Origin of the sequence: Pectobacterium odoriferum (assembly GCF_009931295.1) — a bacterium.
Classification (GTDB): domain Bacteria; phylum Pseudomonadota; class Gammaproteobacteria; order Enterobacterales; family Enterobacteriaceae; genus Pectobacterium; species Pectobacterium odoriferum.
This window is the reverse complement of sequence record NZ_CP034938.1, coordinates 1,557,130-1,614,800: the sequence shown is the minus strand read 5'-3', so window position 1 is coordinate 1,614,800 and position 57,671 is coordinate 1,557,130. Positions and strand designations below refer to the sequence as shown.

Genomic DNA, 57,671 nt, shown 5'->3' with positions numbered 1-57,671 from the left:
GCGAGCCGATCTGGTGATTGGCAGCAATGAAGAACCCAGCATCGCCGATGTCATCCGTACCCGCATTCTGGCATAACCAACAGTAACGCAATCAGGCAAGCGAGAGCTGTCACTTTTCCTGATTGCGTTCGACTCGCATACAGACTTACAGCGCGCTGCCCAGTACCTGCCGCAGGTAAGCCCCCGCGCCCATTAACCCTGGCTGTTCATGGGTAATCAGGTACACAGGGATATCCTGCATATAGCCTTTGAACCGTCCTTTGTCTTCAAAAGCCGCCCGAAAACCAGAGGCTTTAAAAAACTCCAGAAAGCGCGGAACAATGCCGCCAGCAATATACACGCCGCCAAATGTACCTAAACTTAACGCCAGATTGCCACCAAAGCGTCCCATGATGACGCAGAAGAGCGACAGGGCGCGGCGACAATCCACATCCGTATTGTTGACGGCACGTTCGGTGATATCTTTCGGTTCCAGCGTCTCTGGCGTGCGGTCATCAGACAGCACCACAGCACGGTAAATATTCACCAGCCCCTGCCCAGAGAGTAAGCGCTCTGCGGAAACATGCCCGAGCGAGTGGCGCAATACCGCCAGAATGCTGTCCTCTTCATCGCTATTCGGCGCGAAATCCACATGCCCGCCCTCACCCGGCAGGCTAATCCATTGATTGGCTGCATGAACCAGATGGGCGACGCCTAATCCCGTGCCTGCACCATACACGGCAATCGGTTTACCTGGCACGGGCTCCCCGCCGCCAAATTGGAGTAAATCCGTGTTAGTCATCACCGGCACCGCCATGGAAACGGCGGTAAAATCGTTGATAACCTCAAAATGGCGCAGACCCAGACTCGCTTTCATTTCTGAAATCGAAAACGCCCAGGTGTGGTTCGTCATTGCCACCCAGTCACCGGTAATCGGGCAGGCAATCGCGATACAGGCATCCTGTACCGTGACCTGTCGCGAATCGAGATAATCTCGGATGGCCCCTTCCAAAGAAGGGAAATCCAGCCCGGAATAGGTTTCGGTTTGCGACAATTCGCCCGTTGTGGCATCACACAAGGCCAAACGTGTATTGGTGCCACCGACATCGCCCACTAAAACAAAGTGCGTCATTCTTCTTTTCCCCTCAAACAAAGCAGATACCCGATCATTGCGCGAAAACAGCCCGCTACGCTATGGCTATATAACTTTCTAGTGATAAGGATCTCATTTATGGCTAAAAGCTGCGGTTAAGCCAAAAGTAATCGATTACATTCAGAAAACACAAATTGTAATCGATTACTTTTAAGAGGGATGCCACATGGTTTCTTCATCTGAAAACACAGCAACCAAATCGTTACAACCGGCCTTCGTGGTTCCCAGACTGTCACTCATGATGTTCTTAGAGTTCTTCATCTGGGGTTCATGGTCAGTCACCCTGGGCCTGGTTATGACACAGTATAATTTGGCCGCCATGATTGGCGACGCCTTCTCTGCCGGACCAATCGCCTCAATCCTGTCGCCATTCGTACTGGGCATGGTGGTTGACCGCTTCTTCCCATCACAAAAAGTCATGGCGCTGCTGCACCTGATCGGCGCGGTCATCCTGTGGTTTGTGCCCGCAGCGTTAGTCAACGAAGACGGCTCACAGCTGCTGATCCTGCTGTTCGCCTACACGCTGTGCTTTATGCCAACGCTGGCATTAACCAACAACATCGCGTTCCATAACCTGACTAACAGTGAGAAGAGCTTCCCAGTTGTGCGGGTCTTCGGCACCATTGGTTGGATCGTTGCCGGTGTCTGCATCGGGACGGCGGGCATCTCCGCAAGCGTCAATATTTTCTACGTCGCTGCCGCCTGCTCTGCCATTCTGGCAGCTTACAGCCTGACGCTGCCGCATACTCCAGCCCCAGCAAAAGGCTTGCCGCTGGCAGTCCGCGATCTGTTCTGTGCTGATGCGTTCGCGCTGCTGAAGAAAGGCCACTTTCTGGTCTTTGCCATCTGCGCCATGCTGATCTCTATTCCACTGGGCACCTACTACGCTTACACCGCCTCCTTCCTGAGCAATGCGGGTATCAGCGATGTCAGCACCGCCATGTCGTTTGGTCAGATGTCCGAAATCGTCTTCATGCTGATCATTCCGCTGCTGTTTAGAAAGCTGGGCGTGAAATACATGCTATTCATCGGCATGCTGGCGTGGTTCGTACGCTATGCCCTCTTCGCGATGGGCGTGAATGAAGAAACACGCTGGCTGCTCTACATCGGGATCCTGCTGCACGGTGTCTGCTATGACTTCTTCTTCGTCATCGGCTTCATCTATACCGACCGCATCGCGGGAGAGAAAATCAAAGGTCAGGCACAAAGTCTGGTAGTCCTGTTCACCTACGGTATCGGCATGCTGCTGGGCTCACAGGTTTCCGGTGCCATTTATAACCGTCTCTTCGACAACGGTACGTTAAACGCGCCTGAAATCTGGGCGACCTTCTGGTGGATCCCAGCGGTTGCCGCAGCCATCATCGCCGTCATTTTCCTCTTCTCCTTCAAATATAAAGAAGAGCAGGCTTAATCATTTGAGACGGATTATTTAAGGAGAAAACGGGATGGGTCGCCTATGGCACCTCATCCCACTGCATTCTCCGCTATCGCAATCGTGCAACGGTATTCATGACCACACCCGTTGCCAAAGGAGGTAATAATGAAGACGTTAAAAGGACCGGGTATTTTTCTCGCCCAGTATATTGGCGATCAGGCTCCCTTTAACACGCTGGAAAATCTGGCGCAATGGGCGGCCGGATTAGGCTTTAAAGCGCTACAAATCCCCTGTAATCACCCGCACATTTTCGATCTGGCTACGGCCGCCGACAGCCAAACTTACTGTGATGATGTGAAAGGCCTACTGGCACTGCATGGGCTAACCATCAGCGAACTCTCAACCCATCTGGAAGGCCAGCTTGTTGCCGTCCACCCTGCGTATGACGATGCTTTTGACGATTTCGCACCATCGGCATACCGCCGCAATCCGCAGGCTCGCCAAGAGTGGGCTATCGCGGCAATCAAGCAGGCAGCAAAAGCCTCTTCACGCTTAGGACTAAACGCCCACGCTACGTTTTCTGGTGCGCTGGCCTGGCCCTATTTTTACCCCTGGCCACCGCGTAAAGAAGTCCTGATTCAGGAAGCCTTTAAAGAGCTTGGTCGCCTGTGGACGCCGATCCTCGACTATTTTGACGAGCACGGCGTGAATGTGTGCTACGAGCTGCATCCAGGAGAAGATTTACACGACGGCGTGACCTTTGAACGCTTCTTGGATGTCGTCAATCATCACCCGCGCGCCAACATTCTTTACGATCCTAGCCATATGCATTTGCAGCAGATGGACTACCTCGGCTTTATCGATCGCTACCATGCACGAATCAAAGCGTTCCATGTGAAAGATGCGGAATTTATCACATCGAGCAAAAGCGGCGTCTACGGCGGCTATCAGTCATGGGCTGAACGCGCCGGACGCTTCCGCTCACCGGGAGATGGCCAGATCGATTTTGGCGGCATCTTCAGCAAACTTGCCCAATACGATTACGACGGCTGGGCGGTGCTGGAGTGGGAATGCTGCCTGAAAGATAGCAACTGCGGTGCGAAAGAAGGAGCGGCGTTCATCAACCGCCACATTATTCCAGTCGCAGGACGCGCTTTTGACGATTTCGCCGCAACCAGCGACGATCGTCCGTTAGTCAGAAAAATGTTGGGATTAAACGAGGAGAGCGCAGAATGATTCGCGTTGGCATTATTGGTTCCGGTTTTATTGGCCCAGCACATATTGAAGCGATTCGTCGCCTTGGTTTCGTTGAGGTGGTGGCGCTGGCGGAAAATTCGCTCGATCTGGCGCAGCAAAAAGCGCGTCAGCTCAACATTCCCCATGCCTACGGCAGCGTCGCTGATTTATTGGCTCATCCCGGTATTGATGCGATCCATAACTGCACGCCGAACCATCTCCATGCGGCGATCAATAAGCAGATTATTCAGGCAGGCAAGCACGTCTTTTCAGAAAAGCCACTGTGTATGACCAGCGAAGAAGCGCGTGAACTGGTGGCGCTGGCGGAAGAAAAAGGCGTTGTCCACGGGGTCAGCTTTGTCTATCGCCAATTTGGCATGGTGCAGCAAGCTGCCAGCATGATTAAGCGTCAGGAGATCGGCCGCGTCTTTGCCGTACACGGTGGCTATCTGCAAGACTGGATGCTGCGTGACACCGACTACAACTGGCGTGTTGAACCGGAGTTCGGCGGCGTTTCCCGCGCGGTGGCTGACATCGGTTCGCACTGGTGCGACACGGTGCAGTTTATTTCTGGCCGAAAAATTGTCGAAGTCTTCGCCGATTTAGCCATCGTCCATCCGATCCGAAAATCCAATCGGAATGGCACTACCACGTTTTCGTCCTCTGATGCGCCGCCAGAGTACGATGACAAACCGGTCAAAACTGAAGACTACGCGACCGTTTTACTGCGCTTTGAGGATGGCAGCCGCGGATCCTTTACCGTTTCTCAGGTCAGCGCCGGCCGGAAAAATCGCCTGACGTTTGAAGTAAATGGCAGTGAACAATCGCTGGCATGGGATCAGGAAACCCCGCAACAACTGTGGATCGGCCATCGCGATAAACCGAATCAGGTGTTGTCGGACGATCCTAGACTGCTGAACCCAGAAGCCGCCGCCGCAGTCCACTTCCCCGGTGGGCATATCGAAGGCTGGCCAGATGCGTTCAAGAACATGATGGCGAACTTTTATACCTATCTGCGTGACGGCAAACAGCCGAGCGTCGATCCGTTCACCTTCGCCACCTTCTACGATGGTGCGAACATTATGTTCATTATTGACGCCATCGTACAAAGCCATCAGCAGCAAACGTGGGTAAAGGTCGCCAATTAAGGCATCAAACCGTTCATTCTCTCACGGTATTCATCCCGCAGGTGCGACGTCTGCGGGGTGCAGCCAGAGATATTTATGGTAATCTGCTCAGCCAAGCAATAAGTAGCGTGAGTGCCTTCTGAATTATGTCAATTCAAAAAATAGCACGGATAGCTGGAGTTTCGGTGGCCACCGTTTCACGAGTGCTGAACAACATTGATACCGTGAAGCCGCAAAACCGAGAACGAGTTCTCAATGCGATAAAAAGCAGTAATTATCAGCCAAATTTGCTGGCACGACAGCTACGTACCGCACGCAGCCAGATGTTATTAGTCATGGTTTCCAACATTGCCAACCCCTTCTGTGCCGATGTCGTAAAAGGCATTGAGGCAGAAGCGGAAGAAAACGGCTACCGTATTCTGCTATGCAATTCAGGCGCAGATATTGTTCGCGCCCACTCCAGCCTGCAACTGCTATCCGGTAAAATGGTCGATGGCGTGATCACCATGGATGCCATTTCGACGCTGTCTGCACTTCAGGACATGATTGGCACAGCGCCTTGGGTGCAGTGCGCCGAGCATGACGATACATCTGCCATTTCATCCGTTGGAATTGATAACGCAGAGGCATCCCGCTTTGTGATTAATCACTTTATTGGCAAAGGTCGCCGCCGTATCGCCATGATTAACCATGATATGAATTATCTCTACGCCCAGCAGCGAGAGAAAGGCTATCGCGACGTTATCGCAGAAAATGCGTTTGATTATGGCAAGGTCGAATACGCCAGCACCCTGAGCTACGCAGGCGGAAAAGCGGCAATGACCGCGCTGCTTAACGATCCAGAGCGACCAGATGCCGTCTTTGTGGTCTCCGATACGCTGGCCGCAGGCGCGCTGTCTGCAATCTGTGAGGCGGGGCTAAGTGCGCCGCAGGATATTGCAGTGATCGGTTTCGATGGCTCGGAGCTGGGTTACATCACTTCTCCTCAGCTCAGCACGATTCAACAGCCGTCCGCACATATCGGCAGAGAGGCCGTGAAGTTGTTATTACAACAAATCGACCAGCCGGACAGCGAAACAGAAAAGCGCCTACTGGAATGGACGTTTGTCGAACGGGCATCCAGCTAATCTGAATAGAATAAAACCAATCCTTTTTCATATCTGACAACCTGCGGTCCGCTGACCGCAGGTTGACGTAATACACCGACTTACTTCACCCTACTCAGCCTCTCATACAACGACTGACAGGCTGCGCGCTAAATGTCAGTGGAACAATACCTTTATCATCAGCCTATCTTTACGCCGTAATCGACACGCTCTTAATCTGCGCGTAGATCGTTTGCCCGGGATGAAGCACGAGATCGTCCCTAGCCCACGGTGTGATACGAGACCACAGCGTCTGCTGACCGACCGCAAGCTTCACTTCAACCTGTTCGTTGACATCAATGCACTCTACCACGCTGGCACGCAGCACATTACGGATGCTGCTTTTTTCCGGCGGCTGTAGCACCAGAGAAACATCGGCGGCATTCACGCGAATGCGCAATGCGGCGTCCTGAGGGAGTTCGACTTTTCCAACCCACACCTGCTGGTCGCCTAATGCCAGCGCCGTCATCGCGTAATGCGCATGCTGAGCCAACACACGCGTACTCAAAATAGTGCTCTGTTCGTCTTTCGGTAACCACGGGCGTAGCGCGCTGCTAGCCCACACTTCTTCCAGCAGACCCTGCGCTTTCACTTTGCCCTTATCGAGCACCACAACATGATCGGCTAACCGGACAATCTCTTCCAGACTGTGGCTGACATACAGGATCGGAATATTGACTTCTTTCGCCAGACGTTCCAAATACGGCAACAGCTCACGCTTTCTGGGTAAATCCAGCGACGCCAACGGTTCATCCATGAGCAGCAGTTCCGGTGCGGTCAGCAAGGCCCGACCAATCGCGACACGCTGTTTCTCTCCACCAGACAGCGTCCGTGGATAGCGATTCAGCAGCGGTTCGATACCCAGTAAGCTGACAATATCATCGAACTGCGATTCCATTGTTTCAGCCATACCGTAGCGTAGATTACCGCGCACGCGATAGTGCGGAAACAGCCGAGCATCCTGAAATACATAGCCGATTCGCCGCTTTTCAGGCGGAAGAAAAATACGCTGCTGTGTATCCACCAGCACATGATTATTGAGCACAATCCGCCCGCCATCTGGCCGGGTCAAGCCAACAACAGCGTTGATCAGCGAGGTTTTCCCTGCCCCAGATACGCCGAAAATAGCGGTAATACCGTTCGCAGGCAGTTCAGACTGAACGCGAAGTTCGAGGCTACCCAGTTGTTGATGAAAATCGAGTTGCAGCATTATCCCCCCAGCCGCTTGCGGCTCCAGTTTGTTAGCCATTCCGATGCTAACAGCGCAGCCAGCGACAAGACGATGGCAATGATACACAGCCTTGCTGCATCAGCCTCCGCGCCGGGTGTTTCAATCAAGGTATACATCGCCAGTGGAATGGTTCGGGTTTCGCCTGGAATGTTAGAAACAAACGTAATGGTCGCGCCAAACTCGCCAAGCGAACGGGCAAACGCCAATACGGTTCCAACAACAATCCCAGGAAAAGAGAGAGGTAATGTGATGGTGAAAAACACGCGCCAGGGCGAGGCACCCAATGTCCGAGCGGCCTGTTCCAGATGCTTATCGACAGCATCAAGCGAAAGACGGATCGCCCGAACCATCAGCGGAAACGCGACAATCGCCGACGCTAATGCGGCACCGCGCCAGCTAAAACTAAAGCTGAAGCCGAACCAGTCATAGAGCCAGGAACCGATTACGCCGCGTCTTCCCATCGCCACCAGCAGCAAATAGCCAATGACCACTGGCGGTAACACCAGTGGTAAATGGATAATGCTATCCAGCAGTGATTTACCGGGGAACCGACAGCGCACTAAAATCCACGCCATCAGTATCCCAAACGGCAAGCTGCACGCCACGGCCACAACGGAAACTTTGAGGCTCAGCTCAACCGCCTGCCATTCGTAATCACTCAGCATCATTAACGCGGCGCGAAGCCATAACGTTTAAATACGGCTGCTGCTTCCGGCGTTTTCAGGTAGTCATAAAAACCGGTAACCGCGGCGTTTTTATGCTCTTTTACTATCGCCATCGGGTATTCGACAGGCTTATGGCTCGTCGCTGGGAATGTACCAATGACCTTAACTTTGTCACTGGCAACCGCGTCAGAACCGTAAACGATGCCCAGCGGGGCTTCTTCACGTTCCACCAGCGCCATGGCTGCACGTACGTTGTTGGCGCGTGCCATCAGTGGAGAGAGTTCATCCCAGGCTTTCAGATTCTGTAAGGCTTCTTTGGCATAGATCCCAGCCGGTACGTGATCTGGGTCACCAACGGCCAGACGTCCGTCTTTCAGCAGGCTTTTCCAGTTGGTTTTATCGTCAATCTTAATCTCTTTCTGCGCACTCGCCTTCGGCGCAATCACCACCAGCTCATTGCCCAACAGCGTGTGACGCGTCGCGGTATCCATCAGGTTTTTATCCTGCGCGTAGTCCATCCACTGTTGGTCAGCGGAAATGAACAAATCGGCAGGCGCACCTTGTTCAATCTGGCGGGCCAGCGTTGAGGATGAGGCATAAGACGCGACGACAGCGACGTTTTTCTCTTTCTGATATTGCGTAGCGATTTCCTGCAACGCATTGGTCAGTGATGCCGCAGCGAACACCGTGACTTTATCTTCTGCTACAGCGGGCAACGCCATTCCTGCACTGAGGGTTAGTGCGGCAAACCATTTTAACCATTGCTGCTTCATTCTTGTCTCCTGACAATTATCGTTGTGTAAATGATGATATAACGAATAATGAAGCAGTGTCATGCGCTTTAAAGAGGTATGTATCGGGGGTAGAAAAGAAATGTCCGGCCAGAAGCCGGACATCAAAATAGGAAAGGATCGTGAATCAGTGCTGATTCTTTGCGCGCTGGCCGTCGGAATGACCGATGCGGGACAACACGTTAAACACTTCGCCCAGGCAATAAATTGCACCCATGATAACCACCATCATCACTGGAACCATGGCAACTGCAAACAGCAGGCTCTTCAACAACTCCAACATGCTTACCTCACTTATTGCAACGGTTACCGCTACTTTAGCCCGTCTATACCCGTCATACTTCAAGCTGCTTGTACGTTGGCGCCCTTACTTACCCCAGTCACTTACTTGTGTAAGCTCTTGGGAGTTCGCGCGATTGCCGCCTTCACGCAACCCGAATTATCTAGGGTACAATGCGCTATTTCACTGTAAGCCGAGATCGTCGTAATTGCCACGTAGTCTACCGCAGTAATAGAAAATAGTGCGTCTATTTGTGCGATTTGCCCCTGATGAAGAAAATAGCGACAATACAGAGAAGTAAACTCACCGATGGTGCCCTCACTATGCAGGCTGAAATTCTCCTCACCCTGAAACTCCAACAGCGTTTATTCGCCGACCCGCGGCGTATTGAATTGCTCAAGCAAATTCGGCATACAGGTTCAATCAGTCAGGGGGCCAAACTGGCGGGGATTAGCTATAAAAGCGCCTGGGATGCCATCAATGAGATGAACCAGCTAGCCGAACAGATCATCGTCGAGCGCATGACCGGCGGCAAAGGCGGTGGCGGTGCTCAGCTCACCCGCTATGGCGAACGTCTTCTCCAACTGTACGATTTGCTCGCGCAGATTCAGCAAAAAGCCTTCGATGTCTTGCAGGAAGACGGTCTACCGTTGGATAGCCTGCTGGCAGCTATCGCGCGTTTCTCGCTGCAAACCAGCGCCCGTAATCAGTTTTTTGGAACCGTGCTCGCACGCGGCGAAGAACAGGTGCAACAACATCTGGATATTTTACTCGCCGATGGTAAAACAACGATCAGCGCCCTGATTACGCAACAAAGCGCCGAGCGCCTGCAATTACAGAAAGGGAAAGAGGTGCTGGCACTGATTAAAGCACCGTGGATCGATGTGTACACTGCCACGTCCAACGCCCCCGCAGCCGATAACGTCTTATCAGGGCAAATTCAGGCCATTCAGCACGGTGTAGAAAACAGCGAAATTCTGATTACGCTGACTGGGGGAGAAATCCTGTGTGCCATGGTGCCGAATACCTTGCTTGAGCAGCAAAAACTGCAACAGGGAGCAAACGTGAAGGCCTGCTTTAATGCCGACCGAGTCATCATCGCCACGCTTTGTTAATGCCGCTTTAGCTTTAGCGTTATCGCCATCTGACGAAGGATAGAAGATGTCATTGTTAAAAATCACTCAAGGGCTGTTTCGTCTCAGCGACACCCGCATGCTACGTCTGGACGAATTGACGCTCAAAAAAAACCAGTGCTGGGCCTTTGTCGGGGCCAACGGAAGTGGTAAATCTGCACTGGCGCGGTCGCTATCCGGCGAACTGCCGCTATTGAGCGGTGAACGAACAACGGGGTTCCAACGCCCCGTTCGACTGTCATTTGAACAATTACAAAAACTGGTTTCCGACGAGTGGCAACGCAATAACACCGATCTGCTCAGCGAAGGTGAAGACGATACTGGCCGCACCACGGCAGAAGTGATTCAGGATAGCCTCAACGATCCCGCGCGTTGCCAACAGTTGGCTCACCAGTTTGGTATTGCGCATTTGCTGGAGCGGCGCTTCAAGTACCTCTCTACGGGGGAAACACGTAAAGCGATGCTGTGTCAGGCGCTGATGCCCCTGCCTGACCTGCTGATTCTCGATGAGCCTTTTGACGGATTGGATGTAGCTTCCCGCCAGCAACTTGCCGATGAGCTGAGGAAACTAGCAGGCACCGGTTATACGCTGGTGCTTATTCTGAACCGCTTTGACGACATCCCTGACTTTATCAACCATGTCGGTGTGCTGGCAGACTGTACGCTGACCCGCGTCGGCGTACGTGAAACGATCCTCTCTGAAGCGCTGGTGGCTCAACTCGCTTTTAGCGAAAAGCTGTCGGGGAGTTCGTTGCCAGAACCGGAAGATCCGCAGCGGTATATGACGCTGCCAGCTCACGAGGCGCGCATTTTACTGCGTAACGGCATGGTGCAGTACAACGATCGCCCTATTTTGCACGAGCTGACGTGGGAAGTGTTGCCCGGTCAGCATTGGCAGATTATCGGGCCAAATGGCGCGGGCAAATCGACGCTACTCAGCCTGATTACAGGCGATCATCCGCAAGGCTACAGTAACGACCTCACGCTGTTTGGCCGTAAACGCGGCAGCGGTGAAACCATTTGGGACATCAAGCGCCACATCGGTTACGTCAGCAGCAGCTTCCATCTGGATTACCGCGTCAGCACCAGCGTGCGCAACGTTATCCTGTCAGGCTTTTTTGACTCTATCGGGATTTATCAGGCCGTTTCCGACCGTCAGCGCCACCTGACAGAACAGTGGCTCACTCTACTCGGGCTCAATGGCGCTATCGCCGATACCCCGTTTCAGTCGCTCTCCTGGGGCCAGCAGCGTCTGACGCTGATTGCCCGCGCATTAGTCAAACACCCTGCCCTACTCATTCTTGATGAACCGCTACAGGGGCTTGATCCGCTCAATCGCCAACTGGTGCGTCGCTGGCTGGATATCTTGATTGGCGAGGGCGAAACGCAGCTACTCTTTGTTTCTCACCATGCAGAGGACGCGCCCGAATGCATCACGCATCGACTCACTTTCGTCCCGCAAAATGATATCTACGGCTACCAAATTGATGCGTTATGTAAATAACGCCTGAAAACAGGGATGATAACGCTACCACAAAATAAAATGTAGGGTAGAAAGTCAGGCTCATTTACACTGTAATCTATGCTTAACTAAGTTTATTTGTAAAAAAACCATCGATAACAGAGGCTAATTCTCGCTGTAGATCACCTTTTTCAGCATCTAGCCGTGTTATTTTGCAGTATTGCGATAATAGAGGTCATTATGAACGTTCTTGTTACAGGTGGTAGCGGTTACATAGGAAGCCATACTTGCGTACAATTGCTCGCTGCCGGGCACACACCCGTTATTCTCGATAACTTATGCAACAGCAAGGCTAGCGTCGTTAAAACCATTACACGTTTAACCGATAAGGCACCCGTTTTTTATCAGGGCGATATCCGTGATAACGCGCTGCTGGACGATATTTTCGCTACGCATTCCATTGATTCCGTCATCCACTTTGCCGGCTTGAAAGCCGTAGGCGAGTCAGTACGTGAACCGCTGAGCTACTATGACAATAACGTCTACGGTACGCTCGTCCTGGTAGAGGCGATGAAGAAAGCCGGCGTGAAAAACCTGATTTTTAGCTCCTCGGCCACCGTCTATGGCGATCAACCACACACCCCTTATCAGGAAAGTTTCCCCACAGGTCACCCTGCCAGCCCCTATGGCCGCAGCAAACTGATGGTCGAGCAAATCCTGCAAGATTTACAGCATGCTGAGCCGGAATGGAGTATTACGCTGTTACGGTATTTCAACCCAGTGGGTGCCCATCCATCGGGTGAAATGGGCGAAGATCCGCAAGGTGTGCCTAATAACCTGATGCCTTATATCGCTCAGGTTGCGGTAGGCCGTCGCGACTCACTGGCGATCTTCGGTAATGACTACCCTACCGCCGATGGCACTGGCGTACGAGATTACATCCACGTCGTCGATCTGGCTGACGGTCATATCGCCGCCATGAACACCCTGCAAAATCGTGCTGGCGTACATATTTACAACTTGGGCGCAGGCGTAGGCTACAGTGTATTACAGGTCGTCGAGGCTTTTAGTCAGGCCTGTGGTAAACCGCTGGCTTACCATTTTGCCCCGCGTCGTCAGGGCGATCTGCCTGCTTACTGGGCAGATGCCGAACGTGCAGCAAACGACCTTAACTGGCGAGTCACACGCTCACTACAAGAAATGGCACAGGACACCTGGCGCTGGCAGTCCAACCACCCCAATGGGTACGACGAAGCGTGACGGCGCGTTTTCACGCCGAGTGACGGATTAGGGGGAAAAGCCGATCTGCTGACCTTCCCCCAACATTGCAACCATCGGCCAACCCTCTCTATCTTCTCGGGCCTCTACAGGAGCAAGTCATGTTGAATGAAAGTCTTAGCACGCTGGCACCAGATGGTCAGCCGTTTCAGTTAACGACCTTGCAGAATCAGGCAGGTATGCGCGTGTGCCTGATGGACTGGGGTGCAACCTGGCTTTCCTGTGAGCTGCCGCTACCCGAGGGTGAGGTGCGAGAAGTCCTACTGGGCTGTGCATCACCCGAGCAGTATCCGTTACAAAGCGCTTATCTCGGCGCGTCGATTGGCCGCTATGCCAACCGCATAGCCAAAGCCACGTTCAGTCGAGAAACCGAAACGTTTCATCTGGTTCCAAACCAGAATGAACACCAGTTGCACGGTGGCCCAGAAGGCTTTCATGCCCGCCGCTGGCGAATCGTCAGTCAGGATGCAACGCAAGTGACTTACCACTTGCATTCACCGGATGGCGACCAAGGATATCCAGGCCACCTTAACGTACAGGTGACGTACACGCTGACCGAACATAATTCGCTGGAAATCTCGTATCAGGCGACCGTAGAGAAAGCCTGCCCCGTTTGTCTGACCAACCACGCGTATTTCAACCTTGATGGCGATTTGACTGACGTACGTAAGCACCAATTGCAACTGTTTGCCGACTATTATTTACCGGTCAATAGCGCGGGCATTCCCAACGCCGATCTGACACCAGTAAACGCTACCGGAATGGATTTCCGTCAGCCAAAAACGTTGGAAGAAGATTTCCTGCGCGACAGCGATCAAATGGCCGTCGGCGGCTACGATCACGCTTATTTATTGCATCGCACCTGCGGTTCCAGCGAAAGCCCTGCTGCCAATTTGTGGTCATCCGATGGCCGCGTGCTGATGAGCGTTTTCACCAGCGCCCCCGCCTTACAGCTCTACAGCGGCAACTTTCTGGCCGGAACACCCTCGCGTGACGGCGGTCAGTATGAAAACTATGCCGGTGTCGCACTGGAAAGCGAATTCCTGCCGGACAGCCCAAATCACCCAGACTGGCCGCAGCCCGACTGCTGGCTGAAACCGGGGAAGGTCTATCGCTCGGATACCACGTACCAGTTCCTCACCCAGTAACCGAACAGCAAAAGATAATTAACCCATTGATAACATTGGCAGATAGCTATCTGCCAATTTACAAAACTATGCTATTCCCTGCTTGCCGCGTTCCAACTCAGACGCTTACACTGCCATGACGTCCAAAAAGGAAACGCCATGTCCGCCTCATCACGGTCTCCATTATTCATTCATCATCTGCGCCATAAAGGCAGGTGGGGATGGCTATTGGCGCTGTGCTGGCTTTTCCTGAATGCACAACTGGCTATCGCAGGTCATCAATGCGATATGACACTCAGCCAGACCTCCCCCGCACTCCAGCATCAGGCACATCTGCAACAGGCTGACATTCAGCCGTTATCATCTCACGCTCAGCATACGGCTACAGCGTCTTACGCTGCCGACCAGCAAACGCCGCTGTGCGAGAAACACTGCGTGCCGGATAGTGTGAAGCAGGATAATGGCTCGCTGGCATTACTAGCGCTGCCAGTGAGCGGTGAGCTGGTCTTAGCGGATAACCCTGTCCACCTTACCCCAGCCTCTGATGTCTGGCTCTCCCCCCTGCGGTCGGCCCTCCGGCTGAAATCCGTTTCTGCCGATTTAGAGAATAACCCAAGCGATTGATAACCCCTGCGCCAGCGGGCGCAACGTCTTGTTTATCAATTATTTTTATTGGGATTATTTTATGCGTATCACTTATATGGCGCTGATTAGCGGCCTGATTTTTTCTGTTTCTTCCTTCACCTTCCCCGTGTGGGCCAACGACCACCAGCATCACGCAATGATGCCGACCACTCCCCCAGCGGCCACGACAGCCGTTTATCAAACTACCGGGATTGTTAAGCAGTGGAACGCCAACAGCGTCACGCTCTCCCACGCGCCGATTGCCGACCTCAAATGGCCTGCCATGACGATGGCCTTCACGCTGCCATCCAGCGGCGAAATAACGCCATTGCCTGTCAACACGCCAGTCACGTTCAGCTTTATCCAGAACGAGAGCGGCTACATCCTGACCGCGATTACGCCACTGCAGCCTTAACCGGAGTACATCATGAACGTATCCAAACACGACGCCGCGCGCGCGTGTCTGGCGATGTTGCTGTGGCTGCCTGCAGCTGTCTTTGCGGCAGATCTGAGTCTTGAACAGGCTTTACAGGCGGCGGAACGTTACTCCGCCGACCTGTCAGCCAATCAACACCAGATTAACGCGCTTCAGAACATGGCCGACTCTGCCACGCAGCTTCCCGACCCTAAGTTGAAATTTGGCGTCGAAAATCTGCCATTAGGCGGCAACAACGGTAGCCGACTCACGCGAGAAGGTATGACGATGCAGCGTATCGGCATCATGCAGACCTACGTCAGCAGCAGTAAGCGTGATAGCAAAGCACAGGCCATTCGGGTAGAGGCCGATGCATTGCAAAGTAATAGCGAGAGTATTCGTGCTCGTCTACAACGGGAAACGGCACAGGCATGGTTGGATCTGGCACTCTCACGAAAAGCATTGAGCGAGGTCACCGCGCTGGTCACAGAAAGCCAGCGGCAAATCGCGTCGCAAAAAGCGAGTGTGGCGGCAGGTAGTGAAGCCAGTAGCGTGCTGGATGCCCGCCTGACGTTGGCAACCATGCAGGACAGGCAGTCTGATGCAGAACGGGACACCCGCATCGCACATGCCCGGCTGGTGCAGCTTACCGGCATCTCAGATATCAATGTAAACGGCGATCTTCCCCGCTTTGAACGGCTGCCTGCCTCACCGGAGGTGCTGAGCAACACCATTCATCGACATCCAGAAATGCAGCAAGCACAGCGTGAAGCCGAGTTGGCTCAGGCTCGCTCCGCACAGTCAGCCGTTGCCGCCATCCCCAATGTTGATGTTGAAGTCTATTACGCGAAACGTGGAGATGATTACGACGATATGGCGGGCATGATGGTGACAGTCGATCTGCCGCTCTTCACATCCAAACGTCAGGATAAAGACTATGCCGCAGACGTCTCGCGCAGCATGGAAGCGCGCGACAGAGTGTTGCTCACCGAACGAGAGCACCAAGCACAACTCAATACGCTGATTGCTCAATATCAAGCCGCACAGTCTCGTTGGCAGCGCCAGAACAACGAGGTTCTCCCTCTCCAACAGCAGCGCATCAAATTGATTCAGGCTCAGTATCAATCCGGCAGCAGTAATCTTTCCGCCGTACTGGATGCCCGTCGGGCGTTACTCGAAAGCCGGATTGCCGTTCAGGATACCGCTCGGGAGATGGCGCAATATTGGGCTGCCATCCGTTATCTGACACCACAAGGAAGCCCTACGCGATGAGCAAAACAGTCACGAACAAATCACTGATGTTTAGCCTGATAACACTGGCTATTCTCAGCGCGGGTGGCGTGGGCTATCTGGTTGGCAAACAGCAAACGCCGCACTCGCCTTCTACCGCAGAGCCAGAACGTGCCGTTCTCTATTGGTATGACCCGATGGTGCCGGATAAACGTTTCGACAAACCGGGGAAATCGCCCTTTATGGATATGGAATTGGTGCCCCGCTACGCCGATGACGTGCAGGAGGACGGCGGTGTCATCGTCAGCGCTCGCCAGCAACAAAATCTCGGCGTTCGCACCACTCATGCGGAAATACGCGAACTGACTGACCGCACCACAGGTTATGGCACCGTCGCCCTCAACGAACGCGGTTTACACACGCTGGTGGCACCCAGCGGCGGCATTGTCGAGAAACTCACGGTCAATGCGCTGCAACAACAGGTGAAGAAAGGCGAAACGCTAGCCACATTATGGAACCCGACCTGGGCGGCAGCACAGCGCGAATATTTGGCGGTACGGCAGTTGGGCGACGACATACTCACCCAATCGGCCCGCCAGCGGCTGGCGCTGTTATTTATGCCGGAAGCGATTATTCGGCAGGTCGAGCGGAGCGGCAAACCACAGGACAGGATCGCGATTACCGCACCAGAAGACGGCTATGTGAATAAGTTGGAGGTGCGACAAGGCATGCAATTGAGCCCTGCCCAGCCGTTATTCGAACTTGCCAGTTTGAACCCGGTTTGGGTCGATGTCGATTATCCCGAAGCGCAGGCGGCACAGCTAACGATTGGCAGCGACATCAGCGCAACCAGTCGTGCCTGGCCGGACAAAACCTTCCACGGCAAAATCAGCGAACTGCTACCCGTGCTGGACAGTACCACACGCACACTAAAAGCCCGTGTCGTGCTGGATAACCCGCAACAGCAGCTTAAACCCGGCATGTACCTGACCGTGCAGCTTTCTCACGCTCAGGCACAGCCGCGTCTGGCGATCCCGCAGGAGGCGCTATTGGTCAACGGTAGCCAAAACCGAGTCTTACTGAGCGACGGCAACGGCCATTTCACCCCACGCAACGTCACGGCAGGCACATCGCTGGGCGATTGGGTCGAAATCATCGATGGACTGAAAGCAGGCGACAACGTAGTCACTTCGGGCCAGTTCCTGATTGATTCCGAAGCCAGCCTGCGCAGCGCCTTACCACAGTTTGATGCGGAGACATCGGCAAACCCAGCAACGCCGACTGCCCCCGCGGGCTATCACACTCAGGGAGTCATCAGGGCGATAAACGGCAATCAGGCCACCATCGAACACGAAGCGGTTCCGGCACTCAACTGGTCGCCAATGACGATGGACTTCACGCTGCCATCGTCAGGACTGCCACAGGGAGTGGGGATCGGCAGCACCGTCAGTTTTCAGTTCAGCATGGACGACAGTGGGATTCGCGTCCTGCATTTTTTACCCGCTGACGATCCGCATGCTGGCCACGGAGGTCATCCATGATTGCCTACATCATTCGCTGGTCGCTCAAAAACCGTCTTCTGGTTTTACTGGCCGCGCTATTCATGGCGGCGTGGGGTCTGCTTTCCCTGCAAAAAACGCCGCTGGATGCCCTGCCCGATTTATCGGACGTACAGGTCATCATTCGCGTCAGCTATCCAGGGAAAGCGCCGCAGGTAGTGGAAAATCAGGTGACCTACCCGCTGACGACCACCATGCTTTCCGTGCCGGGTGCCAAAACAGTACGGGGCTTTTCCATGTTCGGCGATGCCTACGTCTATGTGCTGTTTGAAGACGGCACCGATCCCTACTGGGCCCGCTCCCGTGTGCTGGAATATCTCAGTCAGGTGCAATCCAGCCTGCCCGCCGATGCGAAAACCTCGCTCGGCCCAGATGCCACTGGCGTCGGCTGGATCTACGAATACGCACTGGTCGATCGCAGCGGCAAATACAGTCTGGCCGATCTGCGCGGTTTTCAGGACTGGCTGCTGAAATATGAGCTGAAAACCGTTCCCGATGTAGCAGAAGTCGCCAGCGTGGGCGGCATGGTCAAACAGTATCAGATCGTCGTCGACCCAGAACGCATGCGAACGCAGGGCATCACCCATCAGCAGATCGTCAGCGCGGTTCAAGCAGCCAATCAGGAAAACGGCGGTTCCGTGCTGGAGTTGGGCGAAGCGGAGTACATGGTGCGCACCACCGGTTACCTGAAAACCGCGCAAGATTTCAACCATGTGGTAATGACTACCCGCAACGGCATTCCTGTGCTGTTGCAGGATGTGGCGACGCTCAGAGAAGGGCCAGAGATGCGGCGCGGCATCGCAGAACTGAATGGCGAAGGCGAAGTGGCGGGCGGCATCATCGTCCTACGCTATGGCAAGAATGCGCTGAATACGCTGCATGCTGTCAAAGCGCGGTTACAGGAAATACAAAAAAGCCTACCAGCGGGTGTAGAAATCGTCCCAACCTACGACCGCTCGCAGCTGATTGAACACGCCATCGATACGCTCAGCTTCAAGCTGCTGGAAGAATTTGTCGTTGTCGCGATCATCTGCGCCCTGTTTCTGTTTCACTTCCGCTCGGCGCTGGTGGCGATCATCAGCCTGCCGTTGGGGATACTGGGGGCGTTCATCATCATGCGCTATCAGGGGGTGAACGCGAATATTATGTCGCTGGGCGGTATCGCGATTGCTATCGGCGCCATGGTGGATGCCGCGATTGTGATGATAGAGAACATGCATAAAGTCATTGAGCAGTGGCGGTATGAAAACCCTGGGAAGCAGCCGCAGAATAATGAGTGGTGGCAGTTGGCAGAACGGGCTGCGGTGGAAGTGGGTCCCGCGCTGTTTTGCAGCCTGCTGATCATTACGCTGTCGTTTGTCCCGGTGTTCTCACTGGAGGCACAGGAAGGCCGCATGTTTTCACCGCTGGCCTTTACCAAAACCTATGCCATGGCCGTCGCCGCCGGATTAGGGATTACGCTGGTGCCGGTATTAATGGGGTATTTCGTACGCGGCAAGATACCGGACGAACAGGCGAATCCGATTAACCGCTGGCTGATTGCAGCCTATCACCCAGTGTTACAAAAGGTGTTGAGCTACCCGAAAATCACGCTGTTGATTTCTGGCCTGCTGCTGCTACTGACGCTCTTTCCGCTCGGCCGTCTGGGAAGCGAATTTATGCCACCGCTGGATGAAGGCGATCTGCTGTATATGCCTTCCACCCTGCCCGGCATCTCTGCACGGGAAGCGGGTCGTCTGCTGCAACAAACAGACCGGCTAATTAAAACCGTACCCGAAGTCGAATCGGTTTTCGGCAAAGCAGGCCGTGCCGAAACAGCAACCGACCCCGCTCCGCTCACCATGCTGGAAAGCACCATTCGGCTGAAACCGCGCGACCAGTGGCGCGAGGGCATGACCATGGACAAGCTGGTTGCCGAACTGGATCGTACCGTCAGCCTGCCGGGTATCGCGAACGTGTGGGTTCCCCCTATCCGTAATCGTCTGGACATGCTGGCCACCGGCATCAAAAGCCCGGTGGGCATTAAGGTTAACGGCAATAATCTGGAAGACATAGAGCGTACTGCAGCACAAATCGAGCAGGTGGTTAAACGGGTTCCGGGCGTGACGTCTGCACTGGCGGAACGGCTGGCGGGTGGACGCTATATCGATATTGATATCGATCGTCAGCGCGCCGCACGCTACGGCGTGTCCGTCGAAGAGCTTCAGTCGGTGGTCGCTACACTAATCGGCGGGCAAAACATCGGTGAAACCATTGAAGGCCGCCAGCGTTATCCCATCAACATCCGCTACCCACGTGAGTTACGCGATTCGCTACAAAAATTGCGTGACCTGCCCATCGTGACGGCCAACGGCAGCAGAGTGACGCTGGCAGAACTGGCTGATATTCGCGTCAGCGAAGGGCCACCGATGCTGAAAAGTGAAAACAGCCGCCTGTCGGACTGGATTTATGTCGACCTACGTGGACGCGACCTAAAATCTGCCGTTGAAGACATGCAGCAGGCCGTTGCCCAACAGGTCACGCTGCCGGAAGGCGTTTCACTGAGCTGGTCCGGTCAGTTTGAGTATCTGGAACGCGCCACGGAAAAAATGAAAGTCGTCGTGCCCTTTACGCTGCTGATCATTTTTGTGCTGCTGTATGTCACCTTCAACCGCATCAAAGACGCGCTGCTGATTATGGCAACGTTACCTTTCGCGCTGATTGGCGGCGTCTGGCTGCTCTATATCCTTGGCTATAATCTTTCTGTAGCGGGTGCGGTGGGCTTTATTGCACTGGCGGGCGTGTCGGCGGAATTCGGCGTCATCATGCTGCTGTACCTCAACCATGCAGTAGAGAAACACCGTGTGGCAGGTCAGGCGCTGTCACGCCAGCAATTGATGGATGCCATCCATGAAGGGGCAGTTATGCGCGTACGGCCAAAAATGATGACCGTGGCTACGATTATGGCAGGGCTGCTCCCCATCATGTGGGGGAGCGGCAGCGGATCTGAAATCATGCAGCGGATTGCCGCGCCGATGATCGGCGGGATGGTGAGTGCCCCTCTGCTGTCGATGCTGGTGATCCCAGCGGTCTACCTGTTATTGCACAAGAGGGATTCGGGTTTGCTGAAACGGTAAAGCCAGAGCGTGATTTTACGCAAACAACCTGCGGATAAATCACGCTTGCCATCGACTATCGATTGCCGATAACCGTTCTCCACCCCTATAATGAAATCAGTTATCACAGAAATCTTAGGATAGGAAGGAGTTTAGCTATGGCTGTAACTAAGCTGGTACTGGTAAGACACGGTGAGAGCCAGTGGAACAACGAAAACCGCTTCACAGGCTGGTACGATGTCGATCTATCCGACAAAGGCCGTTCAGAAGCTAAAGCCGCAGGTCAGCTGCTGAAAGACGAAGGTTTTGCCTTTGATTTCGCGTATACCTCCGTGCTGAAACGTGCCATTCATACACTGTGGAATGTACTGGACGAGCTGGATCAAGCCTGGTTGCCAGTTGAGAAATCCTGGAAACTGAATGAGCGCCACTACGGTGCACTGCAAGGTCTGAACAAAGCCGAAACCGCTGAGAAATACGGTGACGAGCAGGTTAAACAATGGCGTCGTGGTTTTGCGATTACGCCGCCAGAGTTGACGCGTGATGACGAACGTTTCCCGGGCCACGACCCACGTTACGCTGCTCTAAGCGACAAAGAGCTGCCGCTGACTGAAAGCCTAGCGCTGACCATCGAACGTGTTGTGCCTTACTGGAACGAAACCATCCTGCCACGCGTCAAAAGCGGTGAGCGTGTGATCGTTGCGGCTCACGGTAACTCACTGCGTGCGCTGGTAAAATACTTGGACAACCTGGGCGAAGACGAAATTCTGGAACTGAATATCCCAACTGGCGTGCCGTTGGTTTATGAGTTCGACGAGAACTTCAAGCCTATCAAACGTTACTACCTGGGCAACGCAGACGAAATCGCTGCAAAAGCTGCCGCAGTAGCGAATCAGGGTAAAGCGAAGTAATTTTCCCCTGAATGAGAAAAACCCGGCGTAGGCCGGGTAATGAGATGGTCACCCCCACCCTGTGAGCGGTACGCTGACAGGGTGTTTTTCTTTCTGAAGGGGCTCATCATGCAAAACGTTACGCTCATCGGTATCGACCTCGGCAAGCATTCGTTCCATCTCCACGCTCAGGATAAAAACGGCAATGCATTGCTACGTAAGAAGTTCTCACGTACCCAGTTAACCACCTTTCTCTCTACCTGTACCGCTTCTACCGTTGTTATGGAGTCCTGTGCTGGCGCGCATTTTATGGCACGACACATCAGCCAGCTTGGGCATCAGGTCAAGCTCATTTCACCTCAGTTCGTTCGCCCTTTTATTAAGAGTAATAAGAACGATTTTATTGATGCCGAGGCTATTTGCGAAGCCGCGTCAAGACCTTCTATGCGCTTCGTGACCCCGAGAACGGAAGACCAGCAGGCGATGTCAGCTTTGCATCGCGTTCGTGATGCTCTCGTCAGGGACCGGGTTAAAACCACCAATCAGATGCATGCTTTCCTGCTGGAGTTTGGCATTAGCATGCCGCGCGGCATCGCGGTTATCAGGCGTCTTGCCGTGGTGCTTGAAGAGCACGAACTGCCGCCTTATTTAGCGCGGTTGCTTATGCGACTCCACCAACACTACGCCTACCTCACAGAACAAATTGAGGAGGTCGAACAAGAGCTAAAAATCCATATGGCTGAAGACGATACAGCCCAGCGTTTATTGACTATTCCCGGCGTCGGGCTTATCACGGCCAGCTTTTTAGCCACGAAGCTCGGCGACGGAAAAAGTTATGCCTGCAGCCGGGACTTTGCTGCATCAACGGGGTTAGTCCCGCGTCAGTACAGCACGGGTGGAAAAAATACGCTAATGGGAATAAGTAAGCGCGGGGATAAGAATCTGCGACGGTTGCTGGTGCAATGTGCCCGGGTATTTATGCAGCGGCTGGAACATAACCGAGGGCGTCTGGCTGACTGGGTAAAGGGGCAGCTAACGCGGCATCATTCGAACGTGGTGGCCTGCGGGTTGGCGAACAAACTAGCCCGAATAGCCTGGTCGGTGACAACCCATCGGACAGCTTTTATCCAATAAAAAAGAGCCAACAGCGACGAACAGTTAGCGCTTAGGTGTTACGCAGTGACTTTCTGGTTTTGCGATGACTGATTATTGATGACATGAACGGCACAGCGACCTGTGGATGAACCTGACATAAAAAATGGCTCTTTGAAGCCGTCCGGTTTTTAAGGTTCTGCAGGCGCGGACTTCATCGTGGCGCGGGCAACGTAAGGTTGCCCATCAGACGCCGTATAGATTTAAGCAAGCCCATCATAAATCAAAATCGGTGTTGCAAAAACGGGGGTGACCATAGATTTTTTTATGGCGAGCTTCCTGCCCGCCACCCTGCAACCGTTAGATATTACTTTCTACGGCGCTCGCGTACCGCAGATGCCAACTGACGCAGCAGGGATTCTGTATCTTCCCAGCCAATGCAGGCATCGGTCACGCTGCGGCCATAAACCAGCGGCTCACCGCTTTCCAGATTCTGGTTGCCTTCGACCAGATGGCTTTCCACCATCACGCCCATAATCGCTTTCTCACCCTGCGCGATCTGCCCGCAGACATCAGTGCAGACATCCATCTGCTTTTTGAACTGCTTGCTGCTGTTCGCATGGCTGAAATCGATCATGACCTGCGGTGTCAGGCCCGCCTTTTCCAGACCAATTTTCACGTCTTTAACGTGCTCAGCACTGTAGTTCGGCGTTTTGCCGCCGCGCAGAATAATGTGGCAATCGTTGTTACCGCTGGTATTCACGATAGCCGAATGGCCCCATTTGGTCACAGACAGGAAGCAGTGTGGCGCACTGGCGGCGTTGATCGCATCAATCGCAACTTTGATCGTGCCGTCAGTGCCGTTTTTAAAGCCGACAGGGCATGACAGGCCGGATGCCAGTTCACGGTGTACCTGAGATTCAGTCGTACGTGCGCCGATAGCGCCCCAGCTCATCAGATCCGCCATGTATTGCGGAGTGATCATGTCCAGAAACTCACCCGCAGCCGGTAAACCAATGTCGTTAATTTCCAGCAGCAGCTGGCGCGCAATGCGCAGACCATCATTGATCTGGAAACTATTGTCCATGTGCGGATCGTTGATTAGCCCTTTCCAGCCAATCGTGGTGCGTGGTTTTTCAAAATAAACCCGCATCACTACTTCCAGATCGTCGCTCAGCTCGTTACGCAGCGTCAGCAGACGCGCGGCATACTCTTTTGCTGCTTTCGTATCGTGGATCGAGCAAGGCCCAATGACCACCAGAAGGCGGTCGTCATTGCCGTTAAGGATTTTATGGATGGCAGTACGCGCAAACGATACCGTTTCCGCTGCCTTCTCCGTGGCTGGAAACTTTTCTAGCAAAGCAACCGGCGGCAAAAGTTCATTAATCTCTTTAATTCTTAAATCATCATTTTGGTAATTCATAAATAAATCCATCGGTTCCGAAACGGTATGTTAACCCCATCCAATACGCGCCATCTCGCCTGTACGGGTAGCCTGAGAAACGGGATGTTTCATATTGAAGATTGATTATTATATGTCAAGCTGGTGTTGTCAGGGCGCTGAAATCAGCGGAATTTACACGATCAAATGCTCTCAGATGCCGCATCCGTCCTATTTTCACTAGAAAATAGCGCAACTGAAAGGGTCGATGAACCGCAGAATAGGCTTTCTCTGTGGGTTTCAGTAAAGTGGAATAAAATCGCAATTCAGGGTGATCTATGGCACATAACCACAGCCACACAGAATCAAGCAACAGCAAACGTCTGCTGGCCGCGTTTATCATTACTGCCACGTTTATGGTGGCAGAAGTCATTGGCGGCCTCCTGTCCGGCTCCCTCGCCCTGCTGGCGGACGCTGGCCATATGTTGACGGACGCCGCCGCGCTGTTTGTCGCGCTTGTCGCCGTACGTTTCGCACAGCGCAAACCTAATGCTCGCCATACCTTTGGCTATTTGCGGCTCACTACCCTCGCCGCCTTTGTGAACGCGCTGACGCTGATGCTGATTACCGCCTTCATCTTCTGGGAAGCCATCCAGCGCTTCTATGATCCCCAGCCCGTCGCTGGCGTCCCTATGCTGCTTGTCGCCGTTGCCGGTTTGCTGGCAAATATCGTGGCATTTTGGCTGTTACACCACGGCAGCGAAGAGAAAAATATTAATGTTCGCGCAGCGGCGCTGCATGTGCTGGGCGATCTTCTCGGATCCGTTGGCGCGATTACCGCTGCCATTATCATTCTTTATACCAACTGGACGCCTATCGACCCGATTCTCTCTATTTTGGTGTCGTGTCTGGTGCTGCGCAGTGCATGGGCGCTATTGAAAGAGAGCATTCACGAGTTGCTGGAAGGTACGCCGAGCCAGCTCAGCGTTGAGGTTCTACAGAAAGATCTGACGCTGAATATTCCCGAGGTTAGAAACATTCACCACGTGCATTTATGGCAGGTGGGTGAGAAACCGATGATGACGCTGCATGCACAGGTGGTTCCACCTCACGATCACGATGCGTTGTTAAGGCGTATTCAGGAATATTTACTGAAGCATTACCAGATTGAACACGCGACGGTTCAGATGGAATATCAACGCTGTGATGATGACCACTGCGCTTTCCACCATCAGGAAAGCCATGATGCAGAAGGCCACCACCACAAGCATTAAATTTGGATTACGCGCCGTGTGAAACCGCGCTGACGCGGTTTTCCTGTGCGCTCTTAATCCACAGCCAGGAGCCGTTCAGGGCAATCAGCGTCAGGATCGCGTATTCTACCGCCATCGCATACACGCCCTGATAAGCAAAAATCACCACGCTTATCACATCAATCACCACCCACAGCAGCCAGTTCTCGACGTATTTGCGCGTCATCAGGATCATCGCCACGATCGACAGCACCATCATGGTGGAATCCCAGAATGGGAACGCATCCGGCTGGAGATTCGGCATCTGCACAGACAACCCCAGCCCCTGCATAGCGGAAACGGCAATGCGCGTCAGCACAGCAAACACCGCGTCAATGTAGAACGTCATCAAGCCAATCGCGACAACGCACGCCACCGACCAGCCAATCAGTTTCTGCACCGGTAGCCAGCGGATGCGTAACTCCACTTCCTGCGAGTCTGTCTTGCGCGTCCAGGCATACCAGCCATAAATATTGGCGGCAAAAAAGAAGATTTGCAGCAACAGACTGGCGTAAAGTTGAATCTGGAAAAAGATCACGGCAAACAACGTGACGTTAATCAACCCAAACAGATAGTTGATGGTTTTTTCCTGACTCGCGAACCAGATACACAGCAGGCCAAACAGCGTGCCAATCGCCTCAATCCAGGAAAGATCGTATCCCCCTTCCCCCAAAGGGATATGAATTAAAATATTGCTGGTACTCAAAAAATCCATCTCATCACCCTGTCTCAATTATTGTAAAAAAATCTCTATCAAGATGCCCAAGATCTCCGTCAGGCATTCCCTTTCACACGTAATTTCAGAGAAGCCGCAAAATCCAGCATGCGATTCAGCGGGATTAACGCGCCTTCTCGCAGGGCGGCATCAACATGAATCTCATGAGCGCCACCGCCTTGCTCCAGGCCGTTAGCAATCGCCTCTAGCCCATTCATCGCCATCCACGGACAGTGGGCGCAGCTGCGGCAGGTTGCCCCTTCACCCGCTGTCGGCGCTTCCAGCAATGTTTTCTCTGGGCAGGCCTGCTGCATCTTGTAGAAAATACCGCGATCGGTCGCCACAATCAGCTCACGCTGTGGCAGCGTTTTCGCCGCCTGAATCAGTTGGCTGGTTGACCCAACGGCATCAGCCATCTCTACCACGCTCTGCGGCGATTCCGGATGGACCAAAATTGCCGCATCGGGGTACAGCACCTTCATGCGCTGCAGCGCCTGCGTTTTAAATTCGTCATGCACAATGCACGCGCCCTGCCAGCACAGTACATCCGCCCCTGTCTGCTTTTGTACATAGCTCCCCAGATGACGGTCCGGTGCCCAGATAATCTTTTCTCCCAGACTATCCAGATGCTCGATCAATTCCACCGCGATGCTGGATGTGACCACCCAATCAGCACGCGCTTTCACTGCTGCGGAGGTATTGGCATACACCACCACCGTTCGGTCTGGGTGCGCATCGCAAAAACGGCTGAACTCATCAACAGGACAACCGAGATCGAGCGAGCATTCTGCTTCCAGCGTGGGCATCAGAATCGTCTTTTCCGGGTTGAGTATCTTAGCGGTCTCTCCCATAAAGCGGACACCCGCCACCAGCAGCGTTGATGCTGAATGGGTGCTGCCGAAGCGCGCCATTTCCAGCGAGTCCGCCACACAGCCGCCAGTTTCTTCCGCCAGCGCCTGAATTTCAGGATCGGTATAATAGTGCGCGACCATGACAGCATTTCTTTCCCGCAGCAGCGTTTTTATCCTGCTACGATAGTGCTGTTTTGCATCAGCCGATAAGGGTCTGGGCTTCGGCGGAAAGGGATAAATGGTCTCATTGCTATCAAAAAGGATACTCATTATAAATTTCCACGATGACAACTCGGGTTGTAACACCTGATACTAATTAATTATCAGCATCGACGTTTTTTATCCTAAACAAAATACCGAAAACACGCCCTAAAGTCGCGGTATTTTTTCCATAAAATCCGCTATTTTGTTTAATATGCTTAAAATAGTGGGTTAAGTGCGTAAGTGGCATGACTCGTAGAAAAGAGACGTAGAAGAGAAACCAGGAGAGAAATGGCATGGCCAGCCTCTATATCAGACTATATTGCGATACCCTGACCGTCAGAAACGTGGACACTAAACAAGAGGTGACAGAGCAATCAGAAACGCCTTTTACCACCACGCGCTTACTGCTCGGCCAGATGATCCCAGCAATGAAGCTATTGGATCGACTCGCGCGCAAGGTAGCCCCCAAACGACTGCTCGATCTGTTCTCGTCACATAAGGTCATCATCCATGCCATGGAGATGAATGAAGGCGGACATAGCCAGGTCGAGTTTGCCAGCTACATAGAGCTAGCCAAGCGCATCAGCCCACAAGGAAAGCATATTTATGTCTGTAGCAAAAATGTGCCACTTACTGACCAGGAAGTGATACAAATTTTTAGCGGCGACATGCCTTCGATCGTCAGCCGCTAATCAGACGTTGCGCTTTAAGCGAAGAAGCGATGCCAGTACAGAGAGATAGGAATAACCAGAACCAACGCAGGCAGGAAGTTAACCACCGCAAATGATTTGATCTGCGCGATCCTCAGTCCTACCGCAATCATGATAATCCCACCACAGGCAGAAAAATCGCCCATCGTGATATCTGTCATAAAGGGCATAATCAATTTGGCGGAGAAGAACAACAGCGTCTGGACAATAACCTGCGGTATCGCAATCGACATCACGGCAAGGCCAAGCGTGATGGAGAAAATCAGCGCGGTGAAAATATCCAAAGCAGATTTGATGATCAACAGTTGATAATCACCGGTTAGTCCTTCCGTCAACGCCCCAACCACACCGGTTCCGCTGGCACAAAACAGGACGATTAACGCGGTAAAATTCTGAGTGTAGACATCCTGCGGCAAGCGGTGCTCCTGTGCAGGCAGCACGCGGTTTAATCCTTTCTGAATCATCATGCCGGCCCACTGCACGCCAGACTCCATGCGTAGCAGTTCGCCTAACGCCACACCAATCACAATAGCCAGAGCCACCGCAGGCAGTTGCTGGACTTTCACAACCAGCGTCACCCCCATTGCAATCGACACCATCGCAAATGCTGGCGGAAGGCCATCTTGCAAACGCTGAGGGATAAAACGACGCAAAGCAATACCCAGACCACTACCAATCAAGATAGCGGCGCCATTAATCAACGGACCAATCATATATCTTCCTAAACAGGGCAACACGTGCTTCCCTGTGGCAATGACTCCATCCCTGCTCCATAGGATTAGAAAACAGTTCCTGACGGGTTATATAGTCCATAGAGAGGGGCAAAAACCTAATATACCGCAAGTCTTAACGAGTAGAGAATGATGGTGTGCTTTATCTCACCGACGCGGCATGTGCGATATATCATTTAAAATGAATGTATTCGAGGAAGGAAATCTACTGCAGAAGTGGTGGGTCGTGCAGGATAACTCGGCCTCCGGCCTCGCCCCTTCGGGGTCAACGCTAACGCGTTGCTGTCTCGTTTCGCTCGGCTCGAACTTGCGACCAATTGATTAAAAGTCAAGATACTTGCTATGTGAATAACGAGAGGAATAGCGATTGTATAATGTTGAATTGAATTGCTAGGAGATGGTGGGTCGTGCAGGATTCGAACCTGCGACCAATTGATTAAAAGTCAACTGCTCTACCGACTGAGCTAACGACCCGCAATGCGGAACTGCTTTGATACTTACTAAAATTACATTTGAAATTGGTGGGTCGTGCAGGATTCGAACCTGCGACCAATTGATTAAAAGTCAACTGCTCTACCGACTGAGCTAACGACCCAATTTCATGCTGCTTTAGCGTTTTGCTATTTGCCTTGGCAACGGCGGCACATATTACTGATTTAAATTTTCGGCGCAACCTATTTTCTTAAAAAACTGTTTGATTGCTTACTCTTAAGACGTTTAGGCACAAAAACCGCTCATGATGCGCAATTTTTGTGCCAATTAAGACGGGATTACGATGCAGATAAACGTTTTTGAGCCTGCTTTGCACTTTCCGTATTGGGGTACATTTTTACAACCTGCTGGTAAACAGCCTTGGCTTTATCAACCTGACCTTTTTCCTGCATGATCACCCCAACCTTCAGCAACGCCTCGGAACTTTTTGGTGACTTGGGATAATTTTTGACTACATTGGCGAAATAGTACGCCGCATCGTCCTTTTTCCCCTTGTTGTAATTCAACTGACCAAGCCAATAGTTAGCATTAGGTTGATACGTTGAATCTGGGTACTTTTTGACGAATGCCTGAAATGCGCTGATAGCCTGATCGTACTGTTTTTTCTCCAGCACGAGCGCGACTGCGGCATTGTAATCCGTATTCGCATCACCCGTACTGGCCGGTGCCGCCGTATTGGCAGCACCAGTATCAGTACCCGCCGCAGCGGCAGGTGCACCGTCTGTCGTCGGTGTAGAAGATGATGGCGAACTTAATCCATCAATCTGCTGATAGATCTGTTTCTGTCGTTCAACAACCTGATTCAACTGATACTGGCTTTCCTGAATCTGCCCACGGAGGCTGTCAATATCACGCTGATTATCAGAGAGCTGCTGCTGAAGTTGGGTTAAAAGCTGACTGTGAGCGTTAGAAATACGCTCCAATTGAGTGACGCGGTCTTCGACCGAGCCTGAGCCGACATTACTGATTGGCGCTTGGGCAGTAGCGGCCCAAGGGACCGCTACGCCAACCAGTAACGACAGACCCAACAGGTGATGTCTGAAGTTACTGCTCATGCGATTCTCTTAATATACCAGAACGGCACGACGGTTTTTGGCATAAGCCGCTTCGTCATGACCGAGAACAGCTGGTTTCTCTTTACCGTAAGAAACGATAGAGATCTGATCGGAAGAAACGCCTTTACCTTGCAGGTACATTTGTACCGCGTTGGCACGACGCTCACCCAGAGCGATGTTGTATTCTGGCGTACCGCGTTCATCCGCGTGACCTTCGATAGTCACTTTGTAAGACGGGTTGCTACGCAGGAATGCAGCGTGTGCGTCCAGCATCTGAGCGAATTCAGAGCTCACATCGTACTTGTCCAGACCGAAGTAAACGATGTTGTTGCGCTGTAATTCTTGCATCTGCAAACGAGCTTGCTCAGAAGAAGACATGTTGCCGCCGTCCATCATGCCATTGTTGCCAGCACCCATGGAAGATTGGTCATTGTCTGCGTTCTTGTTGGAGCTACAAGCGGCCACTGCCAGTACCGGCAGAGCCAACATCAGGCCTTTCAGCACTTTATTGAATTGCATTTCTTATGTCCTTTGACGAGTTTATTGTACATATCTGTACTTATAGATACGGCGACCAGGCAGGGAATTTAACCTGTCCATCAGTAGCCGGAAGACGCGCTTTGAAACGCCCATCTGTCGAAACCAACTGTAGCACTGAACCCAGCCCTTGTTTGGAACTGTAGATCACCATCGTGCCATTCGGTGCGATACTTGGCGTTTCGTCCAGGAACGTGTCCGTCAATACTTGTACGGCACCCGTTACCAGATCCAGTTTGGAAATATGCTGAGCTCCACCATTAGAACTCACCGTTACCAAAAATTTCCCGTCGGCACTCACGTCGGAATCCTGATTCTGAGAACCTTCCCAGGTCAGACGTTGTGGCGCACCGCCGTTAGCATTCACTTTGTAAACCTGAGGACGACCAGCTTGGTCTGAAGTATAGGCCAAGGTCTGGCTGTCTGGGAACCAAGTTGGTTCCGTGTTGTTGCTGCGGCCATCAGTCACCTGGCTGATTTGCCCAGATCCCAAATTCATCACATACAGATTCAAGCTACCGCTCTTAGACAGAGCAAAAGCCAGTTTGCTGCCATCAGGAGAGAAAGAAGGTGCACCGTTGTGACGCGGGAAGGAAGCAACCTGGCGGATCGCGCCATTTGCCAGCGTCTGGATAACCAGCGCAGAACGGCCACTTTCAAACGTTACATAGGCCAGTTTACTGCCGTCTGCGGACCAGGCCGGAGACATCAGCGGTTGTGGCGAACGGTGAACAACAAATTGGTTGTAACCGTCATAATCCGCAACGCGCAGTTCATAAGGGAACTGACCACCGTTGGTCTGAACAACGTAAGCGATACGGGTACGGAATGCCCCTTTGATACCACTCAGTTTCTCAAACACTTCATCACTGGCGGTGTGCGCAGCATAACGCAACCACTGCTTGGTCACTTTGAACTGGTTCTGCGCCAATACGTTGCCCGGGTTACCCGAAGTATCAACAAGCTGGTAAGAAACCAGATAGCTGCCATCGGCACTTGGTTGAACCTGACCAACCACAACCGCATCAATGCCCAATGCCGTCCATGCTGCAGGCGTCACTTCAGATGCCGTTGCAGGTTGCTGAGGCATACGGTTTGCATCGATCGGGTTGAATTTACCGCTGTTACGCAAGTCAGCACCCACGATGCCGCCGATGTCTTCAGGCGCAGCGCCCGGACCTGCCCATTTGAACGGAACCACACCGATAGGACGTGCAGAGTCTACCCCTTGGGTAATCTCTATACGTACTTCTGCGTGAACAACCGCAGTCCACAGCATTAAAAAGCTTAATGCAACTTTCAGTACTTGCTTCATCTCATCTCCCTTATCCAGACGCGAAGTCTACGATAAATTAGCAGAATTTTAACAAAAACAAACCAATGTCAACAAAACAACATAACCTGGTTTATTTACCATCGTAATAATCTTAAATCTATTGGGTAAACAGCCCGGTTACTGCGGTTTAAAGTCTATCGGCGCATTTTTGAAAGCCTCATAAACTTCTGGACTTGGTGGCTTCGGTATTCTGGCCTGTTTGGCAGCCGCAATAGCCGCCTGACATAACGCTGGATCGCCGCCTTCAGCAGTGACGTCAATCAGCAGACCATCTGGCGCCAGCTTAATCCGTAACGTACAGGTGCGACCTTTGTAGAGTTGCCAGTCATAGAACTTGCTCTGAATGGCTGAACGCACCTGACTACCATAGCTATCAAGCGCTGCACCTGATGCACCGCTCTTCTTATTGTTACCTGTGCCCGCAGGTGCACCACCGCCAGCCTTCGGCGCATTTTTCGATGAAGCCAGCCCGCCCAGCAAATCATCAACGGCGCTTTCCTGCTTAGCCGCTTCTGCTGCCGCTTTCTTTTTATCATCAGCGGCTTTCTTAGCTGCTGCGGCTGCTTCTGCTTTCTTCGCTGCTTCAGCGTCGGCTTTTTGCTTAACCGCCTCGGCTGCTGCTTTTTCTTTAGCTTGTTCAGCCTCTGCGGCTGCCTTTGCAGCTTCTGCTTTAGCGGTTTCTGCTGCCTTCTGCTTAGCGGCTTCAGCGGCTTTTTCTTTAGCCTCTTCTTCCGCCTGCTTCTTAGCAGCAGCGGCCGCAGCAGCCTGTTTCTTCGCTTCGTCTTCCGCTTTCTTTTTAGCGTCTGCCGCTGCTTTCGCCTGCTGTTCAGCTTCAGCCTTCGCTTTTGCTGCGGCCGCTTCGGCTTGCTTCTGTTGTTCTTTCGCCTGCTGAGCCGCCGCTTCAGACTGCTTACGCTGTTCAGCCTGTTCCTGAGCCTGCTTTTTCGCCTCTTCCTGCGCTTGCAGACGCTCTTTTTCCAACTCTTTCAGCCGCTGCTGTTCAGCCGCTTGCTTCTGCTGGAGCTCTTCGGCCTGCCGTTCAGCCTGCTTTTGACGCTGCTGTTCAGAACGTTTCGCATCGGTCTGTTGCTGCTGTTGGCGGTTATACTGCTCCACCACTGCGCTCGGATCGACCATTACGGCATCAATTGACGAGCCTCCGCCGCCCCCGCTGGCATCCATCGTTTGCGTCGACGAACTCCAAAGCAGCAAAGCAATCAGTATGATGTGCAAAACAGCCGAAATAATAACGGCGCGTTTTAGCTTATCGTTTTGTTCGTTTGCCTTTAGCACAAGCGATTCCCAAAAACAGTGTTGCCAGAAATAGGCTTAACGATCATTACCGTGATGCGCTCATTTAAATCGGTTGTGTCATCAAACCAACGGATTTTACGCCAGCCTGATGCAACAAATTCAACGCTTTAATGATCTCATCATAAGGAACATCTTTCGCGCCACCAATCAAAAAGACCGTCTTGGGATTGGTTGACAGCCGTGATTGCGCTTCAGCAACCACCTGCTCTGCCGGAAGTTGCTCCATACGGTTTTGTTCAACAACCAGGCTATATTGCCCTATGCCTGAAACCTCTACGATCACGGGCGGGTTGTCATTACTGGAGACCGTTTTTGAGTCGGTCGCATCCGGTAAATCCACCTCAACGCTCTGCGTAATAATCGGGGCTGTCGCCATAAAAATCAGCAACAGCACCAACAACACGTCCAGTAACGGAACAATGTTGATCTCGGATTTCAGCTCACGGCGCCCTCTGCGTACTCGTGCCATGCTCCCCCCTGATTACTTGCTGTTGTCGCTGGAGAACGCCTGACGGTGCAGGATAGCGATAAACTCTTCACTAAAGTTGTCGTAGTTCTGCTCCAGTTTGCCCACCCGTTGGCTAAGACGGTTATATGCCATGACCGCGGGGATCGCCGCAAACAGGCCGATTGCCGTTGCAATCAAAGCCTCGGCAATACCAGGGGCAACCATTTGTAAGGTGGCCTGCTTCACTGCGCCCAGCGCGATGAAGGCATGCATAATCCCCCAAACGGTACCGAACAGGCCGATATACGGACTGATAGAACCAACGGTTCCCAAAAAGGGAATGTGCGTTTCCAGCGTTTCCAACTCACGATTCATTGAAATACGCATTGCACGGGACGCTCCTTCCACCACGGCCTCCGGCGCATGGCTGTTGACACGATGCAACCGTGCAAATTCTTTGAAACCTGAATGGAAGATTTGTTCAGTGCCCGTCAGGCTATCGCGACGAGTCTGGCTTTCCTGATAGAGGCGCGACAGTTCGATACCCGACCAAAATTTGTCCTCGAACGCCTCAGCCTCACGCGTCGCCGCGTTCAAAATTCGGGTACGTTGAATAATGATCGCCCAGGAAGCGATAGAAAAACAGATTAAAATCAGCATGATTAGTTTAACCAGAAGGCTTGCCTTCAGGAACAAATCAAAAACGTTCATGTCAGTCACTGCTTGAACTCCGCGACAATAGACTTAGGAAGCGCAATTGGCTTCATTTGATGTGGATCGATGCATGCGATCAAAACTTCAGCATGGCTTAGCAGGGTACCATGAGCATTAAGAATACGCTGGGCGAAAGTCAGAGAAGCACCACGCAGCGAGATAATCTCGCTTTGCACTTCCAGCATGTCGTCGAGGCGCGCAGGAGCAAGATACTCCACCGTCATCCGACGAACAGCAAACGCGACATGCTCACTTAGCAAGGCTTGCTGGTGAAAGTTGCGCTCACGCAACGCCTCGGTTCTTGCCCTTTCATAAAAGGCAATATAGCGAGCGTGGTAGACAACGCCACCTGCATCAGTGTCTTCAAAGTAGACTCGAACTGGCCAGCGAAACAACGAATTACTCACTCTACATCCCAGTAATGCATTAAACCTCGCTACTATACGCAAGAGAAATGAGGTTTGGAATGGATTGTGGCAATGGAAAGAAAATAATTATGGGCTGCAAGCAACCCATAACTAAATGGAATAGGAGGCTATTTTAGCCAAAGAAATAGTACAATCCTGCGCACAGGATCACAAAGGCGGGAAGTGGTGCGAAAAACGCGCGCCAGAGCAGGCGATGTGGGCGAAAACCAACGCCATGAACAACGCCAGCGCAAACGGCCCAAATCAACAGCAGCCCCTGCCAAACCGCGAGCTCACTGGTCCGTGCCGCAAAACGCGTCGGATCCCAGAATACACAGCCAGCCAGCAGCAACGCCATGATAAGGGAAAGAGCCCTTAACGGGCTCTTATCCATCAGGCGATAGAGTTTATCGACCAGATCACTCATTGCTTATCTTCTTCAGCCGCTTTGCTTGCCTCACTCTGCTCAATAGCCAGGGCCGTGATGATCCCCAGTGAGCAAGCAAGAAGCGTTCCGAGTATCCAGGCAAAATACCACATAAATTAAGCTCCTTACTTAGTACATAGAGTGAGTGTTTTGCTCAATCTGCTCTTTGGTAATGCGACCGAACATCTTGTAGTAACACCATGCGGTATAAGACAGCACGATAGGAACGAAAATCATCGCAACCACTGTCATGACTTTCAGCGTCAGCAGGCTTGATGTTGCATCCCATACCGTCAAGCTGACGTTAGGCACAGTCACTGACGGCATGATGAACGGGAACATAGCGATCCCTGCGGTCAGAATCACACACGCGATAGTCAGAGAAGAGAACAGGAATGCCCAAGCCCCTTTCTCTGCGCGTGCCATGAGAGTCGTTAGCACTGGCAGTGCTACGCCCAGAGCCGGGATAGCCCACAATACCGGATGGTTATTGAAGTTGATCAGCCAGGCTCCCGCCTGATGAACGACTTCTTTACGCAGCGGGTTAGACTCCGCCGCGGTGTTAATCGCAGACGTCACCACATACCCATCAATACCGTAAACCACCCATACGCCAGCCAGAGCAAACGTCACCATCATCACCAGCGCGGAAATCTGCGCGGCGGATTTGGAGCGCACGTGCAGATCGCCCGTGGTCCGCATCATCAGGTAAGTTGCCCCCTGAGTCAGGATCATCGTCAGGCTAACCACACCCGCCAACAAGCCAAATGGGTTCAGCAGTTGGAAGAAGTTTCCGGTGTAGTACAGACGCAAATATTCATCGACGTGGAACGGCACGCCCTGCAACAGGTTACCAAATGCCACCCCAATCACCACTGGTGGAACAAAGCTACCGATGAAGATGCCCCAGTCCCACATGCCACGCCAGCGCGGATCTTCGATTTTTGAACGGTAATCGAAGCCGACAGGACGGAAGAACAATGAGGCCAGCACCAGAATCATAGCAATGTAGAAACCAGAGAACGCAGCGGCGTAAACCATCGGCCAGGCAGCAAACAGCGCACCACCTGCGGTGATCAACCAGACCTGGTTACCGTCCCAGTGCGGCGCAATGCTGTTAATCATGACGCGACGTTCGGTATCACCACGACCCATCAGACGCACCAGAATGCCCACGCCCATGTCAAAACCATCAGTGATGGCGAAGCCAATCAGCAAAATACCGATCAACAGCCACCAGATAAAACGTAAGACTTCATATTCAAACATAGTGGACTCCTGTTTACCGTGCTTCCTGCGCAGCCGCTATAGGTTGTTCAAAATGGTAGCGCCCTGTTTTCAGGCTGCTCGGCCCCAGACGTGCGAATTTGAACATCAGATACATTTCTGCAATCAGGAAGAGCGTATACAGACCACAGATCAGCCCCATGGAGAACAGAATATCCCCTGCGGTCAGTGATGACGTCGCAACAGCTGTCGGCAGAATCTCACCGATAGCCCAAGGCTGACGGCCGTATTCAGCCACAAACCAGCCGGCTTCGATAGCAATCCACGGCAGCGGAATACCGTACAACGCCGTACGGAGCAGCCAACGTTTTTGACCAATTTTGTTGCGCAGAACACTCCAGAAGGACAGGCCGATGATTAACAGCATCAGAACGCCACAGCCCACCATGATGCGGAAAGAGAAATACAGCGGTGCAACACGCGGGATAGAATCTTTAACCGCCTGCTGAATCTGCGTTTCTGTCGCATCAGAGACTTTCGGCGTATAGCGTTTCAGCAGCAAGCCATAGCCCAGATCCTGCTTAGCTTGATCGAACGCTGCTTTTACTGCTGGGTCAGTGTTGCCCGCGCGTAATTCTTCCAGCAACTGGTAAGCCTTCATACCATTGCGAATACGCACTTCATGCATCACCAGCAGCTCTTTCAGACCCGTCACTTCTTTGTCAGTAGAACGCGTGGCAATGAGCCCCAGAGCATAAGGGATCTTGATGGCATAGTTATTTTCCATCGTATCCTGATTGGGGATGCCGATCAGCGTAAAGGATGCCGGTGCGGGTTGCGTTTCCCATTCCGCTTCAATTGCCGCCAGTTTGGTTTTCTGTACGTCACCCATTTCATAACCAGATTCATCACCCAGTACAATAACAGACAGGACAGAAGCCATACCGAAGCTTGCGGCGATAGCGAATGAACGCTTGGCAAACGCAATGTCACGGCCTTTCAGCAGATAGTAAGAGCTGATACCCAGAATGAACATCGCACCTGTACAGTAACCTGCCGCTACCGTGTGAACGAATTTCACCTGAGCAACGGGGTTCAGTACCAGATCGGCGAAGCTCACCATTTCCATACGCATGGTTTCGAAGTTGAAATCCGATGCGATGGGGTTCTGCATCCAGCCATTGGCAACCAGAATCCACAGTGCAGAGAAGTTAGAGCCCAGTGCAACCAGCCAGGTCACGGCCATATGCTGCACTTTTCCTAAACGGTCCCAACCGAAGAAGAACAAGCCAACAAAGGTCGATTCCAGGAAGAATGCCATCAGGCCTTCAATCGCTAGCGGCGCGCCGAAAATATCCCCGACGTAGTGAGAGAAATATGACCAGTTGGTCCCGAATTGAAACTCCATGGTCAATCCGGTAGCGACCCCCAGAGCGAAGTTAATTGCAAATAACTTGCCCCAGAACTTGGTCATATCTTTATAGATTTGTTTGCCGGACAGCACATATACCGTTTCCATAATCGCCAGCAAAAACGCCATCCCCAGCGTTAATGGTACGAATAGAAAATGGTACATTGCAGTTAAGGCAAACTGTAAACGTGACAGTTCGACTACATCAAACATTTTGACTCCTTGCTCCTCGCAGGAAGGGATTAGCTTGCAAACGCTGACAAGCTGCCAAACATCCGGCCATTACACCCAAAAAGAACACAACAAGAATTGCTTTAACACAGGCTGTAATGAACGCTAGAAATACCGTTCACCAGGGCAGTCGCATCGCGATACCCCGACAGCAAGCTCAAGATAAATCACAAGTATTACAAATCGCGTACCCCATAGGGAGGTAGCCGTATATTACGCCTGTAATCCCCTACAATAAATAGGTTTTTACGTGACCCAGACTAGGTTTTTGGCTTCAAATCAACTTTTCCACCAAGCGGCGTGAAAGACGATAATTGACCTCGCGCAATTTAAGCCTATTTCAGAAATTATATCCAGAGGCGTTTTTTGATCTAAAACAATTTAACGCTTTTCTCGTGATTGTCGCGTTGCATTAATTTCCTTATTACACTTATTGTTAATGCAATGTGACTTTTAGGTTTAATTAAAATTAATTCGGCAATATAATTTTTACTTCCCGTTATCGATTATTTACATGCATTTTTTATCTTCTATTTTATGTCAAATTTCTATTTTTTCTTGCTGACAACCGCGCTGTATTTTCGCCGTGAATTCCCCTGCCTTTCCCCCATGTACCGCCTGTTTGTAACGCGCCATGCCAAAGCGGAGACCAAAAGGCCTCCGCAGTGGTTACAGGTTAGGTGATCCGTAGCAAGATGCTGCGATTTACCTCTTCGCTTTCATGCGTTCAATGGCGTTATCGTAAACCGTGTTACTTTTCTGGCTTCTTGCAAGCTCATAATGCTGGAGTGCATCGCTAAACTGACCCGCATTCTCGTAGATTTTTGCAATGTTGTAGTACGAACTGGCACGCGTGGTTGCCGCGTTGCTGCCATTTGCCAGCGCAATTGCTTTACGGTTGGCCCAAATGGCTTCGGCGATGTTGCCCCGCTTTTGATAGGTCAGGCCAAGGTTGCTATATGCCTGACCAAACGCGCTGTCCTGATCGATCGCTGCCAGGAAGAGTGTGGTGGCCTGCTCTAGCTCACCTCGTCCATAGGCGGCTTCGCCGTCACGATTGAGGCTTTTTGCCAGCGCGGTATTCCCAGTAACGGAAGCTGCCGTCTGCGCCGGGTTAAGCACCATTGGCAGCACATCGCTGTCCTTCACTTTGGTGAAATCGGCCTCGCCAACCGCATTGATATCTTCAAAATCACCGTTAGGGTTAAGACGGAAAACCGTCCAGATATTCCCTGTCTTATTCAGCGGGACGGAATACGACCGTACCTGTGAGCTTCCCACATAGACAAATACTTTTGCACGACTTGCGGAAAGCGCTAATGAATTCGCCTTCTCACTATTTGAATAATCATGAACGGCATAAATATAACTTTCGCCTAAACGCTTTTTATCAATCGTGATCGTTTCTGGCCCAAAGCTATCTGTGTCATCGACATCAAGATTAGCATCGCGTCCATTTTTGTGGCTGAAATAAATATGATTACCTGGATAAATAAGGTGGGAATCTAAATCGTCAGGTTTTTCACCCCAGGTTAATACAATTCGCATCCCGTCCAGGCTTTTCATTACTGGACTAATCGCATAGGTCATACCATCACACGGGCATTTCACTACCAGATCGGAATACCCTGCTTTTTTAATGATCAGCAGACTGTCTTGATCGACGTCGAATGGCGCGTTGAGCGCCGCACGGCCTGCGACGTCAGAACGAGCAGTCACTGACTGCGCACCGTTCTTCTGTAAAATAACCGTTGCATCATCAATTTTTTTATCTTTGACAGTCGCACTTAGCACTTCAATATTAATAGACTGTGCACTGACTGCACAGGTAAATGCAGATAGTGCCAGAACTAGCACTTTTATATTTCCTTTCACACAACATCCCCTTAAGGCAAATTAATTAATCATTCCCTGCTTACACATCACAAATGAGGTAATCATCACTTCTTTTTATCGCTAACAGCCCTTTACAGGCGCGCGAATTATCCAATAACCCCCCGTAGAAGTCATGCGTAATTCAATTATGCCAATTATACCAGACAGCCAAATTGGAATAAAAAAAGCCACCCGAAGGTGGCTGGTATATTTAATCGACTCATCGATTAACGCGATAATATCGCTTTTACTGCATCGCCGATATCCGCCAGGCTGCGAACGGTTTTAACACCCGCCGCTTCTAACGCTGCGAATTTATCGTCAGCGGTACCTTTACCACCCGCGATGATGGCGCCAGCGTGGCCCATGCGCTTACCTTTCGGTGCCGTCACACCTGCGATGTAACCGACAACTGGCTTCGTCACGTGCTCTTTAATGTACGCCGCAGCTTCTTCTTCTGCCGTACCACCGATTTCACCGATCATCACGATGGCTTCCGTCTGTGGATCCTGCTCAAACAGCTTCAGGATATCGATGAAGTTAGAGCCTGGGATCGGGTCGCCGCCGATACCTACACAGCTGGACTGACCCAAACCAGCATCGGTCGTTTGCTTCACCGCTTCATACGTCAGCGTACCGGAGCGAGAAACGATACCGACTTTACCCGGCAGGTGAATATGGCCCGGCATAATACCGATCTTACATTCGCCCGGTGTGATCACACCTGGGCAGTTCGGGCCGATCATCCGCACGCCGCTCTGATCGAGTTTCACTTTCACCGTCAGCATATCCAGCGTCGGGATACCTTCGGTGATACAGATAATCAGCTCGATGCCTGCGTCAATCGCTTCCAGAATGGAGTCTTTACAGAACGGAGCGGGAACGTAGATAACCGATGCCGTTGCGCCCGTCGCTTCTACCGCTTCACGCACCGTATTAAATACGGGCAGACCCAGATGTTCCGTGCCGCCTTTACCCGGCGTCACACCACCGACCATTTGCGTACCGTAAGCAAGTGCTTGCTCAGAGTGGAATGTCCCCTGACTACCGGTAAAACCCTGACAGATAACTTTGGTATTTTTATTAATCAGAATGGACATTATTTACCCCCCACTGCTGCAACAACCTGCTGAGCTGCACCCGTCAGGCTGGTCGCGGCAATAATATTCAGGCCGCTATCCGCCAGTTTCTTGGCACCCAGTTCCGCATTGTTTCCTTCAAGACGTACAACAACCGGTACGTTAACGCCCACTTCGGCTACCGCACCGATGATACCGTCAGCGATCAAATCACAACGTACGATGCCACCAAAGATGTTAACAAAGACGGCTTTTACCTTGTCGTCAGACAGGATGATTTTGAACGCTTCAGTAACACGTTCTTTCGTCGCGCCGCCGCCTACATCGAGGAAGTTAGCAGGAGAACCGCCGTGCAGCTTCACGATGTCCATCGTGCCCATCGCCAGACCCGCACCGTTGACCATACAGCCAATGTTACCGTCCAGCGCAACATAGTTCAGTTCCCACTGCGCCGCATGCGCTTCACGAGAATCTTCCTGACTTGGGTCACGCATTTCACGCAGCTCAGGCTGACGGAACAGGGCATTGCCGTCCGCACCCAGCTTGCCATCCAGACAGATCAGATCGCCCTGCTTGGTGATAACCAGCGGGTTGATTTCTACCAGCGCCAGATCGCGCTCAAGGAACAGCGTCGCCAGCCCCATGAAGATTTTGGTGAACTGAGCCACTTGCTTACCGCTCAGACCCAGTTTGAAGGCCAGTTCACGGCCCTGATAAGGCTGTGGGCCGACCAGTGGATCGATCGCCGCTTTATGAATCAGCTCCGGCGTTTCTTCCGCCACTTTTTCAATTTCTACGCCACCTTCGGTGGACGCCATGAACACCACGCGACGCGTGCCACGGTCAACAACCGCGCCCAGATACAGCTCTTTGTCGATGTCCGTTGCGGCTTCAACCAGGATCTGATGAACCGGCTGACCCTGTGCGTCAGTTTGATAAGTAACGAGTTTTTTACCCAGCCAGTTTTCAGCAAAGGCGCGGATATCTTCTTTGTTGCTGACGACTTTAACGCCGCCCGCTTTACCGCGACCGCCTGCGTGAACCTGACATTTTACGACCCACGGACCCGCACCAATTTTAGACGCGGCTTCTTCCGCTTCACGCGGTGTGGTACAGGCATAGCCGGTTGGTGCCGGTAAACCATATCGAGCAAAGAGTTGTTTTGCCTGATACTCGTGTAAATTCATGATGTTCTATCCATTTAGGTTTGGAGATAAGTCGGCAGACGGTTTTTCATCACCGAGTCTTTCGGTAGAGAAAAGCGCCATTAACTCTCTGATATATTTGGATAACGCCGCTGAGAAAAACGGCCTGCATAGCACATAATCTGGTATATCGTTTCGGGCGGAAACCGTCAGGGTTATCCGCCCGAGAGCCTATCTGTCGGACTAAACGTCTAACAGTAGACGCGCTGGATCTTCCAGCATCTCTTTCACTGTCACCAGGAAGCCAACGGACTCACGGCCGTCGACCAAACGGTGATCGTAAGACAGCGCCAGATACATCATCGGCAGAATAACGACCTGACCATCAACCGCCATCGGGCGATCTTTAATGGCGTGCATACCCAGAATCGCACTCTGCGGTGGGTTAATGATCGGGGTAGACATCAGAGAACCAAAGACGCCGCCGTTGGTAATCGTGAAGTTGCCACCCAGCAATTCTTCAACCGTGAGTTTGCCGTCACGGCCTTTCACAGCCAGCTCTTTGATACGCTTCTCGATGTCGGCCATGCCCAGCGCATCCACATCACGCAGCACTGGCGTAACCAGACCACGCGGGGTAGATACCGCGATGCTGACATCGAAGTAGTTGTGGTACACCACATCTTCGCCATCAATAGACGCATTCACTTCTGGATAACGCTTCAGCGCTTCGACCACAGCTTTGATGTAGAAGGACATGAAGCCCAGACGCACACCGTGACGCTTCTCAAATGCGTCGCCGTACTGCTTGCGCAGATCCATGATTGGCTGCATGTTGATTTCGTTGAACGTCGTCAACATTGCCGTGCTGTTTTTCGCTTCCAGCAGACGTTCTGCAACACGCTTACGCAGACGCGTCATCGGTACGCGTTTTTCGCTGCGCGCGCCCAGAGCGGGTGCCGGAGAAGCCGCCGGAGCCTCGGACTTAGCCGCTTTACCAGATTCTGCCTTCTGGGCAGCCAAATGCTTATCCACGTCTTCACGGGTAATTCGACCGCCTACGCCGCTGCCTTTGATAGCAGATGCATCGAGATCGTGCTCTGCAATCAGACGGCGGATTGCCGGGCTGAGCGCGTCACTGTTCTCTTCTTCCAGCCCAGCGGTATGGCGCTGGGCTGGTGTTGATTCTTTGCTCTGTGACTTCTCGCTGGTTTCTTTACCGGAACTATCGCCACGGCGAATACGACCCAGTAGCTGGCGAGACGTTACGGTCGCGCCTTCTTCTTCCAGCACGGCATCCAGAATGCCCGCTTCAGAGGCAGGCACTTCCAGGACAACTTTGTCAGTTTCAATTTCAACCAGCACTTCATCACGCTGAACGCTATCGCCTGGTTTTTTATGCCAGGTAGCAACGGTGGCGTCAGCGACGGATTCAGGCAGGTCGGGTACATGAATATCTACGCTACTCATTATCTATCCTTTTATTTAATCAACGTTCAGCGCGTCATCAACCAGATCTTGCTGTTGTTTCTGGTGTACGGACATATAGCCAACGGCGGGTGATGCAGACGCCGGGCGTCCTGCGTAACGTAAAGAAGCCCCAAACGGAATCACTTCACGGAAATGGTGCTGACTGCAATACCAGGCTCCCTGATTCAGCGGCTCTTCCTGACACCACACGAAATCGTGAACATGGGCAAACGGTTCCAGCGCAGCTTGAACGGACTGATGCGGGAACGGATAAAGCTGTTCGATACGGACGATCGCGACATTTTTTTGCTCGTTCTTGCGGCGCTGTTCCACCAAATCATAGTAGACCTTACCGGAACAAAGCACGACACGCTTCACGGCTGCCGGATCTAATTCTTCTACTTCACCAATCGCCGGCTGGAAGGAACCATTTGCCAGTTCATCCAGTGAAGAAATCGCCAGCGGATGGCGCAACAGAGATTTCGGTGACATGACCACCAACGGACGGCGCATACCGCGCAGCGCCTGACGGCGAAGCATGTGATACACCTGTGCTGGCGTTGACGGAATACAAACCTGCATATTTTGCTCAGCGCACAATTGCAGATAACGTTCCAGTCTGGCAGACGAGTGCTCTGGACCTTGACCTTCGTAACCGTGCGGCAGCAGCATGACCAGACCACACATACGGCCCCACTTCTGCTCACCGGAGCTGATGAACTGGTCGATAACGACCTGCGCACCGTTGGCGAAGTCACCAAACTGCGCTTCCCAGATGGTTAGGGTGCGTGGTTCTGCGGTCGCATAGCCGTATTCAAACGCCAGAATCGCCTCTTCAGACAATACGGAGTCCCAAACATTGAACTCGCCCTGCCCGTTGTGTACGTGGTTCAACGGCGTGTAGCTGGAACCATTTTTCTGGTTATGCACCACAGCATGGCGATGGAAGAACGTACCGCGACCACTGTCCTCACCAGACAAGCGAATCGGAATGCCTTCATCGACCAACGTGGCGTAAGCCAGCGTTTCTGCCCCGCCCCAGTCAAATGGTTTGTTGCCCGCCGCCATTTCGGCACGGTCGTTATAAACCTTGGCAACGCGAGGATGGATATCAATCCCTTCCGGCACTTCACTGATACGCTTCGCCAGTTCCTGCAAACGCTTCATTTCTGTTGCGTGCGGATAGGGTTCATCCCACTCATGGTTCAGATACGGCGTCCAGGTAAAGGACTGCATATCCATCTGACGCCATTCTTCCACCACGCATTCACCCGCATCCAGCGCATCGCGGTACAGGTTGACCATCTCGGTGGCATCTTCCAGCGTGATGGATTTTTCCTGCTCCAGACGATCGGCGTATACCTTACGCGGCGTCGGGTGTTTCTTGATCTTCTGGTACATCATCGGCTGCGTTGCACTTGGCTCGTCAGCTTCGTTATGACCATGACGGCGATAACAAATCAGATCGATGAACACATCACGCTTAAACTCATTACGGAAATCCAGCGCCAGACGCGTAACAAACGCCACCGCTTCCGGGTCGTCTGCGTTAACGTGGAAAATCGGTGCCTGCACCATCTTGCCGATATCGGTACAGTATTCGGTTGAGCGAATATCCAGCGGGTTAGAGGTAGTGAAGCCGATACGGTTGTTGATCACAATACGCAGTGTGCCGCCAACTTCGTAGCCACGCACCGTTGACATGTTCAACAGCTCCTGCACTACGCCCTGGCCGCTAATTGCCGCATCGCCGTGAATGGTGATAGGTAAAACACGCGGGCCGCTTTGGCTATTCAGGCGATCGAGACGCGCACGTACCGAGCCCGTCACTACCGGACTGACGATCTCCAGATGCGATGGGTTGAACGCCAGCGCCAAATGCACCAGACCACCAGCCGTCTCGAATTCAGACGAGAAGCCCTGATGATATTTTACGTCACCGGTGCCCAAGTGTTCTTTATGCTTACCGGCAAACTCGTCGAACAGATCCTGAGACTTTTTGCCCAATACGTTGATCAGCACGTTGAGGCGACCACGGTGTGCCATCCCCAATACCACTTCGCGAGTATCGTTTGCACCCGCATGGCGAATCAGTTCTTTCAGCATCGGAACCAGTGCATCACCGCCTTCCAACGAGAAACGCTTGGCACCAGGATATTTGGCACCCAGATAACGCTCCAGCCCTTCGGCTGCAGTTAACTCCTTCAGGAAACGGCGTTTTTCTTCGAGAGAAAATGACGGCTGCCCCATTACCGATTCGATACGCTGCTGGATCCAACGTTTCTCTTCCGTACTGGTCATGTGCATATATTCCGCACCAATAGAACCGCAATAGGTGCGTTTCAGCGCGTCATACAGATCTTCCAGCTTCATGGTGTCTTTGCCGATAGCAAAAGACCCCACATTGAAGGATTCCTGCAGATCATCCTGCGTCAGGTTGTGGTAATCCAGATCCAATTCTGCAACAGGTTCCTGCGGGCGCAGGAAGATCGGGTCCAGGTTAGCTTGCTGATGTCCACGGAAGCGGAACGCATTGATCAGCTGCAATACCTTGACCTGCTTAGCATCAATATCGGGATCGGTGACTGACGAGGTAAAGCGCGAAGAGTCTTTCGCCAGACGGCGGAAATATTCACGCGTTTTGGAATGGAGTTGATCCGGTTTGACCCCACTCGTAGGCAATTGCTGGAAGATAGAGCGCCAGCTATGTTCGATCGAGTCAGGATCGGTTAAAAAATCTTCATAGAGTTGCTCTATGTAGGACTGATTCGCACCCGCCAAATAGGAGGAATCCAGCCAGGCCTTCATCGCGCCGTTCTGCATTATGATCCCTTAAGCTAATAAGCTTCAGTTTTCGCCGTGGTTAACATGTAATTAGTATCCGTATATTGTTCGCCGTAAAAACGGTTCACTTGTCGTACTTCGGTACACGCTTAGGGTATCCATCCCCCCTAAGGAACCTTTAAAAACCGGTTCGGGCGCGTAAGCCGGTTTTTAAAGGTTTCCTGCGCTCCCTCTGAAGAATAGCAACTTCAGAGGGAGATACATGTTTTACTACTTAATCTTTATGCAATAACACGTTACGTACTGACGAGTCATTACGCGCTACGGTGCAACAGCATCGATTTAATATGACCAATAGCCTTGGTCGGGTTCAACCCTTTCGGACACACGTTGACGCAGTTCATGATACCGTGGCAGCGGAAAACGCTGAATGCATCGTCCAGATCGTCCAGTCGTGGCTTACTTTCCGTATCGCGACTGTCAATCAGGAAGCGGTACGCTGCCAGCAGCCCCGCAGGTCCGACAAACTTGTCCGGGTTCCACCAGAACGACGGGCAAGACGTTGAACAGCAGGCACACATGATGCATTCATACAACCCATCCAACTTGGCACGTTGTTCAGGCGATTGCAGATGCTCACGCGCCGGCGGATTTTTCCCATTATTCAACAGGTAAGGCTTTATTTTCTCATATTGAGCATAGAACTGTCCCATGTCCACTACCAAATCACGAACAACCGGTAATCCAGGTAAAGGACGGATAACAATTTTGCTGTTTCCGCGACGTAACGCAGAAACGGGCGTAATACAGGCCAGCCCATTTTTGCCGTTCATGTTGACGCCGTCAGAACCACAGACGCCTTCACGGCAGGAACGACGAAATGAAAGCGTCGGATCCTGTTCTTTTAGCAGCATCAGCGCATCCAGCAGCATCATGTCGCGGCCTTCTTCCGCCTCTAACTGATAATCCTGCATCCGCGGAGCATCATCAACATCCGGGTTGTAACGATAAATAGAAAATTCGAGTTTCATCGTTTGATCTCCGCGATTAATAAGTACGTATTTTCGGCGGGAACGCCGGACGCAGTTTAGGCTGCATGTTCACCTCACGGCGCGTCATGCTGTCGGTTTGCGGCAGATACAACGAATGGCACAGCCAATTTTCATCGTCGCGCTCTGGGTAGTCGAAGCGGCTGTGTGCGCCACGGCTTTCGGTACGGAAGTTAGCCGATACCGCCGTCGCATACGCGGTTTCCATCAGATTATCCAGCTCCAGACATTCGATGCGCTGGGTGTTGAACTCGCTTGACGTGTCATCCAAACGCGCATTTTTCAGGCGTTCACGAATCACTTTCAGCTCTTCCAACCCTTTCGCCATCGCATCGCCTTCGCGGAAGACCGAGAAGTTATTCTGCATACAGGATTGCAGCGCCTTGCGGATTTCAACCGGATCTTCCCCTGAACGGGTATTGTTCCAGCGGTTCAGACGGTCGAGCGAGGCTTCAATATCGGATTCGCTGGCATCACGGCTTTCGCCCTGCTCGTTCAACGACTCTTGCAGATGAATACCCGCTGAGCGACCGAATACCACCAAATCAAGCAGCGAGTTACCGCCCAGACGGTTAGCACCATGAACCGAGACGCAGGCAATTTCACCCACGGCAAACAGCCCTGGAATCACCACATCTTCGCCTTTCTCATTCACCGTCAACGCCTGACCGCTCACTTTGGTCGGAATACCGCCCATCATGTAGTGGCAGGTTGGGATAACCGGAATAGGCTCTTTCACTGGATCGACGTGAGCAAATGTGCGAGACAGCTCCAGAATGCCCGGCAGACGGGATTCCAGAACATCTTTACCCAGATGGTCCAGTTTCAGCTTGGCGTGTGGTCCCCACGGGCCTTCACAGCCACGGCCTTCACGAATTTCGATCATAATGGAACGTGCAACCACATCACGGCCAGCCAGATCTTTCGCGTTTGGCGCATAGCGCTCCATGAAGCGTTCACCGTGCTTGTTCAGCAGGTAACCGCCTTCACCACGGCAGCCTTCTGTCACCAGCACACCCGCACCAGCAATACCCGTTGGGTGGAACTGCCACATTTCCATGTCCTGCAACGGAACGCCAGCACGCAGCGCCATGCCCACGCCGTCACCTGTATTAATGTGTGCGTTGGTCGTGGATTGGTAGATACGGCCTGCGCCACCAGTGGCCAGCACGGTCGCTTTCGCTTTGAAATAGACCACTTCACCGGTTTCGATACAGATCGCCGTACAGCCAACAACCGCACCATCCTGATTCTTCACCAGATCGAGGGCGTACCATTCGGAGAAGATAGTGGTGTGATTTTTCAGGTTCTGCTGATACAGCGTATGCAGCAGGGCATGACCGGTACGGTCAGCCGCAGCCGCAGTACGCGCGGCCTGCTCGCCGCCAAAATTCTTGGATTGACCACCGAACGGACGCTGATAAATGCTGCCATCATCCAGACGGGAGAACGGTAATCCCATGTGTTCCAGTTCCAGAATCGCTTCTGGGCCGGTTTTACACATATATTCAATGGCGTCCTGATCGCCAATGTAGTCCGACCCTTTTACGGTGTCGTACATGTGCCATTCCCAGTTGTCCTCATGGGTGTTGCCCAGCGCAACGGTAATACCGCCCTGCGCAGACACGGTATGGGAACGGGTTGGGAACACTTTCGATAACAGGGCACAGGACAGGCCCATTTGGGAAATTTGCAGCGCGGCGCGCATACCTGCACCACCCGCGCCAACAACAACTGCATCAAACTCTCTGACTGGCAAATTCATCACGCACCCCACACCACAATAGTTCCATAAATGACGTACACCAACAGCGCAACCACAATCGCCAACTGTAAAGTCAGGCGTAAGGCCAGCGGTTTAATGTAGTCGGTCAGCACTTGCCACATCCCTATCCAGGCATGAACCAGAATGGAAAATAACGTTAGCAGTGTGAATACTTTGGTGAGGGCCATCGCGAAGAAACCACGCCAAATTTCATACGTGATGTCGCCAGCCGTAGCAATAAAACCAATAATATAAATTACATACAGAACAATGACGATGGCGGAAGCGCGAATCAGTAACCAATCGTGTACGCCATTGCGTCCTAACGCAGAAGCATTGCTTACCATACGAGGACTCCAGCCAGAATTGAAAGCACGACAGTAATAATAAATGAGATATTTGCAGAACGCTTACCTGCGGCAAAGTCTTCTTCTATATAGCCAAAATCCATCAACAGGTGACGTATACCACCAACAATGTGATAAGCCAACGCGACGAGGATGCCCCAAACGATAAACTTGACGATGAAGCTATCCATAATTTCTGCAGCGCGCAGGAACCCTTCCTCTGAAGAAAGAGAAGTGCCTAACAGCCACAGTAAAATACCGACAGCGACAAAGGTGATAACGCCGGAGACGCGGTGAAGAATAGATGCTATCGCAGTAACGGGGAACTGGATCGTCTGCAATTCCAGATTGACAGGTCTTTGTTTTTTCACGGATTTGCCCACACAGCTTTTATTATTGTTTCTTCCTCCGGGCCTGATGTGGGGTCAGACAGCATGAAAGTTACGGCCCTGAAAAGTGGGTTTACGATACGCGCTCAAACATCGACATTCCGGTGTCTAAACAGCGCATAATCCTTTCATACTGGGTGCTCCTACTGCAGGGTGATTCCGGAGACCTGTCGGCAGTATAGGTACTTCACATTCCCATTACAATTCCCATACAAACTGTTTGGTAACATTTGCCCCGAACAGTGATTTAGATCACGAATTTCACAATTTATATAAAATTAATTATCTGATTTGACAAAAGTTCAACATTTCAATTACAACTAGGGGATTGAATTCCTTATGATGTGTTAAAGCACAACGGCGACACTTCCACACTGGCGTAACTTATGTAACAGTGGGGAGAGTCCACGTAAAAATCATAGGTAATGGCTACAATCTATTCAGAGTGTTGTTAATTACCTGGAGATTGTTAATTACCTGGAGAACGAATTTTTCATCCTGAATGCGGCTATCCGCCTTACTCTGCATCCTATTTGACGACTGTGTCACGACAGAGTTTCACCGGCCATTATTCGCCCGGTGTACAGGCATGACGGTATTTCTTCAGTGAGAATATTTAAAATTAAAGCGCTAAGGAGACTGTAAATGGCTGATAAAAAAGCAACACTTACTCTAGAGGGTAAAGATCCAATTGAGCTAAATGTCCTATCAGGTACATTGGGGTATGATGAGATTGATATTCGTCCCCTCGGTTCTAAAGGTTACTTCACATTTGACCCCGGCTTTACCTCTACCGCATCTTGCGAATCCAAGATTACCTATATCGACGGCGACGAAGGTATCCTGCTACACCGTGGCTTCCCGATTGCCCAACTGGCTGAAAAATCGAATTATCTTGAAGTCTGTTACATCCTGCTGTTCGGCGAAACCCCGACGGTAGAACAGTATGAAACCTTCAAGACCACCGTAACCCGCCACACCATGATCCATGAGCAGATTACCCGTCTGTTCCACGGCTTCCGTCGTGATTCACATCCAATGGCCGTATTATGCGGCGTTACCGGCGCACTGGCAGCGTTCTACCACGACTCGCTGGATATCAGCAACGAGCGCCACCGTGAGATCGCCGCTTACCGCCTGCTGTCCAAAATGCCGACCGTTGCAGCGATGTGCTACAAATACTCACTGGGCCAGCCGTTTGTTTATCCGAAAAACAACTTGTCCTACGCGGGTAACTTCCTGCACATGATGTTCTCCACCCCTTGTGAAGAATATGTTGTGAATCCGGTGTTGGAACGTGCCATGGATCGTATTCTGATCCTGCATGCCGATCACGAACAAAACGCCTCGACGTCTACCGTGCGTACCGCAGGTTCATCAGGTGCGAACCCGTTTGCCTGTATCGCCGCGGGGATCGCCTCGCTGTGGGGACCAGCGCACGGCGGCGCGAACGAAGCTTGTCTGCGTATGCTGGAAGAAATCAGCAGCGTGGAGCACATTCCGGCGTTTATCGAACGAGCAAAAGACAAGAACGACTCCTTCCGCCTGATGGGCTTCGGCCACCGCGTGTACAAGAACCACGATCCACGCGCAACAGTCATGCGTGAAACCTGCCATGAAGTGCTGAAAGAGCTGGGCAGAAAAGACGACCTGCTGGAAGTGGCGATGGAGCTGGAAAATATCGCGCTGAACGACCCGTACTTCATTGAGAAGAAACTGTATCCGAACGTGGACTTCTACTCAGGTATCATCCTGAAAGCAATGGGGATTCCGTCTTCTATGTTTACCGTTATCTTCGCGATGGCGCGTACCGTGGGTTGGATTGCACATTGGAACGAAATGCACGACGACGGCATCAAGATTGCCCGTCCACGTCAGCTGTATACCGGCTACGACAAACGTGACTTTACGTCCAATCTGAAACACGACTAATCCATTCAGTACGTGTAAAAAGGCCGGATATCACATCCGGCCTTTTTTATAACGGTACTAAAGGGATGACTTACAACCTAAACTTTGCGTGAATCGCAATAAATAGCCATCTGGATCCTGTACCAGAAAATTACTTTCCCCGTGGTACACCTCATGATCGCGATACCAGCACGTTTCTACGGGTCTGCGTAGCGTATAACCCGCACGTTCAATCGTCGCCGCCAGCGCCTGAGCATCCGGGCACTCAATCGATAAATTCATACCACGTCCAAACGGCGGTTCTAAAGGCTCCACACGCCAGGGCGATTCGGTTAAATAATCCTGTTCCAGCATCAGTTGGCTCCCATGAAAAGAAAGGAACGCGAACTTATCTTCAGGCCTGTCGTACTCAATCTGAAATCCCAAAACGTGGCAATAAAACGCCAGACTCTTTTGTAAGTCAGAGACAATCATTTCTGGAATTAACGTATTCATCTTGCGCATAAATCACTCACATTATTACTTCTGGCAATGCGGGCACCAATAAAACGGGCGTGATGACAGCATCGTTCTTTCAATCATTTCGCCGCAGCGCTCACAGCATTCCCCTTCACGATGGAAAACCTTGAACGAAAAAATCGCCCCGTGATGTCGATTCTCATCAACGGTGCCACGCGTGTTGTAGGACAAACGGGGAATCTCCAGCAGCGCCTGACTCAACGTCTGCAACTGTTCCTTATTCAACTGAGCTGCCGTATGTTGGGGGGCTAACTGTGCCTGCCAGAGAATCTCAACGCGCAGATAATTCCCCAGCCCGGCGAGAAAAGCCTGATCCAGCAGCAGCCCACTAAACTGGCGACGGCGAAAGCGCGGTAATAACAAACGCTCACACACCTGTTCCGACGTCAGAGAGAGATCCAAGACATCAGGGCCAATACGTTGCAGGAAAGGATGCGTCGAGAGCGTCTCCGGCGTCAGCATTTCAATATCGGACGCACTGTAGAGCAGAATAGCGCGATCCTGCGTTTCCAGCCGGACGCGCAAATCCCGCTTCGTTTCCGGTGATTCACCCGCATTCACGACTCGCCACACGCCATAGAGCTGATTGTGGCTATACAACACCCGATCGTTGCTAAAATAGGTCAGCAGCGCCTTCCCACGCGTTTCAATCTGCCTGACCTGTTGCCCGATCAATTCTGCCTCGTATGGCTTCAATTCTGGAAATGCAAACCAGACACGCGTCAGCGTTTTGCCCACGACGGCCTCAACCAGCCTATCGGCCGCTCGGCGAATTTCCGGTCCTTCTGGCATACTTTACTCCCTGAAAATCAGACGCTCTGGATAGGGCGTGATTAACCAAACGAAGAACTGATCCAGATTAATGCAATGAGCCGCCAGTCACCGCCACATCAACCTGCTGCACCAGCGACTGCTTGATCATCACTTCCAGCGCCGCCGTGACTAACGGCGTGGGCATGCTCGGTTCACCGGGGTGTCGTGCAGCCTGTTCCGGCGAATAGGGAATGTGAACGAATCCGCCGTGAACCACATCGCCCTGCTGATGTAACTGGTGTAAAAGTCCGTACATCACATGATTGCAGACAAACGTCCCTGCAGTGTGCGACACCGACGCGGGGATACCCGCCACACGCAATGCCTGCACCAGCGCTTTCACTGGCAGCGTCGAAAAATAGGCCGCAGGCCCGCCTTCCACCACCGGCGTATCAATCGGTTGGTTGCCCCGGTTATCCGCAATGCGGGCGTCATTAATATTAATCGCCACGCGTTCGACAGAAATATCAGTACGACCGCCCGCCTGCCCCACCGCGATCACCACTTCCGGCTGCCATTCGGCTATCGCACGGTAAAGTTGTTCCAGCGACAGATCGAAGACGCAAGATAAACGGCAGGCCACCACGCGCGCACCGCCAACTTCCCGCTGATGAAGGTCTTTTACCGCTTCCCATGAGGGATTAATCGCTTCGCCCTCAAAAGGTTCAAACGCCGTGATCAAAACGGTTTTCATCGGTTATCCCCGTCATACAAAAATAATGATTATGCCGCCGCAACAGCGATCTGATGCTGGCTAAAGCAGTTACGCAGCTTACGGGCAAACAGCAGCGCGTGTTGTCCATCGCCGTGAATACACACGGTATCCGCTTGTACGTTAACCCAGGAGCCATCGATCGCCCTAACCCGCTGGCGTTGAATCATCTCCAGCGTCTGCGCCAGCGCCAGTTCATCGCTGTTAATCAACGCTCCCGCCTGCGTGCGCGGCACCAGCGATCCGTCAGGCAGATAGCAGCGATCGGCGAACACTTCCTGACGCGTCTCCAACCCCAGTCGTTGCCCAGCGCGGATTAACTCGCTTCCCGCCAGACCGACTAAGCGTAACGCCGGATTCACCACCTTCACCGCCTTGGCTATCGCATCGGCCAGCGCCGGTTCACACGCAGCCTGATTGTAAAGCATACCGTGAGGCTTAACGTGCGACAGCGTGCCCCCTTCAGCTGCAACAATCGCACTCAGCGCGCCAAGCTGATACACCACCTGTGCAAAGACAATTTCCGCAGGCACATTCATCGCCTTACGGCCAAAATTTTCACGATCGGGAAAGCTCGGGTGTGCACCAAGCGCGACCCCATAGCCAATTCCCCAACGCACCGACTGACGCATGGTTTGTGCGTCACCAGCATGAAAGCCACAGGCAATATTGGCAGACGTCACCAGCCTCAGCAGCGCTTCGTCATGCTCGCTACCCTCACCCAGATCGGCATTCAGATCAATAATCATGCAGCCTCCACGCCAGTTGTTCGAGGTAACGTCGCTGTTCTTCGGCCGCTTTTTGCGCCTGTGCCTGCGTACAGTGAATAAAATGTATCGGCTCGCCGAGTCGGATTTGTGCCAGATGGAATAAATCCGCTTCAATCACCGTCGCAATACGCGGGTAGCCACCGGTTGTCTGCGCATCCGCCAGCAGTACGATAGGGTGACCATTGTGTGGAACCTGCACGACACCTGGCAGCAGCCCATGCGATGGCAGTTCGCGCGGTTTGCTGCCCGGCAATGCGGCACGCTGTAGTTCAGCGCCCAACAAACGGTAGCCCATACGGTTACTTTGTGGACTCAGCTGCCAGGCGGTTCGCCAGAACAATTCCTGCATCTCTTCACTGAATTCCTGATACTCCGGCCCCGGCAAGGCCCGCACGCGATTGCTGAATAACAACTGCTTGATACCGACTTCTCGCGTCAGTTCACGAGTCGGCGTTCCCAGCGGAAGTTCATCGCCATCCATCAGTAAACGTCCGTCAAAACCCCCAAAACCGGCTTTTAAATCGGTACTGCGCGAACCAAGCGCTTCCGGCACATCCACACCGCCGGACAGCGCCAGATAGCTACGCATTCCGTTACGCGGCATACGCATTTTCAATGTTTGTCCCGGCTTCACGGCGAAACGCCAGCCTGTCCAGAGTGGTTTTCCGTCCAGTTCGGCATGACAGTCCGCACCGGTTAGCGCCACCCAGCAGGCGGTAGTGAATGTTGCGGTAAACTTGCCCAGCGTAATTTCCAGCGCGGCAGCATTCTCCACGTTGCCCACCAGCAGGTTGGCCATTGTCAGGGCAGGCAGATCGAGCGCACCTGACTGGCTGATACCCAAACGGCGAAAACCGACGCGACCGCCGTCCTGCACCGAAGTATGTAATCCGGCATGGATAACCTTCAGCATACGCCCTCCTTCTGTGGCAAAAACCGAACGTTATCACCGGGACGCAGCAACGTTGGCGGCATCGTTTGTGGATTAAACAATTTCAGCGAGGTGCGGCCAATCAGCTGCCAGCCACCCGGCGTCGCCAGCGGATAAATCCCCGTCTGTGCGCCACCAATCCCGACCGATCCTGCTGCCACGCGCAGGCGCGGCTCAGCGCGGCGCGGCATATGCAGTTTCTCGTTTAATCCGCCGAGGTAGGCAAAACCCGGCTGGAAGCCCAAAAAGTAAACCACATACTGTGCAGCTGCATGTGCTTCCACAACCTGACTCACTGTCAGGCCACTGTGAGCCGCAACCTCCACCAAATCCGGCCCTGCCTCTCCGCCATACACGACGGGAATGTCGATATCGCGTGGGTCAAACGCCAGCGATTCGCTCTCTTCCCACCAGCGCTGCAAGCGTTCAATCGCATCGAGCGCCACCAGCTGCGGATGCGCCAACAGCACCGTCAGATTATTCATGCCCGGAATCGCTTCCAGCACCTCTTCATGATGGTTCAGACGCTCGGCAAGCCCCCATATCCGCTGCTGGCTCTCCAGCGACATTGGCGGTTCCAGTTCCAGAACGACAGCCCTCTCGCCCAGAAGATAACACCGTGCTCGTTGCAATCTTTCCTCCTGAATCGCGTTTTATCCGTCATGGTGAACATGGCTAAATGATTAGCGTGGCTTACTGTTCTATTTTCTTCTCAACAGCTAAGCAACAACGATGCCAATATCAAAAATGTGACATCATTTCTGTACGGTACAAAGACTTTCAACCCATTACGCAGGGTTAGGAATATCAATAAATGTCACATCGAAACCATGCTGTGCCGCCAGCCATTCGCCCAACGCTCGGATGCCGCCACGTTCGGTGGCATGGTGTCCGGCAGCAAAGAAATGCAGCCCCATCTCACGCGCAATGTGGATGGTTTGCTCAGACACTTCACCGGTAATAAACGCATCAACCCCGAAGCGGGCCGCTTGTTCAATAAAGCCCTGACCGCCACCGGTACACCAGGCCACGCGCTGTATCTGTTGCGGTGCATTATCCCCACAATGCAGCACACTACGCCCCAGCCGTTTTTCTACACGGCGGCAAAAGGCGTCGGCCGTCATGGGCTGTGCCAGTTCGCCATACGGCACCAGCGGCTCGATCGCGCCCTGCACCTGAATCTCCAGCAGCGCCGCCAGCTGTGCGTTATTCCCCAGCTCTGGGTGTGCGTCCAACGGCAGATGATAGCCATATAGATTGATATCGTTGAGCAACAGCGTTTTCAGTCGGTTACGCTTCATGCCACAAACAATCTGCGGTTCGTTTTTCCAGAAGTAACCGTGGTGAACCAGAATCGCATCGGCCTGCTTTTCTACCGCCGCATCCAGCAGCGCCTGTGAGGCCGTTACGCCCGTCACAATACGTTTTACCTCTGCACGCCCCTCAACCTGTAAACCGTTCGGCGCGTAGTCCTGAAACGTCTCAGTACTCAGTTTCTCGTTAATGATTCTTTCCAGTTCCACATTACGCATACTTACTTTTCTCTTCTCGATCGTTATCCGCCATACCGATATTTTTTGCCGCCTCAAACGCCGCCAGCGTATTCTGACGCGCGGTTTTATGGTCGACGATTGGCAGCGGATAGTTAAGCTGATGGTGGTGTTTGTCAGCCCAGCGGTGGGGCTGATGAATATCTTTATCCGGCACGGCGGCCAGTTCGGGCAGCCAGTGACGAATAAACC

Annotated in this window: 55 protein-coding genes, 2 tRNA genes, 1 other RNA gene and 1 pseudogene (2 of these 59 only partly in view); 19 read left to right on the top strand and 40 right to left on the bottom strand. The window is 52.4% G+C overall.

Annotated elements, in window-relative coordinates:
* Window positions 1-76: the 3' portion of a pyridoxal phosphatase gene (locus tag EO763_RS07155; RefSeq protein ID WP_161528509.1), read on the top strand. 746 nt of this gene lie to the left of the window's left edge; only the last 76 of its 822 coding nucleotides appear in the window; its start codon lies beyond the left edge, outside the window; its stop codon occupies window positions 74-76.
* Window positions 77-145: 69 nt separating this feature from the next.
* Here the strand turns inward: EO763_RS07155 and glk are convergent, their stop codons facing one another.
* A complete protein-coding gene (gene glk, locus EO763_RS07150) occupies window positions 146-1,111 on the bottom strand; it encodes a glucokinase (RefSeq protein ID WP_161528508.1) in 966 nt (321 codons plus the stop codon).
* A gap of 238 nt (window positions 1,112-1,349) precedes the next feature.
* Between glk and EO763_RS07145 the strand changes: the two genes are divergently transcribed.
* The 4 genes from EO763_RS07145 (at window position 1,350) to EO763_RS07130 (ending at window position 5,997) form a co-directional block, all read left to right on the top strand.
* Window positions 1,350-2,543 (top strand): MFS transporter, encoded by a 1,194-nt coding sequence (locus EO763_RS07145; RefSeq protein WP_244322086.1) that lies wholly within the window; start codon window positions 1,350-1,352, stop codon window positions 2,541-2,543.
* 129 nt (window positions 2,544-2,672) lie between these two features.
* Window positions 2,673-3,743 carry a sugar phosphate isomerase/epimerase family protein gene (locus tag EO763_RS07140; RefSeq protein ID WP_161528506.1) on the top strand — a complete coding sequence of 357 codons (1,071 nt, stop codon included), beginning with the start codon at window positions 2,673-2,675 and terminating at the stop codon, window positions 3,741-3,743.
* On the top strand, window positions 3,740-4,891 hold the full coding sequence (locus EO763_RS07135) for a Gfo/Idh/MocA family protein (RefSeq protein ID WP_161528505.1): 1,152 nt from the start codon (window positions 3,740-3,742) through the stop codon (window positions 4,889-4,891). The genes EO763_RS07140 and EO763_RS07135 overlap by 4 nt, the downstream gene beginning before the upstream one ends.
* A gap of 125 nt (window positions 4,892-5,016) precedes the next feature.
* Complete coding sequence (locus EO763_RS07130) at window positions 5,017-5,997, top strand: LacI family DNA-binding transcriptional regulator (RefSeq protein ID WP_161528504.1); 981 nt, start codon at window positions 5,017-5,019, stop codon at window positions 5,995-5,997.
* Window positions 5,998-6,166: 169 nt separating this feature from the next.
* Here the strand turns inward: EO763_RS07130 and modC are convergent, their stop codons facing one another.
* The 4 genes from modC to EO763_RS07110 form a co-directional block, all read right to left on the bottom strand.
* On the bottom strand, window positions 6,167-7,225 hold the full coding sequence (gene modC, locus EO763_RS07125) for a molybdenum ABC transporter ATP-binding protein ModC (protein WP_161530357.1): 1,059 nt from the start codon (window positions 7,223-7,225) through the stop codon (window positions 6,167-6,169).
* Complete coding sequence (gene modB / locus EO763_RS07120) at window positions 7,225-7,914, bottom strand: molybdate ABC transporter permease subunit (RefSeq protein WP_039473842.1); 690 nt, start codon at window positions 7,912-7,914, stop codon at window positions 7,225-7,227. Before modB ends, modC begins: the two co-directional genes overlap by 1 nt.
* Window positions 7,914-8,684 (bottom strand): molybdate ABC transporter substrate-binding protein, encoded by a 771-nt coding sequence (gene modA, locus EO763_RS07115; RefSeq protein ID WP_105879314.1) that lies wholly within the window; start codon window positions 8,682-8,684, stop codon window positions 7,914-7,916. The genes modB and modA overlap by 1 nt, the downstream gene beginning before the upstream one ends.
* Before the next feature lie 145 nt (window positions 8,685-8,829).
* Window positions 8,830-8,985: an AcrZ family multidrug efflux pump-associated protein gene (locus EO763_RS07110; protein ID WP_010285329.1), complete on the bottom strand. Its 156-nt coding sequence runs from the start codon at window positions 8,983-8,985 to the stop codon at window positions 8,830-8,832.
* 320 nt (window positions 8,986-9,305) lie between these two features.
* Here EO763_RS07110 and modE point away from each other — a divergent pair, with 320 nt between their 5' ends.
* The 11 genes and pseudogenes from modE (at window position 9,306) to EO763_RS07055 (ending at window position 22,929) form a co-directional block, all read left to right on the top strand.
* Complete coding sequence (gene modE, locus EO763_RS07105) at window positions 9,306-10,097, top strand: molybdenum-dependent transcriptional regulator (protein ID WP_039488977.1); 792 nt, start codon at window positions 9,306-9,308, stop codon at window positions 10,095-10,097.
* Between the two features lie 46 nt (window positions 10,098-10,143).
* The gene (modF, locus tag EO763_RS07100; RefSeq protein ID WP_161528503.1) at window positions 10,144-11,619 is read left to right on the top strand and encodes a molybdate ABC transporter ATP-binding protein ModF; all 1,476 of its coding nucleotides are present in this window, start codon (window positions 10,144-10,146) and stop codon (window positions 11,617-11,619) included.
* 198 nt (window positions 11,620-11,817) lie between these two features.
* Window positions 11,818-12,837 carry a UDP-glucose 4-epimerase GalE gene (gene galE, locus EO763_RS07095; protein ID WP_161528502.1) on the top strand — a complete coding sequence of 340 codons (1,020 nt, stop codon included), beginning with the start codon at window positions 11,818-11,820 and terminating at the stop codon, window positions 12,835-12,837.
* Window positions 12,838-12,956: 119 nt separating this feature from the next.
* Window positions 12,957-14,003: a galactose-1-epimerase gene (gene galM / locus EO763_RS07090; RefSeq protein ID WP_161528501.1), complete on the top strand. Its 1,047-nt coding sequence runs from the start codon at window positions 12,957-12,959 to the stop codon at window positions 14,001-14,003.
* Window positions 14,004-14,141: 138 nt separating this feature from the next.
* A pseudogene (locus EO763_RS07085) lies at window positions 14,142-14,593 on the top strand (hypothetical protein).
* A gap of 74 nt (window positions 14,594-14,667) precedes the next feature.
* The gene (locus EO763_RS07080; RefSeq protein WP_161528500.1) at window positions 14,668-15,021 is read left to right on the top strand and encodes a copper-binding protein; all 354 of its coding nucleotides are present in this window, start codon (window positions 14,668-14,670) and stop codon (window positions 15,019-15,021) included.
* Between the two features lie 12 nt (window positions 15,022-15,033).
* Window positions 15,034-16,293, top strand: coding sequence for a TolC family protein (locus EO763_RS07075; protein ID WP_161528499.1), 1,260 nt, complete (start codon window positions 15,034-15,036; stop codon window positions 16,291-16,293).
* Entirely contained in the window at window positions 16,290-17,792 is a 1,503-nt protein-coding gene (locus tag EO763_RS07070) for an efflux RND transporter periplasmic adaptor subunit (protein ID WP_161528498.1), read from the top strand. The genes EO763_RS07075 and EO763_RS07070 overlap by 4 nt, the downstream gene beginning before the upstream one ends.
* On the top strand, window positions 17,789-20,926 hold the full coding sequence (locus EO763_RS07065) for an efflux RND transporter permease subunit (RefSeq protein WP_161528497.1): 3,138 nt from the start codon (window positions 17,789-17,791) through the stop codon (window positions 20,924-20,926). Before EO763_RS07070 ends, EO763_RS07065 begins: the two co-directional genes overlap by 4 nt.
* A gap of 137 nt (window positions 20,927-21,063) precedes the next feature.
* The gene (gene gpmA / locus EO763_RS07060; protein ID WP_010302707.1) at window positions 21,064-21,816 is read left to right on the top strand and encodes a 2,3-diphosphoglycerate-dependent phosphoglycerate mutase; all 753 of its coding nucleotides are present in this window, start codon (window positions 21,064-21,066) and stop codon (window positions 21,814-21,816) included.
* Between the two features lie 108 nt (window positions 21,817-21,924).
* A complete protein-coding gene (locus EO763_RS07055) occupies window positions 21,925-22,929 on the top strand; it encodes an IS110 family RNA-guided transposase (RefSeq protein WP_039494846.1) in 1,005 nt (334 codons plus the stop codon).
* Window positions 22,930-23,254: 325 nt separating this feature from the next.
* Here the strand turns inward: EO763_RS07055 and aroG are convergent, their stop codons facing one another.
* Window positions 23,255-24,310 carry a 3-deoxy-7-phosphoheptulonate synthase AroG gene (gene aroG, locus EO763_RS07050; protein WP_161528496.1) on the bottom strand — a complete coding sequence of 352 codons (1,056 nt, stop codon included), beginning with the start codon at window positions 24,308-24,310 and terminating at the stop codon, window positions 23,255-23,257.
* 296 nt (window positions 24,311-24,606) lie between these two features.
* Between aroG and zitB the strand changes: the two genes are divergently transcribed.
* A complete protein-coding gene (zitB, locus tag EO763_RS07045; protein WP_161528495.1) occupies window positions 24,607-25,542 on the top strand; it encodes a CDF family zinc transporter ZitB in 936 nt (311 codons plus the stop codon).
* Between the two features lie 7 nt (window positions 25,543-25,549).
* On the opposite strand, the gene pnuC is transcribed toward zitB, so the two are convergent.
* The gene (pnuC, locus tag EO763_RS07040; RefSeq protein WP_161528494.1) at window positions 25,550-26,275 is read right to left on the bottom strand and encodes a nicotinamide riboside transporter PnuC; all 726 of its coding nucleotides are present in this window, start codon (window positions 26,273-26,275) and stop codon (window positions 25,550-25,552) included.
* Between the two features lie 59 nt (window positions 26,276-26,334).
* A complete protein-coding gene (gene nadA, locus EO763_RS07035) occupies window positions 26,335-27,396 on the bottom strand; it encodes a quinolinate synthase NadA (protein WP_161528493.1) in 1,062 nt (353 codons plus the stop codon).
* Between the two features lie 227 nt (window positions 27,397-27,623).
* Here nadA and EO763_RS07030 point away from each other — a divergent pair, with 227 nt between their 5' ends.
* Window positions 27,624-28,022: a YjaA family stress response protein gene (locus EO763_RS07030; protein WP_161528492.1), complete on the top strand. Its 399-nt coding sequence runs from the start codon at window positions 27,624-27,626 to the stop codon at window positions 28,020-28,022.
* A 14-nt stretch (window positions 28,023-28,036) separates the two neighbouring features.
* Here EO763_RS07030 and EO763_RS07025 read toward each other — a convergent pair whose 3' ends face one another.
* The 24 genes from EO763_RS07025 to sdhC all read right to left on the bottom strand — a co-directional run bounded on the left by EO763_RS07025 (window position 28,037) and on the right by sdhC (window position 50,267).
* Window positions 28,037-28,753, bottom strand: a complete 717-nt coding sequence (locus EO763_RS07025) for a DUF554 domain-containing protein (protein WP_010309792.1) — start codon at window positions 28,751-28,753, stop codon at window positions 28,037-28,039.
* Between the two features lie 235 nt (window positions 28,754-28,988).
* A non-coding RNA gene (locus EO763_RS07020) (RtT sRNA) lies at window positions 28,989-29,124 on the bottom strand.
* A gap of 45 nt (window positions 29,125-29,169) precedes the next feature.
* A tRNA-Lys gene (locus EO763_RS07015) sits at window positions 29,170-29,245 on the bottom strand.
* Between the two features lie 45 nt (window positions 29,246-29,290).
* A tRNA-Lys gene (locus EO763_RS07010) sits at window positions 29,291-29,366 on the bottom strand.
* A 175-nt stretch (window positions 29,367-29,541) separates the two neighbouring features.
* Window positions 29,542-30,318, bottom strand: coding sequence for a cell division protein CpoB (gene cpoB / locus EO763_RS07005; RefSeq protein ID WP_161528491.1), 777 nt, complete (start codon window positions 30,316-30,318; stop codon window positions 29,542-29,544).
* 9 nt (window positions 30,319-30,327) lie between these two features.
* Window positions 30,328-30,837 (bottom strand): peptidoglycan-associated lipoprotein Pal, encoded by a 510-nt coding sequence (gene pal, locus EO763_RS07000; protein WP_010299226.1) that lies wholly within the window; start codon window positions 30,835-30,837, stop codon window positions 30,328-30,330.
* A 40-nt stretch (window positions 30,838-30,877) separates the two neighbouring features.
* The gene (tolB, locus tag EO763_RS06995; protein WP_039488961.1) at window positions 30,878-32,170 is read right to left on the bottom strand and encodes a Tol-Pal system beta propeller repeat protein TolB; all 1,293 of its coding nucleotides are present in this window, start codon (window positions 32,168-32,170) and stop codon (window positions 30,878-30,880) included.
* A gap of 138 nt (window positions 32,171-32,308) precedes the next feature.
* Window positions 32,309-33,484: a cell envelope integrity protein TolA gene (gene tolA / locus EO763_RS06990; protein WP_161528490.1), complete on the bottom strand. Its 1,176-nt coding sequence runs from the start codon at window positions 33,482-33,484 to the stop codon at window positions 32,309-32,311.
* Between the two features lie 64 nt (window positions 33,485-33,548).
* Complete coding sequence (gene tolR / locus EO763_RS06985) at window positions 33,549-33,974, bottom strand: colicin uptake protein TolR (protein WP_010285025.1); 426 nt, start codon at window positions 33,972-33,974, stop codon at window positions 33,549-33,551.
* Window positions 33,975-33,986: 12 nt separating this feature from the next.
* Window positions 33,987-34,673, bottom strand: coding sequence for a Tol-Pal system protein TolQ (tolQ, locus tag EO763_RS06980; RefSeq protein WP_039488958.1), 687 nt, complete (start codon window positions 34,671-34,673; stop codon window positions 33,987-33,989).
* Window positions 34,670-35,074 (bottom strand): tol-pal system-associated acyl-CoA thioesterase, encoded by a 405-nt coding sequence (gene ybgC / locus EO763_RS06975; RefSeq protein WP_010299208.1) that lies wholly within the window; start codon window positions 35,072-35,074, stop codon window positions 34,670-34,672. The genes tolQ and ybgC overlap by 4 nt, the downstream gene beginning before the upstream one ends.
* Window positions 35,075-35,207: 133 nt before the next feature.
* Window positions 35,208-35,501, bottom strand: a complete 294-nt coding sequence (gene ybgE / locus EO763_RS06970; protein WP_010285015.1) for a cyd operon protein YbgE — start codon at window positions 35,499-35,501, stop codon at window positions 35,208-35,210.
* Window positions 35,498-35,614 (bottom strand): cytochrome bd-I oxidase subunit CydX, encoded by a 117-nt coding sequence (gene cydX / locus EO763_RS06965; protein WP_011092952.1) that lies wholly within the window; start codon window positions 35,612-35,614, stop codon window positions 35,498-35,500. The genes ybgE and cydX overlap by 4 nt, the downstream gene beginning before the upstream one ends.
* Before the next feature lie 16 nt (window positions 35,615-35,630).
* A complete protein-coding gene (gene cydB, locus EO763_RS06960) occupies window positions 35,631-36,770 on the bottom strand; it encodes a cytochrome d ubiquinol oxidase subunit II (RefSeq protein WP_039488956.1) in 1,140 nt (379 codons plus the stop codon).
* A 13-nt stretch (window positions 36,771-36,783) separates the two neighbouring features.
* Window positions 36,784-38,352, bottom strand: a complete 1,569-nt coding sequence (cydA, locus tag EO763_RS06955) for a cytochrome ubiquinol oxidase subunit I (protein ID WP_161528489.1) — start codon at window positions 38,350-38,352, stop codon at window positions 36,784-36,786.
* 723 nt (window positions 38,353-39,075) lie between these two features.
* Window positions 39,076-40,245, bottom strand: a complete 1,170-nt coding sequence (locus EO763_RS06950; protein WP_161528488.1) for a YfaP family protein — start codon at window positions 40,243-40,245, stop codon at window positions 39,076-39,078.
* Window positions 40,246-40,472: 227 nt separating this feature from the next.
* Window positions 40,473-41,345, bottom strand: a complete 873-nt coding sequence (sucD, locus tag EO763_RS06945) for a succinate--CoA ligase subunit alpha (RefSeq protein ID WP_010285005.1) — start codon at window positions 41,343-41,345, stop codon at window positions 40,473-40,475.
* The gene (sucC, locus tag EO763_RS06940) at window positions 41,345-42,511 is read right to left on the bottom strand and encodes an ADP-forming succinate--CoA ligase subunit beta (protein ID WP_161528487.1); all 1,167 of its coding nucleotides are present in this window, start codon (window positions 42,509-42,511) and stop codon (window positions 41,345-41,347) included. Before sucC ends, sucD begins: the two co-directional genes overlap by 1 nt.
* Window positions 42,512-42,712: 201 nt before the next feature.
* Complete coding sequence (gene odhB / locus EO763_RS06935; protein WP_161528486.1) at window positions 42,713-43,939, bottom strand: 2-oxoglutarate dehydrogenase complex dihydrolipoyllysine-residue succinyltransferase; 1,227 nt, start codon at window positions 43,937-43,939, stop codon at window positions 42,713-42,715.
* Between the two features lie 15 nt (window positions 43,940-43,954).
* Entirely contained in the window at window positions 43,955-46,762 is a 2,808-nt protein-coding gene (gene sucA / locus EO763_RS06930) for a 2-oxoglutarate dehydrogenase E1 component (protein ID WP_161528485.1), read from the bottom strand.
* 275 nt (window positions 46,763-47,037) lie between these two features.
* On the bottom strand, window positions 47,038-47,754 hold the full coding sequence (locus EO763_RS06925; protein WP_161528484.1) for a succinate dehydrogenase iron-sulfur subunit: 717 nt from the start codon (window positions 47,752-47,754) through the stop codon (window positions 47,038-47,040).
* A 16-nt stretch (window positions 47,755-47,770) separates the two neighbouring features.
* Window positions 47,771-49,537: a succinate dehydrogenase flavoprotein subunit gene (gene sdhA / locus EO763_RS06920; protein WP_039482751.1), complete on the bottom strand. Its 1,767-nt coding sequence runs from the start codon at window positions 49,535-49,537 to the stop codon at window positions 47,771-47,773.
* On the bottom strand, window positions 49,537-49,884 hold the full coding sequence (gene sdhD, locus EO763_RS06915; protein WP_010284997.1) for a succinate dehydrogenase membrane anchor subunit: 348 nt from the start codon (window positions 49,882-49,884) through the stop codon (window positions 49,537-49,539). Before sdhD ends, sdhA begins: the two co-directional genes overlap by 1 nt.
* Complete coding sequence (sdhC, locus tag EO763_RS06910) at window positions 49,878-50,267, bottom strand: succinate dehydrogenase cytochrome b556 subunit (protein WP_010284996.1); 390 nt, start codon at window positions 50,265-50,267, stop codon at window positions 49,878-49,880. Before sdhC ends, sdhD begins: the two co-directional genes overlap by 7 nt.
* A gap of 651 nt (window positions 50,268-50,918) precedes the next feature.
* On the opposite strand from sdhC, the gene EO763_RS06905 reads away from it, so the two are divergent.
* Window positions 50,919-52,205, top strand: a complete 1,287-nt coding sequence (locus tag EO763_RS06905; protein ID WP_161528483.1) for a citrate synthase — start codon at window positions 50,919-50,921, stop codon at window positions 52,203-52,205.
* A 57-nt stretch (window positions 52,206-52,262) separates the two neighbouring features.
* On the opposite strand, the gene EO763_RS06900 is transcribed toward EO763_RS06905, so the two are convergent.
* The 8 genes from EO763_RS06900 to phrB all read right to left on the bottom strand — a co-directional run.
* Complete coding sequence (locus EO763_RS06900) at window positions 52,263-52,688, bottom strand: bleomycin resistance protein (protein WP_039482756.1); 426 nt, start codon at window positions 52,686-52,688, stop codon at window positions 52,263-52,265.
* Window positions 52,689-52,703: 15 nt separating this feature from the next.
* Window positions 52,704-53,495 carry an endonuclease VIII gene (gene nei / locus EO763_RS06895; RefSeq protein WP_161528482.1) on the bottom strand — a complete coding sequence of 264 codons (792 nt, stop codon included), beginning with the start codon at window positions 53,493-53,495 and terminating at the stop codon, window positions 52,704-52,706.
* A 67-nt stretch (window positions 53,496-53,562) separates the two neighbouring features.
* On the bottom strand, window positions 53,563-54,210 hold the full coding sequence (pcp, locus tag EO763_RS06890; RefSeq protein ID WP_161528481.1) for a pyroglutamyl-peptidase I: 648 nt from the start codon (window positions 54,208-54,210) through the stop codon (window positions 53,563-53,565).
* Window positions 54,211-54,239: 29 nt separating this feature from the next.
* Entirely contained in the window at window positions 54,240-54,977 is a 738-nt protein-coding gene (gene pxpA / locus EO763_RS06885; RefSeq protein ID WP_161528480.1) for a 5-oxoprolinase subunit PxpA, read from the bottom strand.
* A complete protein-coding gene (gene pxpC / locus EO763_RS06880) occupies window positions 54,967-55,911 on the bottom strand; it encodes a 5-oxoprolinase subunit PxpC (RefSeq protein WP_161528479.1) in 945 nt (314 codons plus the stop codon). Before pxpC ends, pxpA begins: the two co-directional genes overlap by 11 nt.
* Entirely contained in the window at window positions 55,905-56,561 is a 657-nt protein-coding gene (gene pxpB, locus EO763_RS06875; RefSeq protein WP_103860234.1) for a 5-oxoprolinase subunit PxpB, read from the bottom strand. The genes pxpC and pxpB overlap by 7 nt, the downstream gene beginning before the upstream one ends.
* 156 nt (window positions 56,562-56,717) lie before the next feature.
* Window positions 56,718-57,461: a type 2 GTP cyclohydrolase I gene (locus EO763_RS06870; RefSeq protein WP_161528478.1), complete on the bottom strand. Its 744-nt coding sequence runs from the start codon at window positions 57,459-57,461 to the stop codon at window positions 56,718-56,720.
* On the bottom strand, window positions 57,454-57,671 hold the 3' end of the coding sequence (gene phrB, locus EO763_RS06865; RefSeq protein WP_161528477.1) for a deoxyribodipyrimidine photo-lyase. 1,246 nt of this gene lie beyond the right edge of the window; the window shows 218 of its 1,464 coding nt (coding positions 1,247-1,464); its start codon lies beyond the right edge, outside the window; it ends in the stop codon at window positions 57,454-57,456. The genes EO763_RS06870 and phrB overlap by 8 nt, the downstream gene beginning before the upstream one ends.

Excerpts from the sequence above, each read along its gene's own strand:
- glk (WP_161528508.1), bottom strand. The coding sequence starts at position 1,111 with ATGACGCACTTTGTTTTAGTGGGCGATGTCGGTGGCACCAATACACGT.
- EO763_RS07140 (WP_161528506.1), top strand. The coding sequence starts at position 2,673 with ATGAAGACGTTAAAAGGACCGGGTATTTTTCTCGCCCAGTATATTGGC.
- EO763_RS07135 (WP_161528505.1), top strand. The coding sequence starts at position 3,740 with ATGATTCGCGTTGGCATTATTGGTTCCGGTTTTATTGGCCCAGCACAT.
- EO763_RS07130 (WP_161528504.1), top strand. The coding sequence starts at position 5,017 with ATGTCAATTCAAAAAATAGCACGGATAGCTGGAGTTTCGGTGGCCACC.
- modC (WP_161530357.1), bottom strand. The coding sequence starts at position 7,225 with ATGCTGCAACTCGATTTTCATCAACAACTGGGTAGCCTCGAACTTCGC.
- modB (WP_039473842.1), bottom strand. The coding sequence starts at position 7,914 with ATGATGCTGAGTGATTACGAATGGCAGGCGGTTGAGCTGAGCCTCAAA.
- modA (WP_105879314.1), bottom strand. The coding sequence starts at position 8,684 with ATGAAGCAGCAATGGTTAAAATGGTTTGCCGCACTAACCCTCAGTGCA.
- EO763_RS07110 (WP_010285329.1), bottom strand. The coding sequence starts at position 8,985 with ATGTTGGAGTTGTTGAAGAGCCTGCTGTTTGCAGTTGCCATGGTTCCA.
- modE (WP_039488977.1), top strand. The coding sequence starts at position 9,306 with ATGCAGGCTGAAATTCTCCTCACCCTGAAACTCCAACAGCGTTTATTC.
- modF (WP_161528503.1), top strand. The coding sequence starts at position 10,144 with ATGTCATTGTTAAAAATCACTCAAGGGCTGTTTCGTCTCAGCGACACC.
- galE (WP_161528502.1), top strand. The coding sequence starts at position 11,818 with ATGAACGTTCTTGTTACAGGTGGTAGCGGTTACATAGGAAGCCATACT.
- galM (WP_161528501.1), top strand. The coding sequence starts at position 12,957 with ATGTTGAATGAAAGTCTTAGCACGCTGGCACCAGATGGTCAGCCGTTT.
- EO763_RS07080 (WP_161528500.1), top strand. The coding sequence starts at position 14,668 with ATGCGTATCACTTATATGGCGCTGATTAGCGGCCTGATTTTTTCTGTT.
- EO763_RS07075 (WP_161528499.1), top strand. The coding sequence starts at position 15,034 with ATGAACGTATCCAAACACGACGCCGCGCGCGCGTGTCTGGCGATGTTG.
- EO763_RS07070 (WP_161528498.1), top strand. The coding sequence starts at position 16,290 with ATGAGCAAAACAGTCACGAACAAATCACTGATGTTTAGCCTGATAACA.
- EO763_RS07065 (WP_161528497.1), top strand. The coding sequence starts at position 17,789 with ATGATTGCCTACATCATTCGCTGGTCGCTCAAAAACCGTCTTCTGGTT.
- gpmA (WP_010302707.1), top strand. The coding sequence starts at position 21,064 with ATGGCTGTAACTAAGCTGGTACTGGTAAGACACGGTGAGAGCCAGTGG.
- EO763_RS07055 (WP_039494846.1), top strand. The coding sequence starts at position 21,925 with ATGCAAAACGTTACGCTCATCGGTATCGACCTCGGCAAGCATTCGTTC.
- aroG (WP_161528496.1), bottom strand. The coding sequence starts at position 24,310 with ATGAATTACCAAAATGATGATTTAAGAATTAAAGAGATTAATGAACTT.
- zitB (WP_161528495.1), top strand. The coding sequence starts at position 24,607 with ATGGCACATAACCACAGCCACACAGAATCAAGCAACAGCAAACGTCTG.
- pnuC (WP_161528494.1), bottom strand. The coding sequence starts at position 26,275 with ATGGATTTTTTGAGTACCAGCAATATTTTAATTCATATCCCTTTGGGG.
- nadA (WP_161528493.1), bottom strand. The coding sequence starts at position 27,396 with ATGAGTATCCTTTTTGATAGCAATGAGACCATTTATCCCTTTCCGCCG.
- EO763_RS07030 (WP_161528492.1), top strand. The coding sequence starts at position 27,624 with ATGGCCAGCCTCTATATCAGACTATATTGCGATACCCTGACCGTCAGA.
- EO763_RS07025 (WP_010309792.1), bottom strand. The coding sequence starts at position 28,753 with ATGATTGGTCCGTTGATTAATGGCGCCGCTATCTTGATTGGTAGTGGT.
- cpoB (WP_161528491.1), bottom strand. The coding sequence starts at position 30,318 with ATGAGCAGTAACTTCAGACATCACCTGTTGGGTCTGTCGTTACTGGTT.
- pal (WP_010299226.1), bottom strand. The coding sequence starts at position 30,837 with ATGCAATTCAATAAAGTGCTGAAAGGCCTGATGTTGGCTCTGCCGGTA.
- tolB (WP_039488961.1), bottom strand. The coding sequence starts at position 32,170 with ATGAAGCAAGTACTGAAAGTTGCATTAAGCTTTTTAATGCTGTGGACT.
- tolR (WP_010285025.1), bottom strand. The coding sequence starts at position 33,974 with ATGGCACGAGTACGCAGAGGGCGCCGTGAGCTGAAATCCGAGATCAAC.
- ybgE (WP_010285015.1), bottom strand. The coding sequence starts at position 35,501 with ATGAGTGATCTGGTCGATAAACTCTATCGCCTGATGGATAAGAGCCCG.
- cydX (WP_011092952.1), bottom strand. The coding sequence starts at position 35,614 with ATGTGGTATTTTGCCTGGATACTCGGAACGCTTCTTGCTTGCTCACTG.
- cydB (WP_039488956.1), bottom strand. The coding sequence starts at position 36,770 with ATGTTTGAATATGAAGTCTTACGTTTTATCTGGTGGCTGTTGATCGGT.
- cydA (WP_161528489.1), bottom strand. The coding sequence starts at position 38,352 with ATGTTTGATGTAGTCGAACTGTCACGTTTACAGTTTGCCTTAACTGCA.
- sucD (WP_010285005.1), bottom strand. The coding sequence starts at position 41,345 with ATGTCCATTCTGATTAATAAAAATACCAAAGTTATCTGTCAGGGTTTT.
- sucC (WP_161528487.1), bottom strand. The coding sequence starts at position 42,511 with ATGAATTTACACGAGTATCAGGCAAAACAACTCTTTGCTCGATATGGT.
- odhB (WP_161528486.1), bottom strand. The coding sequence starts at position 43,939 with ATGAGTAGCGTAGATATTCATGTACCCGACCTGCCTGAATCCGTCGCT.
- sucA (WP_161528485.1), bottom strand. The coding sequence starts at position 46,762 with ATGCAGAACGGCGCGATGAAGGCCTGGCTGGATTCCTCCTATTTGGCG.
- EO763_RS06925 (WP_161528484.1), bottom strand. The coding sequence starts at position 47,754 with ATGAAACTCGAATTTTCTATTTATCGTTACAACCCGGATGTTGATGAT.
- sdhA (WP_039482751.1), bottom strand. The coding sequence starts at position 49,537 with ATGAATTTGCCAGTCAGAGAGTTTGATGCAGTTGTTGTTGGCGCGGGT.
- sdhD (WP_010284997.1), bottom strand. The coding sequence starts at position 49,884 with ATGGTAAGCAATGCTTCTGCGTTAGGACGCAATGGCGTACACGATTGG.
- EO763_RS06905 (WP_161528483.1), top strand. The coding sequence starts at position 50,919 with ATGGCTGATAAAAAAGCAACACTTACTCTAGAGGGTAAAGATCCAATT.
- EO763_RS06900 (WP_039482756.1), bottom strand. The coding sequence starts at position 52,688 with ATGCGCAAGATGAATACGTTAATTCCAGAAATGATTGTCTCTGACTTA.
- nei (WP_161528482.1), bottom strand. The coding sequence starts at position 53,495 with ATGCCAGAAGGACCGGAAATTCGCCGAGCGGCCGATAGGCTGGTTGAG.
- pcp (WP_161528481.1), bottom strand. The coding sequence starts at position 54,210 with ATGAAAACCGTTTTGATCACGGCGTTTGAACCTTTTGAGGGCGAAGCG.
- pxpA (WP_161528480.1), bottom strand. The coding sequence starts at position 54,977 with ATGATTATTGATCTGAATGCCGATCTGGGTGAGGGTAGCGAGCATGAC.
- pxpC (WP_161528479.1), bottom strand. The coding sequence starts at position 55,911 with ATGCTGAAGGTTATCCATGCCGGATTACATACTTCGGTGCAGGACGGC.
- EO763_RS06870 (WP_161528478.1), bottom strand. The coding sequence starts at position 57,461 with ATGCGTAATGTGGAACTGGAAAGAATCATTAACGAGAAACTGAGTACT.